43 protein-coding genes (1 of these 43 running past the window's edge) are annotated in these 57,671 nt (G+C 52.5%); 28 read left to right on the forward strand and 15 right to left on the reverse strand.

Annotated elements, in window-relative coordinates:
* Positions 1-174 precede the first annotated feature (174 nt).
* From KK062_RS14785 to KK062_RS14795, 3 genes are all read right to left on the reverse strand, one after another.
* Positions 175-1,236: a GntR family transcriptional regulator gene (locus KK062_RS14785; RefSeq protein ID WP_254085087.1), complete on the reverse strand. Its 1,062-nt coding sequence runs from the start codon at positions 1,234-1,236 to the stop codon at positions 175-177.
* 101 nt (positions 1,237-1,337) lie between these two features.
* The gene (locus KK062_RS14790) at positions 1,338-2,864 is read right to left on the reverse strand and encodes an RDD family protein (RefSeq protein ID WP_254085088.1); all 1,527 of its coding nucleotides are present in this window, start codon (positions 2,862-2,864) and stop codon (positions 1,338-1,340) included.
* A 178-nt stretch (positions 2,865-3,042) separates the two neighbouring features.
* A complete protein-coding gene (locus KK062_RS14795; protein ID WP_254085089.1) occupies positions 3,043-5,313 on the reverse strand; it encodes a monovalent cation:proton antiporter family protein in 2,271 nt (756 codons plus the stop codon).
* 156 nt (positions 5,314-5,469) lie between these two features.
* Here KK062_RS14795 and KK062_RS14800 point away from each other — a divergent pair, with 156 nt between their 5' ends.
* From KK062_RS14800 to KK062_RS14825, 6 genes are all read left to right on the forward strand, one after another.
* A complete protein-coding gene (locus tag KK062_RS14800) occupies positions 5,470-6,366 on the forward strand; it encodes a helix-turn-helix domain-containing protein (RefSeq protein ID WP_254085090.1) in 897 nt (298 codons plus the stop codon).
* Between the two features lie 72 nt (positions 6,367-6,438).
* Positions 6,439-7,419: an aldo/keto reductase gene (locus KK062_RS14805; protein ID WP_254085091.1), complete on the forward strand. Its 981-nt coding sequence runs from the start codon at positions 6,439-6,441 to the stop codon at positions 7,417-7,419.
* A 242-nt stretch (positions 7,420-7,661) separates the two neighbouring features.
* Entirely contained in the window at positions 7,662-9,131 is a 1,470-nt protein-coding gene (locus KK062_RS14810) for a TolC family protein (RefSeq protein ID WP_254085092.1), read from the forward strand.
* A gap of 3 nt (positions 9,132-9,134) precedes the next feature.
* Complete coding sequence (locus KK062_RS14815; RefSeq protein ID WP_254085093.1) at positions 9,135-12,308, forward strand: efflux RND transporter permease subunit; 3,174 nt, start codon at positions 9,135-9,137, stop codon at positions 12,306-12,308.
* Positions 12,305-13,435 (forward strand): efflux RND transporter periplasmic adaptor subunit, encoded by a 1,131-nt coding sequence (locus tag KK062_RS14820; RefSeq protein ID WP_254085094.1) that lies wholly within the window; start codon positions 12,305-12,307, stop codon positions 13,433-13,435. The genes KK062_RS14815 and KK062_RS14820 overlap by 4 nt, the downstream gene beginning before the upstream one ends.
* Before the next feature lie 98 nt (positions 13,436-13,533).
* Positions 13,534-13,932, forward strand: coding sequence for a DoxX family protein (locus KK062_RS14825; protein WP_254085095.1), 399 nt, complete (start codon positions 13,534-13,536; stop codon positions 13,930-13,932).
* Here KK062_RS14825 and KK062_RS14830 read toward each other — a convergent pair.
* Complete coding sequence (locus KK062_RS14830) at positions 13,832-14,764, reverse strand: hypothetical protein (RefSeq protein WP_254085096.1); 933 nt, start codon at positions 14,762-14,764, stop codon at positions 13,832-13,834. The two genes, KK062_RS14825 and KK062_RS14830, sit on opposite strands and share 101 nt — an antisense overlap.
* A gap of 499 nt (positions 14,765-15,263) precedes the next feature.
* Here KK062_RS14830 and KK062_RS14835 point away from each other — a divergent pair, with 499 nt between their 5' ends.
* The 4 genes from KK062_RS14835 (at position 15,264) to KK062_RS14850 (ending at position 17,446) form a co-directional block, all read left to right on the forward strand.
* Complete coding sequence (locus tag KK062_RS14835; RefSeq protein ID WP_254085097.1) at positions 15,264-15,569, forward strand: hypothetical protein; 306 nt, start codon at positions 15,264-15,266, stop codon at positions 15,567-15,569.
* Positions 15,570-15,757: 188 nt separating this feature from the next.
* A complete protein-coding gene (locus KK062_RS14840) occupies positions 15,758-16,300 on the forward strand; it encodes a hypothetical protein (protein ID WP_254085098.1) in 543 nt (180 codons plus the stop codon).
* A 30-nt stretch (positions 16,301-16,330) separates the two neighbouring features.
* Positions 16,331-16,783 (forward strand): hypothetical protein, encoded by a 453-nt coding sequence (locus tag KK062_RS14845; RefSeq protein ID WP_254085099.1) that lies wholly within the window; start codon positions 16,331-16,333, stop codon positions 16,781-16,783.
* A 78-nt stretch (positions 16,784-16,861) separates the two neighbouring features.
* Positions 16,862-17,446 (forward strand): PhnA domain-containing protein, encoded by a 585-nt coding sequence (locus KK062_RS14850; protein WP_254085100.1) that lies wholly within the window; start codon positions 16,862-16,864, stop codon positions 17,444-17,446.
* Between the two features lie 531 nt (positions 17,447-17,977).
* Here KK062_RS14850 and KK062_RS14855 read toward each other — a convergent pair.
* The gene (locus tag KK062_RS14855; protein ID WP_254085101.1) at positions 17,978-20,353 is read right to left on the reverse strand and encodes an ABC transporter permease; all 2,376 of its coding nucleotides are present in this window, start codon (positions 20,351-20,353) and stop codon (positions 17,978-17,980) included.
* Between the two features lie 252 nt (positions 20,354-20,605).
* On the opposite strand from KK062_RS14855, the gene KK062_RS14860 reads away from it, so the two are divergent.
* Together KK062_RS14860 and KK062_RS14865 are read left to right on the forward strand one after the other, a co-directional pair.
* Positions 20,606-22,099, forward strand: coding sequence for a hypothetical protein (locus KK062_RS14860; protein ID WP_254085102.1), 1,494 nt, complete (start codon positions 20,606-20,608; stop codon positions 22,097-22,099).
* 2 nt (positions 22,100-22,101) lie between these two features.
* A complete protein-coding gene (locus tag KK062_RS14865; RefSeq protein WP_254085103.1) occupies positions 22,102-22,764 on the forward strand; it encodes a hypothetical protein in 663 nt (220 codons plus the stop codon).
* A 333-nt stretch (positions 22,765-23,097) separates the two neighbouring features.
* On the opposite strand, the gene KK062_RS14870 is transcribed toward KK062_RS14865, so the two are convergent.
* The 3 genes from KK062_RS14870 to KK062_RS14880 all read right to left on the reverse strand — a co-directional run bounded on the left by KK062_RS14870 (position 23,098) and on the right by KK062_RS14880 (position 26,188).
* Positions 23,098-23,460, reverse strand: coding sequence for a DUF1987 domain-containing protein (locus KK062_RS14870; protein WP_254085104.1), 363 nt, complete (start codon positions 23,458-23,460; stop codon positions 23,098-23,100).
* Positions 23,461-23,694: 234 nt separating this feature from the next.
* A complete protein-coding gene (locus KK062_RS14875; protein ID WP_254085105.1) occupies positions 23,695-25,002 on the reverse strand; it encodes a hypothetical protein in 1,308 nt (435 codons plus the stop codon).
* A 124-nt stretch (positions 25,003-25,126) separates the two neighbouring features.
* On the reverse strand, positions 25,127-26,188 hold the full coding sequence (locus tag KK062_RS14880) for a substrate-binding domain-containing protein (RefSeq protein WP_254085106.1): 1,062 nt from the start codon (positions 26,186-26,188) through the stop codon (positions 25,127-25,129).
* A gap of 278 nt (positions 26,189-26,466) precedes the next feature.
* Between KK062_RS14880 and KK062_RS14885 the strand changes: the two genes are divergently transcribed.
* The 3 genes from KK062_RS14885 (at position 26,467) to KK062_RS14895 (ending at position 32,936) form a co-directional block, all read left to right on the forward strand.
* Positions 26,467-29,820 carry a SusC/RagA family TonB-linked outer membrane protein gene (locus KK062_RS14885; protein WP_254085107.1) on the forward strand — a complete coding sequence of 1,118 codons (3,354 nt, stop codon included), beginning with the start codon at positions 26,467-26,469 and terminating at the stop codon, positions 29,818-29,820.
* A 22-nt stretch (positions 29,821-29,842) separates the two neighbouring features.
* Positions 29,843-31,528: a SusD/RagB family nutrient-binding outer membrane lipoprotein gene (locus tag KK062_RS14890; RefSeq protein ID WP_254085108.1), complete on the forward strand. Its 1,686-nt coding sequence runs from the start codon at positions 29,843-29,845 to the stop codon at positions 31,526-31,528.
* Between the two features lie 91 nt (positions 31,529-31,619).
* Positions 31,620-32,936, forward strand: a complete 1,317-nt coding sequence (locus tag KK062_RS14895) for a monooxygenase (protein ID WP_254085109.1) — start codon at positions 31,620-31,622, stop codon at positions 32,934-32,936.
* A gap of 12 nt (positions 32,937-32,948) precedes the next feature.
* Here the strand turns inward: KK062_RS14895 and KK062_RS14900 are convergent, their stop codons facing one another.
* Entirely contained in the window at positions 32,949-34,277 is a 1,329-nt protein-coding gene (locus tag KK062_RS14900; protein ID WP_254085110.1) for a vanadium-dependent haloperoxidase, read from the reverse strand.
* Between the two features lie 2 nt (positions 34,278-34,279).
* Positions 34,280-37,537 (reverse strand): VCBS repeat-containing protein, encoded by a 3,258-nt coding sequence (locus KK062_RS14905; protein WP_254085111.1) that lies wholly within the window; start codon positions 37,535-37,537, stop codon positions 34,280-34,282.
* 606 nt (positions 37,538-38,143) lie between these two features.
* Between KK062_RS14905 and KK062_RS14910 the strand changes: the two genes are divergently transcribed.
* The 3 genes from KK062_RS14910 to KK062_RS14920 are packed head-to-tail and all read left to right on the forward strand — an operon-like array spanning position 38,144 to position 40,578.
* Positions 38,144-39,556 carry an MBL fold metallo-hydrolase gene (locus KK062_RS14910; protein ID WP_254085112.1) on the forward strand — a complete coding sequence of 471 codons (1,413 nt, stop codon included), beginning with the start codon at positions 38,144-38,146 and terminating at the stop codon, positions 39,554-39,556.
* Complete coding sequence (locus tag KK062_RS14915; RefSeq protein WP_254085113.1) at positions 39,557-40,132, forward strand: YeeE/YedE family protein; 576 nt, start codon at positions 39,557-39,559, stop codon at positions 40,130-40,132.
* Positions 40,129-40,578: a DUF6691 family protein gene (locus tag KK062_RS14920; protein WP_254085114.1), complete on the forward strand. Its 450-nt coding sequence runs from the start codon at positions 40,129-40,131 to the stop codon at positions 40,576-40,578. The genes KK062_RS14915 and KK062_RS14920 overlap by 4 nt, the downstream gene beginning before the upstream one ends.
* Here the strand turns inward: KK062_RS14920 and KK062_RS14925 are convergent.
* The 3 genes from KK062_RS14925 to KK062_RS14935 form a co-directional block, all read right to left on the reverse strand.
* Positions 40,561-40,968, reverse strand: a complete 408-nt coding sequence (locus KK062_RS14925; protein ID WP_254085115.1) for a response regulator — start codon at positions 40,966-40,968, stop codon at positions 40,561-40,563. The two genes, KK062_RS14920 and KK062_RS14925, sit on opposite strands and share 18 nt — an antisense overlap.
* 358 nt (positions 40,969-41,326) lie before the next feature.
* Positions 41,327-42,106 carry an HAD-IIA family hydrolase gene (locus KK062_RS14930; protein WP_254085116.1) on the reverse strand — a complete coding sequence of 260 codons (780 nt, stop codon included), beginning with the start codon at positions 42,104-42,106 and terminating at the stop codon, positions 41,327-41,329.
* Between the two features lie 62 nt (positions 42,107-42,168).
* Positions 42,169-43,191, reverse strand: a complete 1,023-nt coding sequence (locus tag KK062_RS14935) for a LacI family DNA-binding transcriptional regulator (RefSeq protein ID WP_254085117.1) — start codon at positions 43,189-43,191, stop codon at positions 42,169-42,171.
* 263 nt (positions 43,192-43,454) lie between these two features.
* On the opposite strand from KK062_RS14935, the gene galK reads away from it, so the two are divergent.
* From galK to KK062_RS14965, 6 genes are all read left to right on the forward strand, one after another.
* The gene (gene galK, locus KK062_RS14940; RefSeq protein ID WP_254085118.1) at positions 43,455-44,615 is read left to right on the forward strand and encodes a galactokinase; all 1,161 of its coding nucleotides are present in this window, start codon (positions 43,455-43,457) and stop codon (positions 44,613-44,615) included.
* Between the two features lie 30 nt (positions 44,616-44,645).
* A complete protein-coding gene (galE, locus tag KK062_RS14945) occupies positions 44,646-45,674 on the forward strand; it encodes a UDP-glucose 4-epimerase GalE (RefSeq protein ID WP_254085119.1) in 1,029 nt (342 codons plus the stop codon).
* Positions 45,675-45,683: 9 nt separating this feature from the next.
* Positions 45,684-46,757 carry a UDP-glucose--hexose-1-phosphate uridylyltransferase gene (locus KK062_RS14950; protein ID WP_254085120.1) on the forward strand — a complete coding sequence of 358 codons (1,074 nt, stop codon included), beginning with the start codon at positions 45,684-45,686 and terminating at the stop codon, positions 46,755-46,757.
* Between the two features lie 3 nt (positions 46,758-46,760).
* Positions 46,761-47,927, forward strand: a complete 1,167-nt coding sequence (locus tag KK062_RS14955) for an aldose epimerase family protein (protein ID WP_254085121.1) — start codon at positions 46,761-46,763, stop codon at positions 47,925-47,927.
* Between the two features lie 248 nt (positions 47,928-48,175).
* Positions 48,176-49,903 (forward strand): sodium/sugar symporter, encoded by a 1,728-nt coding sequence (locus KK062_RS14960; protein ID WP_254085122.1) that lies wholly within the window; start codon positions 48,176-48,178, stop codon positions 49,901-49,903.
* 149 nt (positions 49,904-50,052) lie between these two features.
* Positions 50,053-51,045, forward strand: coding sequence for a helix-turn-helix transcriptional regulator (locus tag KK062_RS14965; protein WP_254085123.1), 993 nt, complete (start codon positions 50,053-50,055; stop codon positions 51,043-51,045).
* A 9-nt stretch (positions 51,046-51,054) separates the two neighbouring features.
* Here the strand turns inward: KK062_RS14965 and KK062_RS14970 are convergent, their stop codons facing one another.
* Positions 51,055-51,594, reverse strand: coding sequence for a hypothetical protein (locus tag KK062_RS14970; RefSeq protein WP_254085124.1), 540 nt, complete (start codon positions 51,592-51,594; stop codon positions 51,055-51,057).
* 229 nt (positions 51,595-51,823) lie between these two features.
* Between KK062_RS14970 and KK062_RS14975 the strand changes: the two genes are divergently transcribed.
* The 3 genes from KK062_RS14975 (at position 51,824) to KK062_RS14985 (ending at position 56,214) form a co-directional block, all read left to right on the forward strand.
* Positions 51,824-53,314: a PorP/SprF family type IX secretion system membrane protein gene (locus KK062_RS14975; protein WP_254085125.1), complete on the forward strand. Its 1,491-nt coding sequence runs from the start codon at positions 51,824-51,826 to the stop codon at positions 53,312-53,314.
* A gap of 12 nt (positions 53,315-53,326) precedes the next feature.
* A complete protein-coding gene (locus KK062_RS14980) occupies positions 53,327-55,756 on the forward strand; it encodes an FG-GAP-like repeat-containing protein (RefSeq protein ID WP_254085126.1) in 2,430 nt (809 codons plus the stop codon).
* A gap of 62 nt (positions 55,757-55,818) precedes the next feature.
* Positions 55,819-56,214 (forward strand): TonB family protein, encoded by a 396-nt coding sequence (locus tag KK062_RS14985; protein WP_254085127.1) that lies wholly within the window; start codon positions 55,819-55,821, stop codon positions 56,212-56,214.
* Positions 56,215-56,247: 33 nt separating this feature from the next.
* Here KK062_RS14985 and KK062_RS14990 read toward each other — a convergent pair whose 3' ends face one another.
* Entirely contained in the window at positions 56,248-57,111 is an 864-nt protein-coding gene (locus KK062_RS14990) for an NAD(P)-dependent oxidoreductase (RefSeq protein WP_254085128.1), read from the reverse strand.
* 202 nt (positions 57,112-57,313) lie between these two features.
* Here KK062_RS14990 and KK062_RS14995 point away from each other — a divergent pair, with 202 nt between their 5' ends.
* Positions 57,314-57,671: the start of an SGBP N-terminal domain-containing protein gene (locus KK062_RS14995; RefSeq protein WP_254085129.1), read on the forward strand. Its footprint extends 737 nt past the window's final position; only the first 358 of its 1,095 coding nucleotides appear in the window; it begins with the start codon at positions 57,314-57,316; its stop codon lies off the right edge, out of view.

Here is a 57,671-nt window from a genome sequence, read left to right on the forward strand (position 1 = left end):
GGGGGGGCGCGTGAAGTGTGAGAGCGGAGAAGGGGGGTGGGAGGGGGGCCTGGCCTGTCTGAAGACTGGCATTGGGGAGGTCCAAGTCGCCTCCCTTCGGTCGGAAGACTTGAACCAGGTTTTGATGGCATTTTTGTATTGCAGTCACAAGTACCGCGCCTCCGCTAACGCTTCTTATACCGAACCGCGATCGATGAACCGGAATACATTTTTTACTGTCTCGCGTTTCTTCTTCAAGATCATATAGGCCGCTGTCTCTCCCATGACCTGAAAGTCTGTGGAGATCACGGTTATGCCCAGGAGATCTTTCAGTGGCGTATCATTATACGAGATCACCCCTATATCTTTCCCCAGCATAAACTTCTTATCGCGCACCTGCTTGATCAGCCGCACTAAATCATTTTCTTCTATCGTAATATAAGCATCCTTGGGCTGCAGCTCCATGTCGTTGTAAAGTTCTTCGAGTATTTCGAAGTCGAAGCCGGCGTCGGAGCAGAACTTTTGGAAACCCTGGAGGATTTCGAGGGGGTAGGGGTAGACGGTTTTACGGGGGTATACCAGGATGAGCTTGTCGTATTGTTTCAGGCGTGACTGGCCTTCGCGCAGGGCGTCGTAGATGTCGGTTTTGAAGTCCTGGTAGACAGAGGCGACGTCGCGTTTGAGCTCGGGGAGATAGTTGTCGAGTAGTAGCAACCGATCTTCGGGAATCTTGCGCAGGGCTTCGAGCACGTCGGCGGTGGTGCTTTCGTGGGCGAGGTGCTCGTCTTTGAAGTGGGGCATGACGACGAAGTAGTCGTAGCGGCCGGTGCCTTCGCGCAGGGCTGTGAGAAAGATGTTGGGATCCGCGTGGAAGATGGTGAGGTCTACGTGGGCGTTTGTGCCCAGGCTGCTGACGAAGGAATTGTAGATTTGTAGTTTATAGGAGCTGAGCTTGTTGAGCAGGCAGAGGATGTTGATGCGCGAGGGAAGCACCGTGCGGGCGACGTAGTAGCCTTTGCCCTTCGCGGACACGATGATCTGTTTTTCCTTGAGGTAATTATAGGCTTTCTCGACGGTATCGCGCGAGAGGTAATACTCTTCACTGATCTCGTTGATGGACGGTATGCGCTGGCCCACGGTCAGGAGACCTTTTTCGATATCGCCGACGATCGAGTTGACGATCTGGTGATATTTGGGAATGCGCGACTCGCTGTCGATCCGTATCGGGTGGATGTACTCCATAGTCTGACCTCTCATCCCACAATGTTATAATTTTTTGCTAAACTTCCATCAAGATCAATCGATTTCCGGTGGATTTCAAACGGTATAGTGCAGGATGGCCGGAATGCCGGGGGTTTTTAGCTTTCGGTAGCGGGTAGTCCCTGCAGAAATGTATTCAGCCAGCGCGCATAGCGCACGACGGCGATGCAGGCTACGATGCCACCCAGCGAGAGCAGCAGCGCAGCCAGGACCTGTCCATTCGCCGGGTTGGCGTAGCGCATTGTCAGCAAGCCAAGATAAACCAGTGTGGAAAAAGCTCCGAACGCACGGCAAAAAAAGCGGTTTAGCTGGTAGAATGTTTCAGCGATCTCCGGATTGTCGGAATTTTGACTAAAGTTTTCAGCGACTTTATCGAGCACGACGGCGGGCATTGTGAAGTTGAGTATCGGGATCCAGCATGCTATTATCTTCAGGAAATGTTTGCCTTCGGTCTTCGACCCGGCCTGTGCGTGGTTTTGCGCAACGTTCGACACAGTGGCCAGCCAGCCGGTAAGCAGCGACATGAATATCCACAGGAATATGAGCACCAAGAGGAACGGTGCAGAAGCGATGCTTTCAAGGAAATAATCCTGATTGGTTAGTTTGAAAATCGAAGCCACCAAAAGCCAGCAGCAGAACGTGCCGAAGACAAAACTTGCGCCGACGACCAGGTTGTTTTGCCGCACCATCGGATGGCTTCCGGCCCAGTATACCAACTGTGTCCGCGACAGGGTATCGTGCCAGCCGCCGCGGCCCAGCAGAAACGAATAACGGTTAAACGGCACGAGGCGGACAATATTGCGCATCAGGACTTTGCCGAACGACGCCCGACCGGCGCCGTGGTCATTTGCGACCATCACGCCGGTTAGTACTTTGCCCGGCGTCAGCTGGAAGAAAAACTCTGTAACGACGTAGCTGATCCACACCTCCACCAGCCACGTCGTCAGCGCGACCACACTGGCGAAAGCAGGCGACATGTTATGATACGATGAAGTAGGCAAAAATGAATCATAATAACTGTACACAAAGTAGGTCATAAACACCTTGAAGCCAAACAGCAGTGTTGCCACGCCGTCTACTTTGCCGTGATACGCACGCATCCAGCGAAGCGGTACTTCTTCCGCGGCAGGATCGGGACGGGAGCCGATCACGCCCGGCAGGAAAAGGCGCAAGAGAATAAACGACAACGCCGTTTGCACGACCGGTAATACCCCGAACGGGAAATTCTGACTGTCGCCGTACTCGTACAACGGATGCATCCAGTGTAGCCAGGCATGGTAAAATCCCTGATCGATGAGAAGTGCAACACCCGACCAAAAATAGAGTAGTAAGCTTGCCAGCAGCGTTTGTTTTCGTTGCCGTTTGCTTCGCCAATAGCGTATGGCCGCGACGGGTAACAGCAATGTGAAAAATGCATGGGCAAGCATCAGCAGGCGAAGGGGCGCAATGGCGTTACTTTCCAGAAAAATAGTTGTCAATGGATTGTGGAACTCGAATCTCTCTTCGACAACAACGTTATTGTGTATCTCTCGTGTCAGGCTATTGGTGTAGACATACAGTGCGATCAGGAGAAGCGATAGTGTTGCCAGCAGGGCATCGAAGAGATATGATTTACGGCGGTCCATGTAAAAAGAGTAATGGCTGTGTGGCCAAAAGTAGGGAATTCTGTCCGGTGAATTCCTGCTATTTGATACCGGGTATTACATCGAAGTTACACTGTTGACCGGCCGCGACCGGGCCGTTGGTCATGCAAGTATACCATTGTCCATGCGCGGTCGTGTCCGCCGCCAGTGGTGTGTCTTGTTATTGATTTTCTTTTTCGGTCGGCTTTTTTACCGGCAGCTTCTGCGCCTTTAGAAAGTCTTTGATTCGTTTTTTATTTCCGGCGATCCAAAGTACATCTCCTTCTTCCAGCACTGCGGTGGAGTCGGGGTTGAGCATGCGGTTGCCGTTTCGTTCGATGCCGACGATGAGGGCTTTGGCTTGCTCGCGGATGCCGGTGCTGCGGATGGATTGGCCGATGAGGCAGGTGTCTTTTTGAAGCGTGATGTTTAGGAGCATGATCTCGTTCTTGGCGGCTTCTTCTTCGTTGCGGCCGTTGATGGATTCTTCGAAGAGGCCTTTGACTTTGGTGAGCTGCTCGTCGGTGCCGATGACGGAGACGCGGTCGCCGGGATATAGGCGCTCGTAGCGGTCGGGGGTGAGGATGGTAATGTTTCCGCGCTCGATCAGGCCGATGTTTATACCATAGTTCTCCCGCAGGGAAAGCTCTTGCAGTGTGTTGCCGATGAGGGGAGACTCCGCGGGGACTTCAAATTCTGCGAGGTGGGCATCCCACGGGGCGATCTCGGGGCGGCGCTTTTGTTGTGCTTCGCGCTCGTTGAGGTTTACCAGGAACCGTTTCTCCACGCGGTCGTAGAATTGCTGCAGCTTGCGCGAGAATACCAGTACGACGAGAATGGTAACGGCAAAGCCGACGATAATCACTACGGGAGTTGAGAAGTAGCGGTCTAGCAGGAAACCTACCAGGGCCACCGCCACGGCGACGCGCACGATCTCCAGCATGATCAGCGGACCGCGGTTGAGCTTGCGGTTGAGCCAGAGATGCGCATAGGCTTCGCGTTCGATGCGGCGTACGGCGATAGTCCAGATGGGCAGGATCATCGCGATGAGCGTGATGGCAACGGTGATGATCTTGTCTTGTGGACTATTTGCGATGCGGGTGGAGATGAAAGGAAAGAGATATCGTTGCGACAGCACGATCAGGCCGATGGCCAGCACGGTATGGATGACGATATTCAATGTATACGCCCGTAGCAGGAGCTTCCAGTCGCTGCTGGCGGAAAGCTGTTGCGTACTGGAGCTATAGCGGTTGATGCCGTTTACCCAGCGGGCGGGCAACATCCGTTCCAATAACATGTACACGCTTTCGGATTTCTGGATGAAGTATGGTGTGGTGAAGGTGGTGACGGCCGAGGCGGCCACAGCAATGGGGTAGAGGAAATTGCTGGTTACTTTCAGGCTGATGCCGAGCGAAGCGATGATAAAAGAGAATTCGCCGATTTGCGCGAGACTCATGCCGGCCTGTACCGAGTGTTTGAGCGATTGGCCGGAAATGATGGCGCCAATGGTGGTGCTGATGAGCTTGCCGAAGATCGTAATGAACGTTACCACCAATACCGGTATGGCGTAGTCGATGAGCACTTGCGGATTGATCATCATGCCCACCGATACAAAGAATACGGCGGCGAAGAGATCTTTTACGGGTCTTACCAGGTGCTCGATGCGTTCGGCCTGGGTGGTCTCAGCGAGGATTGAGCCCATGATGAAGGCGCCCAGGGCGGCGGAGAAGCCGACGGTGACGGCGAGGATGACCATGAGCAGGCACAGGCCGATGGAGACGATGAGCATGTTCTCGTCGCTCATGAGGTTGCGCGTGCGCTTGAGGAAGGTCGGTATAAAGAAGATGCCCGCCAGGAACCACAGGATCAGGAAAAAGATGAGCTTGAGCAACTGCATGCCGAGCTCGGCGCCGGCGAACTGCTGGCTGACGGCGATGGTCGATAACAATACCAACAGGAGAATGGCGACGAGGTCTTCGACGATGAGGATGCCAAAGACCAGCGTGGCGTATTTTTTGGATTTGACACCGAGCTCGTCGAATGCGCGTAGGATGATCGTGGTAGACGACATCGACAGCAAGGCGCCCAGGAAGATGCTGTCCATGGTGGTCCAGCCCAGGAGCTTGCCGGTGACAAAGCCCACGAAGATCATGATGGCGATCTCGGTAATGGCAGTGATGGAGGCGGAGCCGCCTACGGCGACGAGCTTCTTAAAGCTGAACTCGAGGCCGAGGCTGAAGAGCAGGAAGATGACGCCGATCTCGGACCATACCTGGATGCCTTCCGCATCGGCCACGGTGGGCAGGAGCGAGACGTACGGCCCCACGAGCAGGCCGGCCAGGATGTACCCCAGCACCGTCGGCTGCCGGATCTTCTTGAAGAGCAGGGTTGTGATGCCTGCTACTGCCAGGATGAGCCCGAGGTCGGTGATGAGTTGCGGAAGGTGCGTCATGCGGGCAAAATATCGTTTTTTTATTGTTTGGCCAATGAGAAAAGGCGTCCGTCACCAAAAGACTGCCGCTCATCACTTTTGCGCCGCCGCCGATCAGGTTGGTGCAACCCTGCGTCGCAAACTTTCGTTTGTTATTTGAATTTTATAATTTTGAGGATGCAGCCAAAAAGCGAGACGCTCGAAGATTTTTATAACCGTTATCCGGCCAAACGGCCGGCGGCATACGATCCCACGAAGCCTTCGGAAACCGGGCATTTTAACGTATACCGCCGCGACAGCTGCAACCGGTATGCACCCTATAACCGCCGGGACTATTATAAGATCTCGCTGATCCGCGGACAGGGCAATTTATACTTTGCCGACAAGACGATCGAGGTCGATCGGAACGCATTGGTATTCTTTAATCCCCAGGTGCCGTATGCCTGGGAAGCGATCTCGGAGGTGCAGGCCGGCCACTTTTGTCTGTTTACCGACGGCTTTATCAACGCGAAAGGCAACGAGAGCATTCTTGATTCGCCGTTGTTTCAGGTGGGATGCAACCCGGTGTTTTTTTTATCCCCCCAACAGGATGAGCACATCGGTGAGCTATTCGAAAAGATGGTTTGCGAGCGGGATTCGGACTATCCGCACAAGTTTGAGCTATTGCGCAACTATGTTAACCTGGTGATTCACGAGGCCCTCAAGATGCACCCGACGGAGACGCATCACTCCACCAGCGCGTCGGGGCGCATTGCGTCGCTTTTTATAGAGTTGCTGGAGCGTCAGTTTCCTGTCGCCTCGGAGCATTCGCTGAAGCTGCGGACGGCAAACGATTACGCCGAACGGTTGTCTATACATCCCAACCACCTGAACCGCGCCGTGAAAGAGATTACCGGGAAGACCACGACCGATCACATTTCCGAACGCATCGTTCGGGAGGCCCGCGCATTGTTGATGCACACCGACTGGAGCGTGTCGCAGATCGGCTACTCGCTCGGGTTTGAGTACCCGGCGTATTTCAATAACTTTTTCAAGAAGCAAACCCAAGCGACCCCTCGTTCGCTGCGAAAATAAATATTCGAATTTTATAATTTTTGGTTTGAAATCCATAATCCGTTGCGAAGCTTGACATCCTAGCTTTGCGACATGATCTACAGAACCCTACGCAACACTTCTGAAAAACTCTCTGCCGTTGGATTAGGCTGTATGGGCATGAGTCATGCCTATGGGGCGCTCGATAACGCGGAGTCAATTGCTACTTTACACCGGGCGCTCGACCTGGGCATCAACTTCTGGGATACGGCCGACATGTATGGTCAGGGCCGCAACGAAGAATTGGTGTCGGAGGTGTTGGTGCCGAACCGTAATAAGATCTTCCTGGCAACCAAGTTTGGCTTTCGCTACCGCGCGGACGGCACGACGTATTTTGACGGCTCGCCGGCCTATATGAAGACCGCGGTCGAGGCCAGCCTGAAGCGCCTGCGCATCGATACGATCGATCTCTATTACGCTCACCGCGTAGACCCTGCGATACCGGTGGAGGAGATGGTCGGCGCCATGGCGGAGCTGGTGAAGGAAGGCAAGGTGCGTTACCTGGGATTGTCGGAGGCTTCGGCGGCGTCTATCCGGAAGGCGCATGCGGTGCATCCGATCACGGCGTTGCAGAATGAGTACTCGTTGATAACGCGTGATGTGGAGGCGGAGATTCTTCCACTGTGCCGCGAATTGGGTATTACATTAGTACCGTTCAGTCCACTAGCCCGCGGGTTGGTGACGGCGACATTGGATACGGCGGAGTTGGCACCGGATGATTTCCGGCGGACGTTGCCACGGTTTCAGGACGCGCACCTGGATAACAATTTGAAATTGACGGAAGCGCTGAAGGCGTTTGCTGCGGAGAAGGGAATTACGCCGGCACAACTGGCGCTGGCCTGGGTGCTGGCGCAAGGGGAGGATGTGATTCCAATTCCGGGGACGAAGAAAAGGAAGTATCTGGAGGAGAATGCCGGGGCGGCGGATGTTCAACTGTCTGTTGGGGATCTGGCCTGGGTGGCGGAGATTCTACGACAGTATCCGGATGTGGGGCAACGGTATAATGAGGGAATGATGAAATTGGTGAATCATTGAATGGCATCGGCATCGGTCAGGGTTCGTCGCCAGTCTGAAGACTGGCATTGGGGGTGGGTCCAAGTCGCCCGCCCTTCGGTCGGAAGACTTGAACCAGGTATGCGACGTATACTTAGCTATATAAACGTTTTTAGTACTACCAAGACTTACCTCCTTAGAAAACGATTGAACGAGTATGTCAAGTCGCGACGTTCCCTCCACGCCGTAGCTTTTTTGAACGCAACACACGCTATATATTTCTTATGCAGTTATTGATCCCGAACGGCAGGGTTGCCGTTCATCCTTCTTTTCGAATTTATAAAATCGCTGTGCTGGTCTTTCTGGTGCTTGCCAGTACGCTGGGGGCGAAGGCTCAGCAGGCGCAGACAGCCGGTGAGCAACCGGCGCAATACCTCGCCCTGCCTGACGCAGTGGAGACCGGTGTTCAACAATATCAAAGCATTCAGGCGAAGCGCAGTTACCTGCATGCCTCGGAGGCCCTCACGCGCAATGCGCGCAATGAATACCTGCCCAATGTGATTGCGGCGGTGCAGCAGGCGTATGGTACAGTGAACGGTCAATTTGGACCACTCGGTGCTGTGGGTGTGCTGGGCGTGGCGTCGGCGGGGCCGTCGTACAGTGACCAACGTTGGAATGCGGCTTTTGGTGCGCTCTATATTGTCAGCGCCAACTGGGAGGTGTTTACCTTCGGCCGTGTGCGGTCGCGCATCGACCTGGCGAAGGCGCAGGTGCGTCGTGATTCGGCGGACCTGGAGCAGGAGGAGTTTGTACAGCGCGTGCGCATTTCCGGAGCGTATCTCAACTTGCTGGTGGCGCAGCAGTTTCTGCGCAACGGTCGGTCTAATCTCGAACGGGCGGAAGCGGTGCAGCGCACGGTGCGGGCGCGGACGAGGACGGGGTTGAACCCGGGGGTGGACTCGTCGCTGGCGAATGCGGAGGTGTCGCGGGCGCGGCTGTCGCTGATCGAGCTGCGGACCAACGAACAGCAGGTGCGCAATCAACTGGCGCAGCTCTTAAATGTACCGCCTACGGAGTTTGTCCTCGACAGCACGTTGTTGGGTAAGTCGCCACAAGAATTGAATGCAGGCGTGGCCGTGACGGATAACCCCCAGGTAAAATTTTATCAGGCGCGGATCGAGCAGGCTACGCAGGCGGCCCGCGTGGCGAGCCGCAGTGTGATGCCGGGCATTTCGCTCTTTGGCGTGTACCAGGCCCGTGGCTCGGGATTCGACTATAATTATACACCGGAGTTCCCCGATCGCTATTCGTCGCGGTATAGCGATGGGGTAGACCCGTCGCGGTACAACTATGTGGCCGGTATTAGTTTTTCGTGGAATTTGATCAGCCCGATCAAAGTACGGCAGCAGGCGCGGGCGCAGCAGTTTGTGGCGGAAGGTTACCGGCATGAATACAACCAGGTGCGCGTGCAGCTGGAGGATCAGTTGGTCCTGGCGGACCAGCGACTGACCAACAGCCTGCAGAGCTTGCAAGAAGCGCCGCAGCAGTACAACGCCGCTTCGGATGCTTATACACAGAAGAACGTGCTGTATAAAAACGGTCTGACGACGATCGTAGATCTGCAGCAGTCGATGTATGCGCTGAACCGCGCCGAGATCGACCAGAGCGTGGCGTATGTCAATGTGTGGCAGGCGCTGTTGCTGAAAGCTGCCACCTCGGGCGACTTTAACTTATTTATCAATCAGGCTCACTAGTTTATGAATTTAATACGATCTGCTCTTCGCAAGCCTATTTCGATCCTGGTACTTGTCGCCGGTATGCTGTTCTTCGGCGTTAACGCGGCGCGTACCATTAAGATTGACATTTTTCCGGCGATGAACCTGCCGGTGATTTATCTCTCTCACCCGTTCGGCGGGTATACTCCCGCGCAGATGGAAGCTTTCTTTGCCAAACCGTATATCAACATTATGCTGTTTGTGAACGGGATCAAAGCCATCGAGACCAAGAACATTCAGGGCCTTACCTTGATGAAGATTACCTTTTACCCGGGCACTAACATGGCGCAGGCGGCGGCCGAGCTAAGTGCCTTTGCCAACCGGGCGCAGGCGATCTTTCCACCGGGGTCCAACCCGCCGTTTATTATACGCTTTGACGCCTCGACGTTGCCGGTGGGGCAACTGGTCGTCAGTAGTCCGACCCGCTCGAACAATGAGCTGGCCGACATGGCCAACGTCTATGTGCGCTCCGCCTTTACCACGATTCCGGGCCTCGTGGCTGCGCCACCCTTCGGGGGTAACATCCGTACGATCGTGATCAAGGCTGACCCCGAGCGCATGCGTGCGCACAACCTGACGCCCGATCAATTGGTGGAGGCGCTGCGCATCAACAACCAGACGGCGCCGTCGGGTAACGTGCGTATCGGCGACTATAACTATATCACGCCCACGAATACGACGATCAAGAATATTAAGGACTTTGAAAAGATTCCGCTCTTTAAAGGCGATGTGCAGAACCTTTACCTGGGCGATGTGGCGACGGTAGAGGACGGCGCGGACATCACTGTAGGGTATGCTCAGGTGAACGGCAAGCGTTCGGTCTATATCAGTATTGCCAAGTCGGCAGATGCGTCGACCTGGGAGGTGGTGCAGAACCTGAAGGCGGCCATTCCCAGGTTTCAGGCGCAGCTGCCAGAAGATGTTACGTTGTCGTATGAGTTCGACCAGTCTACGTATGTGATTAACGCGGTGAAGAGCCTGATCAGCGAAGGTGTGATTGGCGCGATACTCACGGGGTTGATGGTTGTATTGTTCCTGGGCGATCTCCGCGGCGCGTTGATCGTGATCCTGACCATTCCTACCTCCATCATCTCGGGGGTGTTGTTTCTGCAGCTGTTTGGGCAGACGATCAATATCATGACGTTGAGTGGGCTTTCGCTGGCCATCGGGATCCTGGTGGATGAGTCGACGGTGACGATCGAGAATATACACCAGCATATGGATATGGGGAAACCCAAGGCGCTGGCGATCTGGGATGCGTGTAAGGAGATTGCCTTTCCGAAGCTGTTGATCTTGTTCTGTATCCTGGCGGTGTTTGCACCGGCGCTTTCGATGAGCGGGATCCCGGGGTCATTGTTCTTGCCGCTGTCTCTGGCAATCGGCTTCTCGATGATTACGTCGTACCTGCTGTCACAGACTTTTGTGCCGGTGTTGGCGAACTGGATCATGAAGGATCATGTGGGGAAACATAAAGAAAAAGGAGAAGGCAAGCAGAGCCGCTTCGAGCGCTTTCGCGTAGGCTTTGTGGCGTTTATTGAACGGCTGTTTCCACAACGCCGGCTGGTGGTATTGGGCTACCTGGTGCTTGTGATTGGCGCGGCGGCGTGGTTGCTGAGCAGCATTGGCCGCGACGTGTTACCGAAAACGAACTCCGGGCAATTCCAGGTGCGCCTTCGGGCTCCCGACGGTACGCGGATCGAGCGTACTGAACAAAAACTGACGGAATCCATTCATTTGCTGGAGGGGATCGTCGGCAAAGAAAACATCAGCGTCAGCTCGGCGTATATTGGGCAACACCCGGCGCTGTTCTCGATCAGTCCGATCTATACCTTTACCGGCGGCCCGCAGGAAGCGGTGCTGCAAGTGAGCTTGAACCGGGAGCATCACTTCGATATGGACGAGCTGAAAGAGCAGTTCCGGAATCAGATTCACGAACACATGCCTGACGTGGCGGTGTCTTTTGAGCCCATCGAGCTCACCGATAAGATCCTGAGCCAGGGTTCACCCACGCCGATCGAAGTGCGCATTGCCAGCCGGAACAAAAAGCAGAATGAAGCGTATGCGCGCAAGGTGATTGCCACGCTTAAAGAAATACCTTACCTGCGCGATGTGCAGCTCGGGCAATCGGTGAAGTATCCTGCGCTGAACATTACCGTCGATCGCGTTCGTGCGGCCCAGCTGGGGGTGGATATGACGGACGTGTCGCGGTCGTTGATCGCTTCGACGTCTTCGTCACGGTATACCGAAAAGAATGTGTGGCTGGACGAGAAGGCCGGCTTGAGCTATAGTGTACAGATTCAAGTGCCCGAAAATAAGATGACGCATGTATCTGACATCGGCCAGATCCCGCTGTTGCGTAATACCACGCGACCGATCCTGAGTGATGTGGCCTCGATTGAACCCGATACGGTGTATGGCGAGGTCGATAACCTGGGTGCCATGCCGGTGCTGTCGGTGACGGCGAACCTGACGGGTAAAGATCTGGGCGCGGCAACCGTGGATGTTGACAAGGCGCTGGCGTCGCTGGGCGAGCTGCCGCGCGGGTTGACAGTGGAAACCATCGGCATGAGTAAAGTGTTGACAGAAACACTGGACAGCCTGCAGTCGGGCTTGCTGGTGGCGATCGTCGTCATCTTCCTGATGCTGGCAGCCAATTTCCAGTCGTTCAAAGTTTCGATGGTGGTGCTGGTGACGGTGCCGGCGGTAATTTTGGGCGCGCTGTTGCTATTGCTGATCACGGGTTCGACGCTGAACCTGCAATCGTACATGGGGATTATCATGTCGGTGGGGGTGTCGATCGCTAACGCAGTGCTGCTGGTGACGAATGCCGAGCAGCTGCGGTTACAGACGGGCAATGCCCTGGAGGCGGCGAAAGAGGCTGTCGCACTGCGCGTGCGCCCGATCCTGATGACGTCGATCGCGATGATCGCGGGGATGATTCCCATGGCGATCGGCCACGGCGAAGGTGGTGACCAGGTTGCGCCGCTGGCGCGGGCGGTGATTGGCGGGCTGTTTGCCTCGACGTTTGCCGCGTTGATTGTTCTGCCGATGGCCTTTGCCTGGATGCAGGGAAAAACAACCACGGACTCCGTGTCGCTCGACCCGGAAGATAAAGACAGTAAATTTTATATACCGAATACATCGACTTCGCTATGATCGTACATCCTATGAATGCTTATCTGAATACATTGAAAGTTACCGGCGCATTGGTGCTGGCCGCGACACTGGTGCGTTGCAGCACGTCTGCGGGCGAGGCCGGTTCAACGAAAGCACCCCAGGCGTCGGCCGTGGAGACGGTGTCCTTGAAAAAAGGGTTGTTGTCGTCGGTACTGAACGTGCCGGGCGAGCTGATCTCGTACCAGCAGGTGGACCTGTATGCACGTGAGACGAGCTTTGTGAAAACGATATTGGTGGATGTCGGCTCGGAAGTAAAGGAAGGACAGGTGCTGGCCTCGCTGGAGGCGCCGGAGATCTCTTCGCGGCTGGCCGGTGCGGAATCGCGCGGCAAGTCGCAGGAGGCGGTATACCTGGCGAGCAAAGCCAATTACGACCGCTTGCTGGAGACCAGCAAAACGCCGGGTACGATTTCGCCTAACGATCTGGACCAGGCGCGGGCCCGCATGAACTCCGATCTGGCGCAGCTGGAGGCAGCCCGTGCCTCGCAGCGCGAGGCAGGCAACACACGCGATTACCTGACGATCCGCGCGCCGTTCAGCGGTGTTATCACTGCGCGTAATGTAAATCCGGGCGCCTATGTGGGGCCGTCGGGGCGCGGCTCGGAGAAACCGATGTTTACGTTACAAGAGCAAAAGCACTTGCGGTTGGTGGTGTCGGTGCCGGAAGCGTATACAGCTTATTTGTCGCCTAATGATACCGTTGATTTCTTTGTGAAGTCACAACCCGACAAGGCGTTTCATGCGCGTGTGGCACGGCTGGCGGGTGCGTTGGATGCACGGTTGCGCGCGGAGCGGATCGAGATGGATGTGATGAATGATAACAAGCGCCTTCTGCCGGGTATGATCGCCGATGTGGTGGTGCCGCTGCCGGCGAAGGATAGCACGTTCGTCGTACCGAAGCGTGCCGTGGTAAACGCGCCGGAGAAGGTCTTTATCATCAAGGTGGTGGGCGGTAAGGCGCAGTGGACACCTGTGCGCATTGGCCGTACGATCGATGGAAAGACAGAGATCTACGGCGACTTGCGTATCGGCGATGAGATTGTGCTGGCGGCGAGCGAAGAGGTGCGCGACGGATCGGATGTTCCACAGACGAAGAAAACAGAGTGAAAGTGATTGTCACTTTTTGCCCGTATAGTTGTCATAAGGGCACCGCGGCGGTATAGGTGTGGAATGATATCTTTGTATCATAAACCAACAAAAATACCATGGAAACCAACAACACCATTTCCAAACCTCGCCTGTGGACAGGCCGTATCATGAGCGCCATCGTTATCCTGTTTATGCTGATGGACGGTGTCATGAAATTTGTCAAGCCCGAGCCGGTGATTCAATCGGCTGCCGAGCTAGGCTACCAGGATCATCACATTGTATGGATGGGAGCGTTAGCGTTACTTGGAACGATCCTGTATGCTGTTCCTCAAACTGCTATCCTGGGCATTGTGTTCCTGACAGGCTTCTGGGGTGGCGCGATCAATACACATTTTCGCCTAGATGCACCGTTGTTCAGCCACTTGCTGTTCCCGGTATACCTTGCGATCCTGGGCTGGGGCGGGCTTTGGCTGCGTGACGCACGCCTGCGGGCAATCTTTCCGTTGCGCTCTTAAAAAGAGGTTGTGTGCGAGGTGCACGACATTGCCGCCCGGCATGGATTGCACCTCGCTTATATTCCACCGTGCGTTTCCGTTGAACCACTTTTTTTGCATCGATTATAGCCAGGGCATTGCAGGTTTTGGCATGCAGAGGATAGTATATGCCATTTGTCTCCTGAAAGAATTCCACGCCCACTACGTGTGTCATGAAGGAGTTGGGAAGCGATGCGCAGGTATTGGTCAGTGTGATGGGCGTTGCATCGACTTTTTGCGTGGGGATGTAGCCGCTGTACGTTGTGTGTACAGTCATCGCCCCTGCGTCATAGGAAATCGTTGCCACACTGCTGACAAGCCGGAAGTGCGTGGCGCTTTTGGGCGCTTTTACGAAACGGTTGCTTTGCGGTATAAAGATCGTTGTGTGGGTATTCTGGGCCTTTGTTATGCTATACTCGGCGGTGAGAATTTTCTTTAAGGGTGTTTCCTTGTTAAAATTCAGATCGATCAGATAGCGAAGGTCGCCGTGCGCGAGGCGGCGTTCTTTGGGAGATGTCGCCGGGTCGGCTTTGATCGCTTTTGCGATCGCGCTGGTTATGCGACTGGTCATGTGCGTGTCGGCCAGTGGCTGGAATAGCGGATAGAATGCAGCGCGTAACGCTTTGACGAACATGGCACTTTGCGCAAACTGGGCATTGTTCTCGCGCACGCGGGCAAAGGCGGGATCGGTAAGGATACGTTCGGCGTCCACGGATGTGACATCGCGGACCAGCCAGCCGTATTTCGGATGCCAGTAGTATACCTTGTCGCCGCATTTGCCTTCCAGTTTGATGATGCTTGTTTGTTTGCCCATGCTTGCGTGTCGTATTTTTGTTTTATACCGTTTGTGTGGTGTGGTAACCCATGAATGTATACTACGGATTTTTTCTATGCAAGTTTGTGTGGAAATTGTAGAGAAGTTATAAAGACATTCAAAAATAATTGTAACTGTACAGCCCTTGTAGTGGTCTTGTACATCTTTTGGTATACCTGCTTTCTGAACTCGTTACAGGTGGTCTGGCATAGGTTAGGGGTAAGTCAACCATAGCTTTAGTACGGCTTATGTACGGCTTATCCATGGGTTTGATACGGGTATGACCCTCTTGCGGGGGGGGCTCGCCAGTCTGAAGACTGACATTAGAATAGGTCCAAGTCGCCCTCCCTTCGGTCGGAAGACTTGAACCAGATCCACGACTACGGGTATGATGGGTTGAAACAAGGCCTATGGTACTTTTGCGTTAACGGGTTTTTGAGGATATTTGGTATTTGTGAGCTTTTACATAGGCCCTGTTGGTACGGGGAGGAATGATCTTATGATAGGATGGTTAATTGCCGGTTGGTTTTTGTTGTTCGTTTTTTTCTGCCAGTACAAGGTGGCGGGCATGCTGCGGTATCTGAAACATTTTTATGAAAAGGGTTTGTTGCCGGATGCGGATTACAAAGCGTTGAAGGGCAAATGGTCGGGTCAGACGCGGTTTTATGTAAAGCTGCCGGATCATCGCCAGTATGCTGCGCTATATGCGGATCCAGGGTTTGCGCAGTTTACAACATTGGTTCGTTTTGCTACGGTATTTTTTGTCGTCACGGCTATTATGATCCTGTGGAAACTCGGATCTTAAATGATAGCAGGCGCTGCCGGGTTTTTTGCTAATGTGGTGTCGGGATGTGAGTTAGCGTTTGGTAAATAAAGTGACGGGTGATCCGTGAAATTTATTTGGATGGAATAGTGCCTTTTTTCTTACGTTGCCGTTACTTGCGCGGCCGTTTTGCTGTTACAGATGCGGGGGAAAAAGGATTAAGAGAAGACATGAGGCGGTTCAGGCGAATTAAGATCAAGGGATACAAGGGGTTATTAGATGGCTTGCTTGTTTCGACGGGGAGAACGTGGACGTTGTTGCGCGATAATCCGTATGATTATTTGTTGGATGGATTTGTATTTGTGCGGAGGAAATTCCTCCTGCGCGAAGTGGAGTCGGAAGCGGTTACGTTTAAACGTGAGATCTTTGATCTGAAAGGCGAGTTCCCGGACAACTACCTCGACCTGAACCTCGACGCTGACCGCGATCTTTTCACTCATTTCCAGAAAAAAGGCGCACTTATTTCGGTTGCACGCCATGTGGAGCACAGCATTTTGGTGGGCTGGGTAGAGGAGGTCTACGAGCGGTCTTTCCGGTTGCGGTTGGTGGATCGTCGTGGGATTATTCTGGGTACGCGCAGCCTTTCGTACGATGTGGTTCGCTCGGTGGGGTTTGGCAACGATTATTTGAAGTCGTTGATGCTGATGATGCGGTCGCCGAAGTACCTGCGGGTGTTGGATGGGCAGGAGGGAAGTGTTGAAGTGAATAAGTGATCAGCTTTCGCCGTCGGAACCGTATCTTCCATGCTTAGAATCGCAACGCTTACTGTATTCCTTGCGCTGGGTTTTTCTTGCACTCGAATTGCGCCGGCCGGGTTCTGGGAAGATTTCAAAAGTGACCTTGTAAACGGAAGTAGCAATGATCATGGGCCGTGGGGCGGCCGTCGGATCATGAACTGGGCGTCAGAATCCACGTCAACATTCAACTCAAAAGAAGTCATTGCCTTCGCGCGGGAAAACGGCTGGGAGATGGTCGATAGTTTAACCGTAAACGAGGGGGGATTGGACGCTTTCCTTATGCGTGACGATCAACTGAATATTACTGCGGAGATAACGGGTAAAAGTAAAGCGTATGTGTTTAAAACAGGGTGGATCGTGGTTGACCCAGGCACCAATGAGACAACCGCTGTAAATGGATTTGTGGTCATAAACGAAACCGGAACGGAAATGTTGGTCTATCACGAGTGGGGTGAATGAGCACAGCAGCTTAGCCAACATTTGTCATAGGAACAGTATCGGCAGAAGTGTATTATTGCGGCCTGATTTACTGGAATAATGACACGGGAAGAACTACTGCACCAACGAAGCGGATCGCTATGCGAGCTTTGTGGAAATACGGAAACGTTACAAGCCTACGACGTGCCGCCCGGCGCGGCAGAAGTTGATAAAAGTATCCTTGTTTGTACGACGTGCCTGGAGCAACTACAAGGCACACAACCACCAGACGCCAATCACTGGCGTTGTCTCAATACCAGTATGTGGAGCACGGTACCTGCGGTGCAGGTAACAGCCTGGCGTTTGCTGACCCGGCTGTCGGATCAGGGGTGGCCTCAGGACCTCCTAGATATGTTATACCTCGATGACGAGACACTCGCGTGGGCGAAGAGTGGGATGGGTGAGGAGGAGTCTGTAGCGGAACAGCAGGTGGTACATAAAGACAGTAACGGGACTATACTAGCGACGGGGGATACGGTTGTGCTGATTAAAGACCTTGATGTAAAGGGTGGCGGATTCACGGCTAAACGTGGTACTGCCGTGAAAGGTATCGCTCTTGTTGACGACAATGCCGCTCAGATTGAAGGTCGGATCAATGGTCAGCAGATTGTTATACTGACGCAGTATGTTAAGAAATCTATGTGACCGGACGGAGGACCGTATATTACAGGATGTATTTCGTTTTACAATCTTTACAGCGGACGGGAGTGGTGCCTATGTATATGATTTTTTGAAAAAAGTTAAGTTTCGACACAGGCTCCCAATCTAGTGAGTGGCATTTCGGGCATCGCTGATTTTCGATTCGTTGTGATTCTTTAAAATCCTGGAAGATTTTTTTGGCCTGGTGATACTGGTCGGAACTTACTTTGATTTCGTAGTAAAAATTCTGGCGTTTGCCCGCATGTGGACCGTGCTCATTTATGAAACAAATGATTTTTGCATGTTCCAGGCGGCCCCTGAGCTTTTCCATTTCGCTACCATTTAAGTATTGGGTTAAAGACACAAATTGTTTTGACATGGTCGTGTAATGGCAGATTGGTGTGCTGACGTAGTATGAGGATAAGCTCGTAGAACGAGATAATTGAGGGACATTTTTGACATTGACGGCCAAATTGTTGTACGACGTAGTCTGTTAAGAAATCTACGTGATCTACTTAGGTGATGTACTATGATTTATCATTCATTTTTTAAGACCACTACAGGATTAGTGTTTGCTGCCTTGTAGATTTTGCTTCCAGTAATAAAAGCTACGGCCAGAGCGATCAAACCGCAACCCATCGCGAAAGCAAAAATGCTTAAGTCTGTATGGTAGGCATAGATGAACTTAAAAATCAATTTGTCGACTACAACAAATGCGAGCAGAGATCCCAATACCGAGGAAACGATAAGGATCCGGAACAACCCTTTGCTCATAAACGCGATGATGCTTCCTATAGAAGATCCCAATACTTTCCGAATGGCAATCTCCTTCATTCTTCTTAGAATATTCAATGACACCAGGCTATACAATCCCCCTGCAGAGAGTAGGATCGTAATCACAGCCAGTGATAAAGAAACAGTTTTAAATCCGTCGCTTAATCTGACTTCTTTCTCTATTACATCCTTTTGTAAATATCCATTGTAAGGTTGATCGGGAAATAGCTCTTTCCACTGCGCTATCACGTAAGCATTAACTTCCTCCAACTGGTCTTGCTCTGCTTTAACGCTGAAATAGCGGTATGTTGAATCTTTACCCGCCTTGAAAATCATTGCTGGAATGACTCCATGATTGCCATTTTCACGGTAGTCGGTGATAATACCAATGAGGTTGTAGGAATGACCTTCAATGGCTATTGTTTGATCTGCTGCCTGAGAGATATCCAGATGTTGGGCCAGCGTTTTGTTTATGAGAATCGATGTTTTATAGTCAGATTCTTTTTTGTCGTCGAAAAATCGCCCACTCTCAAGAGTAATGCCCATCATGGACAGATAGTCATGACCAACGTTTAGCAAATCTCCTTGTTCTACCCGGTTGTTGTAATGAATTGCAACGTGAGCACCTTCTCCCTCGCCCATTTGGTTGGGAGAGCCGCTCACCCCAAGTACTTTTGGATGTTGACGCACGGCGTTGTACAGCGCATGGTACTGGTCCTGCGTATCTACCTTTGTCACACTGACCATGTGCATGTCATAGCCCATAGGGGAATTTTCCTGATATGCGGAATTCTGAACCATCACGACGCCAATAACAAGCGCAAATGTTGCTACAATAAATTGAACGGTGAGCAGGATAACATTAATAGACCCTGATGAAAATTTAGCTCGACCCTTTAAAACGGTCAGTGTGTCGAATGAACTTATAAAATAAGCGGGATAGAGTCCCGCGATGATCGCAGTTACAAACGTTAACGCGAAGAGCACTATAAAAAAGATGGAATGATCAAAATAACCAATCGATAACTGTGTCAGTAGCGACTGGTTTAAAACGGGTAACAAAAGCTCAGCGCAGGCAACTGAAAGACATACGGTAATAAGACACAAGAGGAGATTTTCTCCGACGAATTGAAGTATGAGCTGTCCCTGGCGACTGCCCAATACCTTTCGAATCCCAATTTCCTTTAGTCTTTGTCCTGCGATCGCGATCGTTGTATTGAAAAAATTAAAGCAGGAAATCAGGAGGATGAGAATTGAAAATACAATCGGCCCGATCACAATCACGCCCTTCGGATTGGTCTTAAGCGGGCTTCCGGATACATAGTTTGGCATGTCGACATCAGACGTTACGGCAAGCTCCCGGAACGGTTGCAGGTAAAACTCCTTCACCTTAATACGCTCCTGAGCGGCATTGTAGTCTGATGCCTGGATCTTCAGCTTTTCTTTAAATTGAGTTACCCTATTGGCTTCGTTAAAATGAACGAAGGTCGTCAAGAGATTGGGTGACTTCCAGGAAATAGCTGCGTCTGCCAGGGGTAGATAATTTTCAAACATCGCGACCACACCAAGTTGGAAACTTGAGTTTTTCGGAGCATCTTCCAGAACACCCCCAACTTCAAAAAGCAGCTCGTGGACATCTGTTTTCACCATCATTTCCTTTCCCATCACTGAAGTCTCACCAAAATACTTCCTCGCTACCTCCTGGCTAATGAGGATCTTATTTTTGTCAATGGCAGAGAGGCTTCCGTACTTAAGGGGCATGGTGAACGTTGTGAAAAAACTTTTATCAACGAAGTGGACCGTTTCGTTGAAGACTTTACCATTGGCATTAACAGCGCCGGTACTTTGCGTTAATCGAGTGATGGTTACGTTTTCGGGATCATCGTTGACGATCTGCGGCAAGGCAAGAGGAACAACACCCATCGATTCTTCCTTCCCTTCATCCTCACGAAGCATATTTATTCTGTGGACATTGTCCGTATTGACATGGGTAACATTGAAGTCATTGCTGTATTCATAATTGATGTAGGATAGTATACAGCAAGTAAACGCAAAAGTCAGACTCAGCACATTAATGAGGATGAAGGTTCTATTGCGTAAAAAGTTGCGTATAGCCAGACGAAAATGGTGTGTAAGCATAGAGGGTTTTGCTTGTCCTTCCAATAAGCACGCCAAGTCTGATTAAGGGCGATTGGGCAACGCAAACGATAGTGAAGGTCGTAAGCCTTCTCTAAATTGCTCCTTTACCTGGCCGGAAATGGGCAACACTCGTCCGGTATCGGATTCTGATATAGAATCATTTGACATGGTCGTAGTGAGTGTGGGTTTTCGGAGCGCACTTTGATTTCGTGGCTTCACAGATTTCAAGAAAAATCGTACCTTCGCGGGGCCATGCGCGTTGTATTATTCCTACTTCTGAGTTTCTGTACGTTCGCTTCGTATGGCCAGGCGGATACCCTGTTAGCGCGTCAACAGCACACCCTCGACAGCCTGATAAAAAAGCCCCTGCATCCGGGACTGGATTCCGTTCAGCATGACTTTTATGCCTCGTCGGATAGCCTGAAAAACGCTTTCCGGGGCAAATTTGTGGCCCTGGATTCTTCGCAGGCGGGCGCCCAGCATGTCATTGACAGTTTACAAGCCTTGAATCTGCCCCACGAGAAATATGTTCAGAAGCTAGATAGCATCCGGCAGAAGCGGGAGTCGGAGATACAATCGTTGAATCAGAAAATGGGGGGACTGAAATCCAAAGCCACCCAAAAGATCGATGGGCGGAATCTGCCGCCGGAGGCCAAAGACCAGATAGCCCAGGTTACCGGCAACATTGATGGTTTTCAATTGCCCGTGAAAGATCTGAATCTCGGGGCGGTGGGGGTGAATAGCCCGTTTGGGAGCCTTGACGGGCTTTCCAGCAGTGTGGAGTCACCGGTGGGCAAGATCGGAGAACTGGGGGGTATGCCGGAACTGCCGGGTGAGCTGGGGCAAGTGAAGGATGTGACCGGCCAGTTGGGCGGTTATCAGCAAGACATCAAGAACATTGCGGGTGGGAATCTGGAAGACGTTAAGCAAATACCGGGTGCGCTGGAGGGAAAGGCGGCCGAAGCGACGGGGCTGGGGGATGTTGCCAAGCAGGCAGAAAGTCTCAACCCGATGCTGGATGCTGCGAAGAACCCCGATGCGATGAAGCAGCAGGCGATTAAACAGGTACAGCAGCAGGCGGTCAATCACTTTGCCGGTAAGGAGCAGGTGTTGCAGCAGGCGATGGAGAAGATGTCGAAGCTGAAAAGCAAATATTCGAGCCTGAATAGTTTGAAAGATATACCGAAACGGAGGCCCAACGAGATGCGCGGCAAGCCGTTGCGCGAGCGGTTGCTGCCAGGGATAGCGTTGCAGATTCAAAAGAAGGGCGATGATATTCTGGTAGACTTCAATCCATATATAGGGTACCGGTTGTCGGGGCGTTTAACGAGCGGGCTTGGGTGGAATCATCGGGTGGGATATAATACCGACCATAATTTGTTTACGTCGGCAACGCGTGTATATGGTCCGCGTGTATACGGCGAGTTTAGACTGGGTAAAGGATTTTCACCGCGGGCAGAGCTCGAGTGTATGAATACTTATGTACCACAGCAATTGCAAACGCCGGTCACCGATCCGGGCGTGCGTGAGTGGGTGCCGGGGGCGTTTGTGGGAATGAAGAAGGATTATCGTTTTATCGGGTCTGTGAAAGGCACGGCGATGATTATGCTGCGGGTGTTTAATGTCGATCATAAAAGCCCGTATGCCGACGTGTTGAATGTGCGCTTTGGATTTGAGTTCCCGCAGAAAAAGAGGAAAGCGAAAAAGGCGGATGCTGATAAGAACGAAGAAGGCTATAAGAAGTAAGTATGTCGGAAGTGCTTCGTGATAGAGTATTGGCGGTTGCGGCGAGTGTGGGTATCGAGGATGGTATTTTTGCCGGAGATTCTGAAATGGATGAAGGCGCAGTTGTCGAGCGATTTGTAGACCTTTTTGATGAGCGTCCGGACATATTCCGAAAGTTCTTGTATCCCATTTTTGATAGCCGGGTTCGTGCGGGACTGGAGACAATAGCCTCTCCGGACAAGTTCGGAGACCAGACGCCTATAAACGAAATTTTTCCGCCTCGGTATTTGAGGGGTGATTTCAAAGCGCTGGGAAAAGAAACCGGGTTGGTCTTGCCTGAACCCATGTCGAGTAATCTTAGTCTTATTGTATTCTTTGGACTGTTTTTGGGAACCTGTGTACTGGCGGTTGTCGCTGTGGTCATCATGCCGGAGATGTTGATCGTTCTTTTTGGTCTTATTAAGACGGGGGCTATATTGATCGTGCTCGCTATTCCGAGTGTCGCTGCCCACTTTCTCTTTCCTACGTTGTCCAGAAATTCCTCGTTGGGTGATATACATACGTATCGCGAACTAATAGAATATGTCGTGCGGCGTAATTATTATAGCTATTTCGACAATGGATATTGGCTCACGCGGCGGGAGCTTCGGTTAATGTTGGGAATCGATGAACACACCGAGCTATGAGGTTACTTTCGATCCTAAAAATTGATACGCTCCGGAAATGTTCTAAGCGGATATGGTTACTCTTCTTTGCTGAAGCACTTATCGTAATGGTAAACTTCAACAAGCTGGAGATTCCAGAGTCGTTGTTTGTTTTGTTGTTATTTATTGTGGCGTGCTATTCGGTAATCTCCCTTTTCGGATATGCATACTGGCTTATGGGTCAATGGTGCGACATGACCATTGAAGCAAGGTTTTTGAAGTCTTCCTATTGGTTTGTTTTAGCTTCTATCAGCCTGGCCAGTGTATTGATTTTTCGAAAGATGGGCTTGATAATCTTCCGTTGATCATAGCCGACTAAATTTCTTTGTACAGGAACTTCATTTCCAACTCCTCTTCAAATTCCTGTCCGGCTTCCAGTATATCATCATCGTCTTTGTGATAACACCATTCCACCTGGGCTCCGGGAATGTCTTTCAGGATGTCAAAGATGTTGTAGATGATTTTTGATGTAGAGGAGTTGAAATACTTTAGCTTGAATGAAAACAAGGTGGTGGGGTTGGGATCCTGTTTATATTGTTCAAGCCATTCCATGACAGGATTGTAAAAGGCCTCGGTGTCTTCCAGGATGGAGCGGCCGGAGAATTCAAATACGCCTTCGCGTTTGTTGAGCATGACCTTGGGGGTGTCGTGCGTAGCTTCCAGGTAGAGTATTTTCATGGGGCTTGTTTTTGCCTGTGAAGAAATGCTTGTTGATGGCATTGTTGTGGGCGTTGGTTCGGCAAAGTAATACGGAAACGGGAGGGGAAACAATCCGGTCTGATGGGTGTGTGTTTTTAATGTATTGATTGTTAGGTGATTAGTTATTGTGAGGTTCCGATAATCGGTGGAATTGTTCTGTTAATTGGAGTTACGTTTGTGGGAGTTTGGCTCTTGTTCGACGCTACAGGCTATTTATTTTGTGAGTCGATAGGAGAGGAGGAATGCAATTTTTGACAGTCTTGCGCCCATGCCGATATAGTTGATCATGCCCTGGGTTCGTTCGTAGCGGGTTTCGAAGGCAGCGCGCCGGTAGCGAACGCCCAGACCGCCGAGAAAGCCCAACTCGTACGATTCGACGCCGTTGTCAAATGCTTTGCTTTCGGTGACGGTGGTGTTGCTGTAGAGCTTCCGCACATCTGTCTGCAGGTCTGATCCACTCAGCATGATGCCGTTCGAGATACCTGCATTGGCAAACAGATAGACCTTGCCTACGGGGTATTTAAAGCGGACCATGGTGTTTAGTTTCAAATAGGAGTACTCCAGATTGATGCGCGTGTACGCGTGGCCGTTGTCGGTGGGAATTTGTGTATAATTGGTAGCTTCGGATTCAAAGGATGTGTAGACCAGCTCATTATTCACCGACCATTTACGGTTATTCCGGGCGCGCACGATGTCGAGAAAAAGACCGCCGGTAAAGGTAAAGTCGTTGGAGAACGAGGCCCGCGCAAATGTCGACCGGTTGAGCCCGTCAGCCACCTGGAACTTGATCGAAGTCTGCACGCCGCCCGCAAGTACGCCGAATTCCAGAAGCTGCTTATCCGGTTTTTTCTCGTATGCCGGCGCTGCCGTTGTGCATTGGTAATATGCGTGGAAAAGTCGTTCCAGGTTGGTACTGCCATACCGTAGACTGCGCATCTTTTTTTGAATGGTCGAACATTCTTGCAGGTAAACGGCCAACTGACGGATATAACGATTGTTGGAGGCGACCAACTCTTGCGTGTTTTGCTGGGTATTTGCTGTTGTCTGTTTGCGGATATATCTTTTATAGATCAACAATTCCCATTGACCATCCTTGCGGATATAAAGCTGCTCATTTTTGCCGCGTTGATTGGAAGTATGATACAGGTATAAGCTTTTCTCGCCGGTAATCAAGGCCCGGATAAACGCTGTATCGGCTTGCAGCTGGGGCTCGGGGCTTTCCGAGAGCTCACCCACGGAAGTGGGACTAACATCGACCTGTACGATCGCACTTTCGTACACGTCGCCGGCAACACCAAATGCACGTATTTCCAGAGGCTTATATGTATGGTCTACACTTTGCGCGGAGGGGCGGAACGAGATCGCTTTGGGGTTATGCAGCCAATTGCGGTAGTCGACCGATCCCCGGATGGTATCACCTTGTGATGAAACAACATAACCAGGACGATAGTCTACCTGGGCAGACACTTTAATAAGGCTGGTGTAAGCGAGCAGCCCCAAGGTGAATAAGAAACGGTTCATTGGTAGAAGTTAGCGATATACGATCAGGTACAAAAGTAGGTAGTTTGTCTGGAAAGCGCCGGCCTGCTTGTAAATAAAAAAGCCGGGCGTGCGCCCGGCTTTGTATAGTATAATTAGCTGGGGCCTAGTGCCCTGTGTTGAGATACGATTTCAGGTTTTGGCGGCTGATGATTTCCAGGGGGAAGAGGTAGGTGGGGAGAGCATCTTTTTTAAAGAGCAAGTGGTTGGCCAACTGGCTGATGGCGATGAAGGCCTGGCGCTTAGAGTTCTGGTTGATGAGGAAATCGATAATGCCATTCTCCAAATAATGCAGGTTTTCTTTGAGCAAGTCGTAGGCTACGAAACGTACGCCGTTCTTGCCTTTCTTTTCGATGAGGCGTGATACGATGAAGGCGCCTTTGGAGGTTGTTACCAGGATACCACGCAGGGAGGCATCGCCGAGTAAATCGTTGAGCTCTTTTTCGAGGGAAGGCTCGTGCGTGTGGTTGAGGTCACGGCTGATGACTTTAAAGCCGCCGCCGTTTTGCTCGGCGAAGTATTCTTTGAATCCCTTTTCTTTTTCATTCAAGTGAAGGGAGTTGTGGACGTCGTCGTATACGTGCAGGATGGCATAGGTGCCGGGTTGGGGATTGCTGAGGTGGAGCAACTCAGCGCCCAGGCGCCCGCTTTGGTTCAGGTCGTGGCCAATGAAGCTGAGCGAGCCTCCTTCTTCGATGGTGTTGTTGACCACGACGAAAGGAATGTTCTGTTCCCTGCAGGTGCGGAAGAAGTTCAGGGCCTCCTGGTGAAAGATAGGCGCCGTGAGTACCGCATCGGGAGGAGTTTCGAGCAGCGTTTGTGCCTGCGATGCGAAAGACTCCTTATTATAAAGATCGAAGTGGTAGGGGTGGATTTCCACGCCGTATTGGGTCCACTCGTCCTGGGCTTGTTTGACGCCTTCGGCGGATTGTTCCCAATATTCGTCTTGTGCCGGGTTGGGCATTAATGCTGCAATGCGGAAGGTTTTATTCGATCCCAGCGTGCGTGCCAGGAGGTTGGGCTTGTATCCAGTTTTTTCCAGGATCGCCATAATCTTCCTATAAGAGTCTTCGGCTACCTCTCCCCGGTTGTGGATAACGCGGTCTACTGTACCAACGGACACCTGTGCCATTTCGGCGATGTCTTTAATTCTAATCTTCTTGCTCATGGTTTTGGGTGACGAATAATACGGCTAATAATAATGACTAAAAATACATTTTTTATCTCCGGCTCCTGACCGGTCACGTACACAATGGCGGTGTTTCCGCCCACACAGCTAAATTTGATTCGTTTGCGTGCACGATAGTTCCGTGTGCGCAAACGAAATTAGTTTTTTCTTGCAGATCATCAAAAGCCTTTCTACCTTTTGTCAAAATTCGGGATGGCGAATGGATATTTGGCCGGAAACCATGCCGAACAGAATTTCTTAACCTAAATCTTTTATCAATGAGGAAACATTTACTACTTCTGTCAGTCATGCTGACGATGGCTGCATTGCCGGCTTTCGCACAGACCGTGACTGGCCGTGTGACGTCGGCGTCAGACAATTCCGCTTTGCCGGGGGTGTCTGTCATGTTAAAGGGTACATCTTGGGGTACCGCCACCGATTCTGATGGGAAATTTTCAATCGAACTTAGCGGTGGCACAGGGACACTGGTAGTGTCCTTTATCGGATATGCCAGCCAGGAAATTTCTGTTGAGAATAGAACAAGCATCGACGTTGTGTTGGAAGAGGATATTTCACAGTTGGGGGAAGTAGTTATCACCGGTTTTGGTGAAAAGAAGGAAGTAGCGAGAATTCCCTATGCCATTCAAGAGGTGAAGGGCAGCGATCTCGTTCGTGCTAATAATGGTAATGTGATTAATGCCTTACAGGGTAAAGTAGCAGGTGTTCAAATCGACCAGGGTACTGGTGGCCCAATGTCATCTTCTCGTATCCGGATTCGCGGAAACGCATCCCTTGGCACTAACTCGAACCCGCTCTTCGTGATTGATGGCGTGCTGATCCGTCCGACTCCGTCCGGTGCTGATTCCTGGGGTGCCGCGCAGGATAACGGTAACATCATGAAGAACATTAACCCTGATAACATCGAGTCTATGACCGTGTTGAAAGGATCTGCGGCCAGCGCCTTGTATGGTTCGGAAGCTCTCAACGGTGTTATTATCATTACCACAAAGAAAGGCTCGACAAAAAAAGGTGTTGGTATTACCTATAATCACACCTCTTCTTTTGAGACTGCATACAAATATCTCGATGTACAAAACGAGTTTGGTGGTGGCTATCAAACCGAATTCAACAAAGGTGGCGACGGTGTAGAGCAAGTGCAGGATGGTGACTTCAAGTTTTATAACTATGGTCCCAAACTGGATGGTCGTACTGTACGTGACCTTGATGGACGTATGGTTTCGTGGAAGGCAAACGATCCGTTGAGTTTCTTTGAAACCGGCCAATACACTAACCACAACGTCGTACTGGAAGGCGCGACGGAAAAATCAACCGCCCGTGCCTCGTATTCCAACCTGCGTAATACAACGGTCATGCCTAGTGGTACCGAGATGTTGCGTAACAACTTCAACATCCGCGCTACGCACAAGATCAGTGAGATATTCGATATTGATGTAAGCGCAGATTACACGCAGAACGATATTTCGAATCCCATCCGTCAAGGTGGTAACTTTAACCCCGTATTCCGTTTCGTATATTATCGGCCACGTCAACTCGATATTGACTACTGGATGAACAACTATATCGATCCGATCAACGGTGGTGCGAAGACAGGTGCGGCTGACCCGTACGGTTTGTCTTCAGGCTTTCTCTGGGATACCTTCCAGGATAACGTAAAGCGTACGGAGACCGTCTTCCGTGGTAACATTGACCTGAACACCCACATCCGCCCATGGCTGACTTTGATGGTGCGTGGTAATTTGCAAGATGAAGGCTATCAGGATGAACGCAGTCGCCTGGGTACCGGCGCTCAATTTGCCGGTGGTCTTTACAATGTCGTGACTTCGACTACCCGTCAATACAGAGTTCAGTCATTGTTAACGGCGAGCAAGCAACTTGGACAGAATTTCCTTCTCAATGCCACTATTGGTGCGGAGGTTCACAAGACAAACGGTGGTCGCTACTATAAAGCTTTTACACGTGCCAGTAACGGAGCTAACGAAAGCCCGTCACTGCGCGTTCCTGGAGAGTTCTCACTTGCAAACTCATCGAACGGCATCGGCATCGAGACTAAGATGAACCCGTCCAGACTCAGAAACGGCATTTACGTATATGGTGATCTGACGTACAAAGAACAGCTGACACTTACTTATAGCTTCCGTCAGGACTACTCGTCTACGCTGGTATACTCGAATGGATCAGGTGATGCTTCTTACTATTATCCTGCTGTAGGTATGGCCTGGACCTTTACCGAGACTTTCAAGAATTTGCCGTCCTTTGTAACATTCGGTAAGCTGCGTGCTAACTATGGTAAAACAGGTGGCGATACAGATGCGTGGACAATCAATGAAACTGGCTCTTATATGATCCGTCCAGAATACATCGGTCCAAATGGAACGGTTAACTACGCTGACTTCCGCGACAACGTACTTGCTAATGCGAATCTTAAGAATAAAGAAGCCAGTGAGATTGAAATTGGTGCTGACCTTCGTTTTCTGCAGAACAGAATTGGACTTGATATCGCATATTATGACAAACGATCGAAGAACGAGATCTTCAACCTGAAGGCATCTCCTGAATCGGGTGTGAGCGATCGTGTTGTAAACGGCGGTGAGATTCAAAACAAAGGCATTGAACTCATACTGCGTGGTACGCCAGTGAAAACATCGGATTGGGAGTGGAATACTTCGATCAACTTTACCCGCAACCGTAACAACATCATTTCATTGCCTGACGGCGTTGCGTCGCAGCAGCTGAGTCTGGCCTTTGGCAATGATGTTTACTCTATGGCTAAGCCCGGTCGTCAATATGGTGTAATTGCTACGCCATACGCCTATGCGACTTACCAGGCAAAAGACGGTGAAGGCAACCCTATCGCCAGTCCGAGCAATGGTAAAAAAGTACTTGGTGTAGCCAGCAACGGCTCAACCGGCTATACTTTCCTGCGCAGCGGATCATACGGTCAAGGCGACAAAGAACTGGGTACATCGATGGAAAAATACCTGTGGAGCAACATCAATACGGTATCCTACAAAAACTTTACGCTGAATGTACAGGTGGATGCTAAGATCGGCGGTCTGATGGCCTCTGCCACGCACCAGTACGGTACTTCGAACGGAAGCTTGTCGAACAGCCTCTTCGGCCGTGATCTCGATCATGGTGGTGTTGAGTATGTCGATGCCGATGGCATTACTCGCTACGACGGAATCATTCCGGATGGTGTGATGGCCGACGGTATCAAGGCTGACAACGACCCGAACATTGACCTAGGTGGTATGAGCTACGCGGAAGCTGTGGAAAATGGCTATTTGAAGCCTGTTCCTGCGATCTACTACTATGAAAACCTGACACAGTGGTCATCCGGTATTCGCGAATACTCGGTGTTTGAAAACTCCTGGGTATCCCTGCGTGAGATTTCACTTGGTTACAATGTGCCCGCATCTTTCGCCAGCAAGCTAAAGATGCAAACGCTGCGTCTGAACCTGACCGCGCGGAACGTTGCTTACCTGTACCGCACCGCAAAGTCCGACATCAATCCGGAAGGTCTGAAAAGCAGTAACGCGGGTGAATTTGCCGAGTTTGGTGGTATGCCGTTCACACGTCAGTGGGGTGTTTCTGTAACGGCTGGTTTTTAATCACTTAAATTGAATCAGTATTATGAAGATATATTTTAAGAAGGTTTTATTGGGACTCACATTTGTCAGCGGTCTGATGCTGACAGGATGTAGCGACGAGGAATATGCTGACGCTAACACGAACCCCGACGTTCTGACGGAGGTTGCGCCAGAGAACCAATTCTTGAGCGCTTCGCTTAGCTTGCAGAGTAATGACTTCGAAATGTTCTATGATCAGTATCGCCGTATTATGCCATGGATGCAGTACCTGACAGGTGCGGGCGGCAATGCTCGGAATTTTACCAGGAATATCGATAACTTTTCGTGGCGCGATGACCGGTTATACATTGGCGTAGGGAACGCGTTGTACGATGCCGAACAGATCATTGGAGGCATGTCGGCAGAAGATCAGGCGCGGTATGTTGACATGTTGAATATCATTCGAATTGTGAAAGCATATTACGCCTTCTACGTAAGTGATGTTTTTGGAAGCGTTGCCTACACAGAAGCTTGGCAGGCCCGCTATGGCGGTACACTTACGCCAGTTTATGACGATCAACGTACGTTGTTCCTGAAGCTGAATGACGAGTTGGCCGCCGCCGTTACGGCGCTGAATGCAGAGAAAACAGTAGGGCAGGTGCCCCTTGGTAACTACGATATTTACTTCCAGGGCGACGTGAAATCATGGGTACGTAGTGCGAATGCGGTGCGTCTGCGTTTAGCTATGCGCTTACTGAAGCGAGAAGCTTCTACAGCGGAAGGTATCATCGACAATGTATTGTCGCAGGGGGCTGACAACCTGATGGCGAATAATGCACAAGGCTGGGTGTTTAAGGGCAATGCCGGTTTTACCGGTGGTGGAAACTGGAACCCGGATTTACTATATGCGGGTAAACCGCTTGTGGACTTTATGCTTGACAACAATGATCCGCGCCTGGATGCGATCGTCGCCCCCAATGGCTACTCGCAGACAGTGATCGACGAGTTTATTGAAGAAGGCGACCTCGAGGCTGGAACAATCGAAGACGAACGCTACATCGGCAGCTTTACGGTTCCTGATCTTGCGCAGGCAAATCCCGAGTACTATGTACGTCGCATCGTGCCGAGCTCAGGCCGTACGGTAGACTCTGTATCGATGATCCAGCGTCGACTGTTCCAGCCTTCGTTCGATGAAGGGAACGGAGTCGGAACTGGGTTTGTTTATATGCCCGTGCTGACGTATGCAGAGTTCTGCTTCATGCGCGCTGAGCTTGCTGCACGTAACATTACGTCGGAAGATGCGGAAGAGTGGTACATCAAAGGTGTTACAGCGTCGATCGAATGGTACAATACGCTGGCTGTAGACGGTAAGCTGAGCAATTACACTGCACTGGATGACAACGAGATCCAGGATTACCTGAATCAACCCGGCATTGCATTTGAGGCGTCGATGGCGCTGGAACAGATTGCCAGCCAGGCATACATTCACTACTTCAAGCAACCGGCAGAGGGCTGGGCACTGTGGAAACGTACAGGTCTGCCGAATACCACGACGGTATTTGAATTGCCTGCGCTGCTGTCGAACGGTGCTCCATTAACTGTGCCCCGCAGAGCTCCACTGTCGCTCTTGTTGGAAACGAATCCTAACTATGACAACCAGAAAGCAGCATACGATGCGATGTTGGCAGACCCTGCCTTCGGAGCGGACATCAATGATGTGACTGGCCGCGTGTGGTGGGATCAACAATAACAGATTTAGTTTGGGTTAAAAAATTGGGGTGGCTGCAAGGCCACCCCTTTTTTGTTTCAGGATAATTCTATTTTTTGCCGTACTTTGAAGTATGAAATATATTGTGTGGCTGGTGGTGTTTATGCCAGCCTGGGCCTTTGCGCAAAAACTTTCGTTCTACCAGGATATTCAACCCATTGTGCATGCCAAGTGCGCAACCTGTCACCGCCCGGGTGGTGGCGCTCCTTTCAGCCTGATTACGTATGAGGATGTCAGCAAACGCTCGGCGTTCATTAAGAAAGTTACGACCAGCCGGTATATGCCACCGTGGCGTGCCGACGACCACTACGTCGCCTTCTCGAACAGTCGCAAGTTGGCCGATGCCGAGCTTGCTATGTTGACTGCCTGGATCGATGCGGGTGCGCCCAAGGGGAAAGAAAATCTCAAAGCCGAACAGGCGTTGCTTAAAAAGGTTGAAGCGGGTACTGCTTACGGCCGCACGCCGGACCTGACGTTGAGGACAAAATATGCTTATAAGGTGAAAGGCGACCGCCAGGAACGGTTCATGGTATTTAAGATTCCGTTTGAGTTAGCGGAGGCGGCCAATATTGAAGCCGTTGAATTTACGTCGAGCAATAAGCGTGTGATTCACCACGTGAACTTCGCCATTCACCCGGTGGACAATCCCGCGGTCGATCTATACAAGACCGTGGATTCCATTAACCTGACCTCGAACCGGTATGCGTATGAGCAGTGGCTTCCGTACAAAAAGGAAATGACATACTACGGCGGTTGGATTCCCGGTGCTTCGCTGGAAGTATATCCGTCGGACATGGGGTGGACGATGCCCAAGCGTGGCGTTATGTTGCTGACCATTCACTATTCGCCTTCCGGTAAAGACGAGGAGAGCCTCAGTGGCGTAAACTTCTTTTTTAAGAAAACACCAATTGCACGTAAGGTGAAGGTGATCAGCCTTGGCTCCGGCGGCATTGGCGAGCGCGACATTTCACCGCCGCTGATGTTGTTTCCGAATGCCGTGCAGACGCATCAGCTGCGCATTGCAAACGCCCGCGAAAACATTACCGTACTCTATGTATGGCCGCACATGCACTACCTGGGCAAAAGTTTTACGGCCTATGCGCTGCATGACGCCGATACGATACCGTTGGTGAAGATACCGTCATGGGATTTTCGCTGGCAGGAAATGTATCGCTACCGCAAACCGGTGGTGCTAAAGCAGGGTGATATTGTGAATATCGATTGTACTTACGACAATACGGCAGACAACCCGCTCAATCCCAATAACCCGCCCAAGTTTGTCGAGTCATCAGCGGATATGCGCAGCGATCAGGAAATGATGACGATGCTGCTGGTATATGTAACGTATCAACCGGGTGACGAGTCGCTGGTGTACGAGGGGCAGCCTTAGTGTTATCGGCGCTTACTGAAACAAGATAATCTTTTGTAGAACACAGTCGCCTACTTTTTTTCCCTGGAGCATGCCTTCTTCAATAGCTTGTCGGTAATGGATTCCACCGTATAATCGGCTAATGGCCGCTTCGCGCGAGGCGGCGATGAACGATGGGAATGGTCTTGGTCCATAACCATAGGGTACTTCAGACGTGTCAATGAAGGCCAGGGCATCACCGAAGACATAGGTGAGTACCGTGGCCGCCGCGGTGGAGATCACGCTGTGGCCACTGGTGTATTCGGGGAATGGCGGTGTTTGCAGGTGCGGGCGCCAGGTCTCGTCAATGACGGCGCGGATATATGTTTCCGGGCGAATGAGATTACTGCGGTATTTTTCGTCCCAACAGCTGATGAAGCCATCGAAGAGGGCAATGGCTGTAAGTGTATATGCGGCGGAGGTACGCGTTATCGCGGCATTCGATTGTCGCGACGCGATGCCTGCAATCGAGAGCCAGTGGCCGCCGGGTGAAAGCTTTTTTGTCGCGAAGTTGAGGTGTCCGTGTACATTGACAGCGAAGGGATTACAATCCCAGAAGTCGGCTATCGTGGTTTGCTCTGCGGAGAGCCCCTTCCCGATAGTATATACTTCGTGTGCCAGTTGATAAAATGCGCTGCCGGCAGCCCGGCTGAATGTGATGGGTGGTGCTGGTTTATATTGTGCCGCGCTGTCGAGTGTAAACGGGCGGATCTTTTTCCAATAGGGTTCGATGGCGGCCATATAAACAGGCGGTGTGGGCGACCACTTGCCTTCTTCTTTCATCAAATTGTAGCGGCGCAGGGCGCGTGTTTCCCGATACTGGTCTTTTCGTGTCCATGCCAGGATGCTTTCTGCTACGGCTTGCCCATGCGCAAGGGAAGCTTTGAACACTTTGGGCGATACGATCTTTTTATAGTACAGCAGCACGTGTTGTGTGGAATCGTCGAGTGCCTTCTCGGAGAATACCAGGCCTTTGCCGGTCAATAGAAAAGCATATACACCCGCCAGGGGGGCGGATACGGGTTGTATGGGTTTCGGCACGCGGGGAAAGTCACGCAGCTGGCCGTGCAAGCTGCGGTATGTGGTATCCTGCTGGATGAACGTTTCGTAGGCGGCCATGTGCGCGTAGGCGTAAATGCGGGATGAGACGGGCGGGGAAAAAATGTCGTGTACGATGATATCGTTCAGTGCACTATGGGCATGATGCAAGGGCGTAGCGGCATCCGCTGCCGGTGTTCGGGGTGAGGTTTTCTGTGCGTATGAGCAGTGGACCGGCGTGGCTAACGCCAGCGCGAGTCCGACCAGGAAGATGGCTTTGTTCACGGTTATTTCGAAAGGTTTAGGATCTGTGGAAATGTATTGTTCCTGACAATGACCAACTTTTGCCGACCGCTGGCGTTGCGGACATGTGCCGCGGCACGGATGTCGCCGTCGGCAAAGAGGCCCGAGATGCTGGGAGGAACCGCCTGAAAGGCGCCTTTGCCCAGTCCTTTCAGGAACACGCCGAGGCTGGCATCGCAATCCCCCAACTGTGTACGGTAACCAAAGAAATTGCCGGTGACGATCAGGTCCAGGATTCCGTCATGGTCGTAATCACCGGACAGGATGTTTTGCGTTTTTGAGAACTGCACTTCGATCGGTAACGCCTGTATGGTAAAGGCGCCGTGACCGTCATTCATGAGCATAAGCGTACCGGGCTCATTGCAGGTATATATTTCGGTACGGGCAAGTTGTTCTTTAGTAAAGATCGTTTCGAGTGTAGCATCGGCATAGTCGGCGTACTTGATGAATTTCTTTTTCAGCGGCTGGATCTGGTCCAGCAGCTCGTCGCGGCTGGCCATTGGGTAACGCTTTCCCTGAATGTAGTAGCAAAGTATAGGGTCGAGCGTGCCATTGTTATCGAAGTCAGCGACGTGGACAGTCATGGGTTCTTTTACCGTAGGCTTGAATGTGTTGTTATAGCCGCAATTCCCGACTACCAGATCATTGTCGCCGTCGCCATCGATGTCGGTAACCAGCAGCGTACTCCAGAGTCCATAGAGGTTGGCGGCTTGTGCCAGCGGGAGTGGTCGTAGTTGTTTGCCGTTGTCATTCTGAAAAACGAGCGGCGCCATCCATTCTCCCACGAGGGTAAGCTCCGGAAACGTATCGCCTGTAAGATCGGCCCACACGGCGGATGTGACGGAGCCTGGGATACGGGCCGCGGGGCACACGGCTTTGGTAACATCCGTAAAAGCCAGTTCATCGGGTTGGCTGTTGTTTTGTAAAATATAGCTTTGTGACGGCAGTGGAAAAAAACCTGACTTGCCCCGGCCGCCCACAAAGAGGTCAAGGTCGCCATCGCCATCGAAATCGCCGGCGGTAATGGCCTGCTTACTACTGCGCATTACCGGGAGTGCCTTTATGGCCGGAGCGAAGTTTCCCTGACCGTAGTTATAATACAGCTTGTCTTGAAACTCGGGGGAGTCGTCGAGGTATTCGTTTCCGCCGTGTACGATGTATAGATCCAGGTCATTGTCCTGGTCGGCGTCAAACAGCAATGCTTGTACAACTTCGCTGTTCAGGTATTTTTGCCAGGGCTGTTCGGGGGCGAGCTTGAACGTGCCATTGGCTTGCTGTAAATATAATTGTGACGCTTGTCCGAGCGCGCCGCCCAGAAATACATCGTCGTGGCCGTCGTTGTTGACATCGCCGGTCGCGAGCGCAGGTCCGAGTCGACTTAGCTGGTAGGGGATCAGCACTTCGACCTTAAAATCGATAAAGTCATTTTCTTTGTGGCGGAATGGGATCTGCTCGGCGGCAGGAGCTTCGCTGAAAAGTGCGCGGAGATTGACACAGGGTTGGGTAGACGGCCGTTTCACGGCGAGAGTTTCATCGCTTATCCTATGCAGCTGATTGATGGCAGGTGCCAGGACCGTACGCTTTGCGCCCGATGGCCATTCCACGACGAGGGAGTCGATGCGGCTATTGGAGGGCAAGCCAAAATGTAATACCGGAGACACGCTGGACTGAAATCCCCGTACCGGGTATACTTCCTGATATTGCAGTCCAGCGGAGGTATGTAACCAAACTTTTGCGCCGAATGCAAAGCGGTTTTCGGTGACGCTGGTAATGTTTGCCTGGATCCAGGCCGTTGAACCGGCTGTAGTATTGTTTTTCCAGAGCATAACCGGCTCGTTGTTGTTACCAACAATCAGGTCCAGATCACCGTCGTTGTCGAAGTCGGCATAGGCGGCGGCGTTGGAGATAGAAGGTTGCACGAAACCCCAATCACGGGTAACATCGGAAAAGGTCAGATCGCCCTTGTTGCGAAAGAGGAAGTTGTTCAGTTTGTTCGCGGGCATCTTCTTTACCAGGTCATACGTTTTGAAGTTAAGGTTGCCTTTGGCGGCGGCGGCAAGCTGAGCGTCGGCCATGGTATATTTCAGGAAATCGAGGTCGGTGAAGTCACGGAGGTAGCCATTGGTGACGAGCAAGTCTTTCCAACCGTCGTTGTCAAGGTCGGCAAAAAGCCCCGCCCAGCTCCAGTCTGTATTGGAAACGCCGGCCAACTGGCCGATCTCGCTAAAGCGTATTTGGTTCGTGGCATCGGGGCCACGGTTTAACTGTAGCATGTTGCGCATGGTCTGGCGATAGTAGCCGCTGTCGAGCAATAGGTGATATGCGTCATACTCATCAGGCCCCTTCAAAAGCTTTTGCCGGTGGTTGTCCGGTGGCAGCATGTCAAGTGTGAACACGTCGGACCAGCCATCGTTGTTGAAGTCGGCTACATCGGCGCCCATGGAAAACTTGGAGATATGCTGGAATGACCGTTGTAAGGATTGGGTGAAGGTGCCGTCACGATTGTTGACGTAATAACAGTCATGCTCGGAATAGTCGCTGGTGGTATAGATGTCAGGCCAGCCGTCCTGGTTGATGTCGCTGATGGTTACGCTTAAACCATAGTTGAGCGGATTGTTGATGATGCCGGTTTTGAGGGTCACGTCGGTGAAGGTGGATGTGCCGTCGGGGCGCTTATCGTGGCGGAAGAGTCGGTTGCCGTAGCGTGGGTCCGGCGTGGCACGTTGTTTTCGCGTGTCGAGAAAGGCATAATAGGTGTTGACCGAATGGTTAAGCAAGAACATGTCCAGGTCGCCGTCGCGATCATAGTCGAAGAATGCAGCCTGCGTGGATTGGGTGCCCGGTGCATCGAGACCATAGCGCGCAGCCTCTTCGTGAAATACAGGCTGGCCGTTGACAACGCCGGCATTGATGAAGAGCTCGTTGATTAACCGGGCGGCGGGAAATTTGCCGGAATGGCAGACGTAGAGATCCAACAGTCCGTCGCCGTTGACATCGGCGACGCTTACGCCCGTGCTCCACGTGCCGTTGCCGGCTACGCCTGCATCGGAAGTGATATCGGTAAAGGAGAGGTGGCCCTGGTTGAGAAAGAGCTTATTGCGTGTTGTATTGCCGGAGATAAAAAGATCTTGTAACCCATCGTTGTTGAAATCGCCGACGCCTATGCCGTGTCCGTTGTAGAGGTATTCATAGACGAGTACGTGCAACGAGTCGTCTTCACGTACTTTGTTCGTAAACTTCACATGGGTCTCATCGGGCTTTAAAAGCGTAAGGCGAGGAAGGTTTTTTTGGGCCTGTGCAAAAAATACAGGTAATACAATACAGGGCAAGCTCAACAGCCAGCAGCACAATCTTGTCGTCATGTTGGGAAAAAACTAAAAAGCGTAAAGCGTTAGTGATTTAACCGTCGGCACAACGAATCTGGGGATAGCAGGTATATTTCGTAACAAGCGATACGGTGTTGTTATATACCAGCAAGGCACGAAATACACGGAGGAAGTTTGAGAAAACGAGATGGAAATGGTTCTCTCAAATACTAACACAAAGTATAAAGAATCGTCTCTTTTCGCAAGAGAAGTATAAGATATTGTTATCGTAATGTTAAGAAAAGTGTGATCGTTTTTAGACACGACGCACGCTGTGTTTTTTTGTGGTGATGTTCGTGCGTGCCAGTAGCTGTACTACGAAACCAGATAAAGCTAGTGGATATTATAGGTTTACTGCTGATGTTCGTCAGGAACAAACATGCCGAAAGCTGTGTTTTAAACCGTTAAAATGGTCCCGCGCAAACCGAACAAACGGTTATCTTTGCGGTCGAGACCAAACACACAACGCTAACGAGCAGATCTATGCGGGTAGAGCAAATTTATACCGGTTGCCTGGCACAGGGCGCATATTACATTGAATCGGCCGGTGAGGCCGTGATTATCGACCCACTGCGTGAAGTGGGACCTTACCTGGAAAAGGCGCGCCGTAACAAGGCTACTATTCGCTATGTGCTGGAAACGCATTTTCACGCTGATTTTGTTTCGGGTCACCTGGACCTTGCTGCCAAGTCGGGTGCCCGTATTGTCTATGGACCCACGGCCAGGCCCAGCTTTGACGCGTATATCGCCCACGACGGCGAAGAGCTGACGGTAGGGGAGGTGACGATCAAGGTGTTGCATACGCCGGGCCACACGCTGGAGTCGACCACGTATTTGCTGCGTGATGAGCAAGGTAAAGACTACGCGATCTTTAGCGGCGACACGCTGTTCCTCGGCGATGTGGGACGTCCTGACCTGGCTCAGAAAGCGGCACACCTGTCGCAGGAAGATCTGGCCGGCATGCTGTTCGACTCGCTGCGCACCAGGCTTATGCCCCTGGCGGACGACGTGATTGTATACCCCGCGCACGGTGCCGGGTCTGCCTGTGGCAAACACATGATGAAAGAAACGGTGGACACGCTGGGCAACCAGAAGAAGATCAATTATGCGTTGCGTGCCGACATGACACGCAACGAATTTATCCGCGAGGTAACGGATGGGCTGATGCCGCCCCCGGCATATTTCCCCGAGAACGTGAAGCTCAACAAAGAAGGCTACGAAAGCATTGACGCCGTGATGCAAAAGGGTACACGTGCCCTGACGGCGGAAGAGTTTGATTTGGCCGCCAATGAAACGGGCGCGCTGGTGCTCGATACGCGTAGTTCACAAGACTTTGCCAAAGGCTATATTCCCAACGCGATCAATATCGGCATCGACGGCAGCTTTGCCCCCTGGGTGGGCGCGCTGGTGCCGGGTGTTATGCACCCGCTGCTGATTGTGGCCGACAGCGGTCGCGAGGAAGAGATCGTGATGCGGCTGGCGCGCGTGGGGTATGACAACACGCTGGGCTATCTGCAAGGCGGCGTTGTGGCGTGGAAAGAGGCCGGTAAGGAGGTAGAGAAAATCGAGTCGATTTCGGCTACCGAGTTTGAGAAACGTTTTCAGGCAAATGCGCTGGCTGTATTCGACGTGCGCAAGCCGGGCGAGTTCGAGGCTGAGCATGTCGATGGCGCGGTCAATACTCCGCTGGATTTCCTGAACGACCACCTGGCGTCTATTCCCAAAGAAGGCGATGTATACCTGCACTGCGCGGGTGGCTACCGTTCGATGGTGGCAGCGTCCATTTTGAAGGCGCGCGGTTGGGATAATATCATTGACGTGGACGGGGGCTTTAAAGCGATTGCCGCGACGTCTATTCCGCGGACGAATTTTACGTGCAGCAGTAAGAAAGCTTAAATGGACGGCCTGTTAGAAATATTGTCGCGTCCGTGGCCCTGGTATGTGGCGGGACCGTTGATCGGACTGACGGTACCCTTGTTGTTATTATTGGGCAACAAACCTTTTGGCATTTCGGCCAACCTTCGTCACGTATGCGCAGCCTGTATACCGGCGCGTATTCCTTTTTTTCAATACGACTGGCGTAAGGAATCCTGGAACTTGTTTTTTGCCGGTGGCATTTTTATCGGTGGCGTGATTGCGGGCACGTTGCTACGTAATCCCGAGCCGGTACAGATACATCCGGCATTGACCGCCGAGCTGGCTACCTATGGGGTACACGATGCCAGGCATTTAATGCCGGCGGAGCTGTTCAACTTTCAGGCTTTACTGACGTTGCGTGGTTTCATCCTGATGATCGTGGGCGGTTTCCTGGTAGGTTTTGGTACGCGTTATGCCGGTGGCTGTACGTCGGGCCATGCGATCATGGGCATCTCGTCGTTGCAATGGCCGTCGGTCGTCGCGACGTGTTGTTTTATGGCGGGTGGCTTTATTATGGCCAATTTGGTGTTACCCTATATTTTGCGCTTGCTATGACGAACGCCGGCGCTACACGTGTGGCCTTCTGGCCGAATATCAAGTTCCTGCTGGCAGGTATATTCTTTGGGATTCTGTTGGTGAAGGCGGAGGTGATCTCGTGGTTTCGGATCCAGGAGATGTTCCGGTTGCAGTCATTTCACATGTACGGCGTCATTGGCTCGGCCGTGGCGACGGGCATGGGATCGTTGTGGGTGATCCGTAGGTTTAAGATCCATACGCTCGATGGCGAGGAGGTCGTAGTGCCGCCCAAGAAGTTCACCTGGGGTAATGTGTACGGCGGTTTGTTGTTTGGATTAGGCTGGGCGTTGACGGGCGCCTGTCCGGGACCGTTGTTTGCGCAGATCGGTACCGGGGCCGTTGTGGTAATCGTGACGTTATTCAGTGCCATTGCCGGCACATGGTGCTATGGTTTTTTGATACGTGAGTCACGCATTCACGAGTAGCAGCTCTTTGAGGCGCTCTAACGATACGGGTTTGGTAACATACGCTTTTACCTCTTCGTAGGTCTTGGCCTGGTTGAGGTCGCGCGGATGGTCGGACGAGCTGACGAGGATTATACTGATCTCTTTTTCCAGCAGGGGGCGTAGCTCGCGGTAGCGGTTCAGGAAGTCCCAGCCGTTTACAACGGGCATGTATATATCCAGCAGGATGACATCCGGCAATTGGTTGTAGTCCTTCTTGTGTTCTTCGATGTAGTCGAGCGCGCCGCGGGCGTGATTGAAGATTGTGATAATATCGGCGAGCTCGCCCAGTTCCGCCAGGCGTTTTAACATGAACGACGACATGGGGTCGTCATCGATAATCCAGATGTTGGGTATTCGTTTCCTGGTCATACAGCAGCGATCCGGCTTGGTTTCTAAGGTTCAAAGGTAGGCTATCGGGAGGCATGTGAACCCGCCGTAAAAGGGCCCCTTATAAGATATGTAAGAATAAGATCAAATACAGACGATTTTGATACCTAACGCTGCGTAGGGTGGTTCGGGTGAAAAAAGAAGAGGTATAGCCCTGTGCGTTGCCTGCCAGGAGGATAGAGAATTTGTTAACAGGGGTAATGAATGTAGGGTGGGCGCGGGCACGACCCGTAAAAATCCGGTTTACCATGCACGCTGAGCCCGCTTTTCACGCGATTTTTGACAGGAAGCTGAAATTTGTTGCTTGCTTGTGGGCTGCGCAAAACAATCGTTTAAACGCTTATTTTTTCCACCAATCCAGGGGAAGGGCGATGTCGTTTACGGAGTTTACTACCAGATCGGGCTTGAAAGCATACTTGCGGAAGTCTTCCGCCCGGGTGATGCCCGATAGCACGAGTATGGTTTTGTAACCCATCTGTACGCCTCCCTGAATGTCGGTGTCCATGGTATCGCCAATGACTGTGGTGTCGGCGGTTTCCAGGCCGAGGGCCTTGCGTGCCGAGCGCATCATGACCGGACCAGGCTTACCGACTACAAAGGCGTTCACGCCCGTAGCTTCTTCGATCATGGCGGTTGTCGCGGCAATGCCGAGGTTGGCCCAGCCTTTCTTTTTAGGAGAGGGGTCGCGGTTGGTGGTAATAAATTTTGCGCCGGCCAGGATCATGTCGACGGCGCGCTGGACCATCTCCAGGGTAAAATTGCGGCCTTCGCCCAACACGACAAAGTCGGGGTCGGTGTCGCCCAGGGTGATGCCACTTTCGTGCAGGCTTGTGAGCAATCCGCCTTCACCGAGCACATAGGCGGTGCCCTGGGGGATTTGGCCGGCTAAGAATTTGCCGGTAGCCATGGCGCTGGTGTAGACGTGTTTTTCTTCTACGTCGATGCCGAGCCGTTTCAGCTTACGGACTACGTCGAGCCGCGTGCGCTGGCTGTTGTTGGTCATAAACATGAACGGTATATCGTTCTTCAACAAGCGGTCGATGAATGCGTCTGCGCCGGGAATCAGGATGTCGCCGCCGTAGACCACGCCGTCCATATCGATGAGTAAACCTTGTGCCATGGGATAGTAGTAGTGTCAAAGATTGACATTTTCCGGCAGCCACAAAAGGAAACAGTGTCTTTTCACTTCAACCGACGCGTGGTGCCGCGGACGATCAGCTCGGTCGGCAATACTTCCAGGCGTGGCGTAAAGGTGTCGGGATCTTCCACCTGGCCGATAAACAACCGTGCGGCCGCCTGGCCCATGGTATAGGCAGGCTGTGCGACGGTGGTCAATGCCGGTTCGATAAACCGGGAGACGGGCTCGTTGGTGAACCCTATCAGCGAGATGTCGTCGGGGATGCGCACGCCGCGTTCGCGCAGTACCTGTATGGCAAGAATGGCCATGGGGTCGTTCATGCAGAAGATTGCGTCGGGGCGCTCGGGCAGGTTGAGCAGACGTTGGGTGGCCTCGGTGGAGCCGTTCTGCAGGTCTGCGCAGTGTATCGTATAGTCAGGCAGTATTGGCAGGTTGTGTTTTTGTAACGCATCACGGTAACCCTGCATGCGCTGGTTGCTGATCGACAGGCCTTCAGGCCCCCCGATGTAAGCAATGCGGCGGCAGCCTGTGCGGATGAGGTAATCCACGGCCTTAAAGGCGCCGTCGTGGTCGGCGACGACCACCTTCGATACGGGCAGGGCGTCGGTGACGCGGTCGAAGAGTACGATGGGTATTTTCTTGGCGAGCAGGTGCTCGAGGTGCTCTACGTTGGTTGTTTCGCTGGAGAGTGAGATCAGCAGGCCGTCTACGCGATTGGAGACCAGCATGTGTATGTTTGACTTCTCGGTATCGAGCGATTCCATCGACTGGCAGATCATGATGCTATAGCCGTGCTGTGCGGCATATTCCTGGATGCCGCTGATGACAGACGAGAAGAAGTGCATGGCGATCTGCGGTACGACGACGCCGATGGTCTTGGTCTTCCTGATGCGGAGGCTCTGGGCTACTCGGTTGGGCTCGTAGTGCAGTTGCTCGGCCAGGGCGAGTACGGCCTTTTTGGTGTCGGGGTTAACGTCCGGGGCATTCCGCAGCGCGCGCGAGACGGTTGATATCGAGATATTCAACTTCAGGGCAAGGTCGCGAATGGTGGCCTGGTCGTTTTTCATGGCTATACAGGCACGAAAGTACAGAAAGTACAGCAGAAACCGCAACGCGTAACAGGGATGGGAATTTGGGGTTCGAGAACGTTTCCGGCACCGTTATTTCGTTTGCGGTGGCGTTTCGGTGTTTGGTTTACGGTTTCCTATATGCTACTTCGTACTGTCATTAACATTTGGGTTAATTGATTGGTTAACAGTTGCCGGAAATCGAAGGACGTTTGGTTTCCGGCAGCTTTTTTTTTGAGCATTTATCTAAAAACTATATAGACGTGGATTTCAGTTTACAGGATGTAACGCGCAAATTCCAGGAGCTTTACCAGACCGAGCCGCTGGTAGTTCGTTCTCCTGGCCGGATCAACCTTATCGGCGAGCATACTGACTATAACGATGGCTTTGTGATGCCGGCGGCAATCGACCGCGAGACAGTCTTTGCCATCAGTCCTTCCCCCGACAACGTATCGGTGATCTATTCCCTCAAGTACGACGAGACTTTTACGGTCAATTTACAAGACCCGCAGCCGGTGAAGGCACCGAAGTGGGCTAATTACCTGCTGGGGGTGCTGCGCCAGTTTGTGGATAAAGGTTTTGCCGTGAAGCCTTTCCGCTGTGTTTTTGGTGGGAACATTCCCATGGGTGCGGGTCTGTCGTCGTCGGCGTCTGTGGAGTGTGGTTTTGCTTTTGCCCTGGACCGTCTGAACGGTCATAACATTCCCAAGAACGATCTGATCCTGATGGCGCAGTGGTCTGAGCATCACTTTGTGGGTGTGAAGTGCGGCATCATGGACCAATTTGCCAGTATGATGGGCGCCGAAGATCAAGTGATCGTACTCGACTGCCGCTCGCTGGAATATCACTATTCGCCGCTGGCGCTGAAAGATTATACGCTGGTGCTGTGCGACACGAAGGTGAAGCATTCGCTGGTGGACTCTGAATACAACACCCGTCGCGCCGAGTGCGAGCGCGGCGTGGCGATCTTGCAACAGCATTACCCGGCCGTGAAAAGCCTGCGCGATGTGACCGAAGCGATGGTGCGTGCGCATGCCACCGAGCTGACGGGCAAGGTGTTTGACCGTTGCCTCTACGTGGTGCAAGAGATTGCCCGGGTACAGGAGGCCAGCCAGGACCTGAAGCAACACAACCTGACGGCTTTTGGCCGCAAGATGTACGAGACCCACGATGGCCTGTCCGGGCTGTACGAGGTGAGCTGTCGGGAGCTGGATTTCCTGGTGGAGCAGGCCCGGGCGACCGACGTGGTGGCGGGGGCGCGTATGATGGGGGGCGGCTTTGGCGGCTGTACTATCAACCTGATCCGGAACGAGGCGGTTGACAGCTTCGTGGCCACGACGAAAGAGGCTTATCACAAGACGTTTGGGATCGACATGGAGGCCTACATCGTCCACGTAAAAGAAGGTACCGGTGTGGCGCATTAGCCAATCGGATTTTTGATTTACTTTAGGGCCATGAAGGAGAAAATTTTAGTGACCGGTGGTACCGGGTATATCGGCTCGCATACGGCGGTCGAATTGATTCACTCAGGGTATGAAGTCGTTATCATCGACGATCTTTCCAATTCACAGCAGGAGGTGCTGGACGGCATCGAAAAGATCACCGGCACGCGGCCGGTCTTTGCCCAATTCGACCTGTGCGACGAGGCGGCGTTAGCGGCCTTCCTCGGGCAGCACCGCGACATCAAGGCCATCATTCATTTTGCGGCCAGCAAGGCCGTAGGCGAGTCGGTGCAAAAGCCGCTGCTGTATTATAAGAACAATATTCTGTCACTGATCTTGCTGCTGGAAGCGATGCAGCGACACGATATTCCCAATATAGTTTTCTCGTCGTCCTGTACGGTATATGGTCAACCGGACACGCTACCGGTAACCGAGGCCACGCCGTTCAAACCGGCGGAGTCGCCGTATGGCAACACCAAACAGATCGGTGAAGAGATTCTGCGGGACAACTGCCGGGCTGTGCCTGCCACGCAAGCCATTTCGCTGCGGTATTTCAACCCGGTGGGCGCGCACGCTTCGGCCCTGATCGGCGAGCTGCCGCAAGGTGTACCGGGGAACCTGGTGCCTTTCATTACGCAGACCGCTGCGGGCATCCGCCAGCAGTTGCTGGTGTTTGGCAAGGATTACGACACGCCTGACGGGTCGGCCATGCGCGATTACATCCACGTGGTGGACCTGGCCAAGGCGCACGTCATTGCCGTGCAGCGTTTGCTGAAAGGCCAGCAGAAGAGCAATTACGAGTTCTTCAACCTGGGCACCGGCAAGGGGCTGACGGTGTTGGAGATCATCGAGGTCTTTGAGCGTGTGAACAATCTTAAGCTTAACTATAAGGTCGTCGACCGTCGTCCGGGCGACATCGAAAAGATCTATGCCGACACGACGCTGGCCAACGAAGCGCTGCAATGGCGTACGGAGCTGGGCGTGGAAGAGATGATGCGGTCTGCCTGGCAGTGGCAGCAGCGTATTTTGAAGCATGCATAACGAGGTTTCATGGATAACAGGTTCGATTTAACAGAACATTCGCACAGAAGGTATAACCCTCTTACAGGAGAGTGGGTGCAGGTATCGCCGCACCGCTCTAAACGCCCGTGGCAAGGACAGGTAGAAAAAACAGGAGCGGATCATCGCCCGGCGTTTGACGCGACGTGTTACCTCTGTCCCGGCAATGTGCGTGCGAATGGTGAAGTAAATCCAACCTATACCGCTACCTATAGTTTTACAAACGACTTTGCTGCGTTGGTGAGTGATGTACCGCAGGGTGAATTCCAGGACGGTGATTTGCTGCTGGCGCGCAGCGAAGCCGGGATCTGCCGCGTGATCTGTTTTTCGCCGCGTCACGACCTGACGATTGCCGAGATGGATACCGACGGCATTCGCCGGGTGGTGGACCTGTGGGTGGACGAGTACACGCAACTGAGCTGCCAGGAGAACATCCGCTACATTCAGATTTTCGAGAACAAGGGCACGGTGATGGGCTGTTCCAACCCGCACCCGCACGGGCAGATCTGGGCGCAGGAGTCTATTCCCGTGGAGCCGGGCAAAAAGCAGCAACACCAGGAAGCGTATTACCAGCGCAAAGGCACAACGTTACTGTCGGACTACTGGCAGCTGGAGGTAAAACGTGCCGAGCGGATTATTTTTGAGAACGAGCACTTTGTGGCGCTGGTACCCTTCTGGGCGGTGTGGCCGTTTGAGACGATGATCATTCCCAAGCGGGCGATGGCCCGGATTACCGATATGACGGATGCCGAGCGTCAGGCTTTTGCGGATGCATACCGGCGTTTGGCTACGCGGTATGACAATCTGTTTGAAGTATCCTTCCCGTACTCGGCCGGTATTCACCAAGCGCCGAGCGACGGTACGCCGCATTCGGCCTGGCACTGGCACATGGTGTTCTACCCGCCGCTGCTACGGTCGGCCACAGTCAAGAAATTTATGGTGGGCTACGAGATGCTGGCCAACCCTCAACGCGATATTACACCCGAGTTCAGCGCCGCCCGTCTGCGCGACCTGCCGGAAACGCACTACAAGCAGACTTTATTATCTGAATCATCAAACCCCTGATCTATGCGTACGCTAACAGTTTATACCTTATTGATCTGCATTATGATGTCACAAGCCTGTAAAAAGAACGAGGAAAAGATCCCCGCGGCTGCCGATACCACGGCCGTGGCTGCCAGCGCCGTCGCCAAGGTGGCATACGGAACGCTTCCCGACGGCCATGCCGTGGAAGAGTATACCCTCAAGAACAAGAATGGTGTGGAGCTGAAGGTGATCAACTATGGCGGTATCGTTACCTCGTTGAAGGTGCCTGATAAGCGCGGCGTTTTCGAGGATGTGGTATTGGGCTTCGACTCGCTGAAAGGCTACCTGGGTGGGTCACCCTATTTCGGCGCCATCGTGGGCCGGTATGGCAACCGCATTGCCAAGGGCAAGTTTACGCTCGACGGTCAGACGTATACGCTCGCGCAAAACAACAACGGCCAGCACTTGCACGGCGGCTTGAAGGGATTTGATAAAGTATTCTGGCAGATCTCGGAAGTGTCTTCCAGCGAAGGCGCGTCGTTGAAGCTGAATTATACCAGCCAGGACATGGAAGAAGGTTATCCCGGCACACTGCAGGCTGAGGTTGTATATACCCTGACCGATAACAACGAATTTAAGATTGCCTATACAGCCACGACCGACAAGAAGACGGTGGTGAACCTGACGCAGCATACGTATTTCAACCTGACCGGCAATGCGAAGCGTGACATTCTAGATCACCAGGTGATGCTGCACGCGGATAAGTTTGTGCCAGTAGACAAGGTACTGATTCCTACCGGCAAGCTGAAGGATGTAACGGGTACGCCTTTTGACTTCCGTACGGCGACGGCGGTTGGCCAGCGCGTGAATGATAAGGACGAGCAATTGATTTTGGGTGGTGGTTACGACCATGCGTGGGTGTTGTCGCCGGCGGACAGCGGGAAGGCTGTAGCGTCGGTATACGAGCCGACCAGCGGTCGTTTCCTGGAGGTATATACTACGGAGCCGGCGATTCAGTTTTACTGTGGTAACTTTTTGGACGGTACTGTAGTGGGTAAGCAGGGGAATGCGTATCCGAAGCGCTTTGGGCTTTGCCTGGAGACCGAGCATTACCCGGATTCTCCGAATCAGCCGTCGTTTCCGACGGTGGTGCTGAATCCTGGGGAGACATACTCGACACAGACGACGTATAAGTTTTCGACAAAATAGACCATGGAGCCGACGCCAGTCTGAAGACTGGCACCATGGTAGGCACAAGTCTCCGCCCGAGACGGGCTAAGACTTGCGCCAGAAGGCAGTCGACGACTGCCTTTTTGTTGACTTTTTGTCAAAATGACCATAAGCTTTCGGGGGAGTGGCTTGCCTTTTTGGAAAAAGAAATTCATTTTTATCGATTGAACGAACGTATTCGGTGATAAGACCCTAACACCCATTTGCCTATAACCCTAAACCTAATCATGGAAGAACAGCAACCCGTTGACTATGTAGCAAGCCTCAAGAACATTGACTATATAGTTTTCCTTATCTACTTCGTCATTGTGGCCGGATATGGCTATTGGATCTACCACCGGAAAAAGCGTCAACAAACTGACTCGAAGGATTTCTTCCTGGCAGAGGGCTCGCTGACCTGGTGGGCGATCGGTGCATCGCTTATCGCCTCCAACATTTCGGCCGAGCAGTTTATCGGTATGTCGGGGTCGGGTTTTAAAATGGGATTGGCCATTGCCACCTACGAATGGATGGCGGCCGCTACGTTGATCATCGTCGCGGTGTTCTTTATCCCGGTATACCTGAAGAACAAGATCTATACCATGCCGCAGTTCCTTAGCCAACGGTATAATGGTACCGTGGCCATGATCATGGCGGTGTTCTGGTTGCTGCTCTATATTGTCGTAAACCTCATGTCGATCTTATACCTCGGTGCGATCGCGATCAGTGGCATCTCGGGGCTTAACATCTACTTCTGTATCCTGCTGCTGGCGATCTTCTCGATTGTGATCACGCTGGGCGGTATGAAGGTGATCGGGTATACCGATGTAATCCAGGTGTTCTTCCTGGTGCTCGGTGGTTTGATGGCGACGTATATCGCCTTGAACCTGGTGGCGGAGAAATCCGGCCAGACCGGCGTCCTCAACGGCTTCTCGCTGCTGACCTCACAAGCGGGTGATCACTTCCAGATGATCTTTAAGCGCGACAATCCCAATTACATGGACTTACCGGGGCTTACGGTACTGATCGGCGGCATGTGGATTACCAACCTGAATTACTGGGGCTGTAACCAATATATTACGCAACGTGCCCTGGGCGCCGACTTGAAGACAGCGCGCAGTGGTATTTTGTTTGCCGCTTTCCTAAAGCTGTTGATGCCGGTAATCGTTGTTCTGCCCGGTATCGCGGCGTATGTATTGCATCAAAAGGGTATGTTCCAGACGGAGATGCTCGACTCGAAAGGTATTCTGGATGTAAACAAGGCGTATCCGTCGCTGCTCAACCTGCTGCCTGACGGCATGAAGGGCGTAGCCTTCGCGGCGCTGACCGCGGCGATCGTGGCTTCGCTGGCCGGTAAGGCCAACAGTATCGGTACAATCTTTACGCTGGACATCTATAATAAAGCATTCGATAAGAATGCCAGCGAGAAGAAACTTGTAAACGTTGGTAAGTTGGCGGTGATCATCTCTATGTTCCTGGCGGTTGTGCTGTCGTTGATAATCGGCGAGAAGCTGATGGGCGAAGGCAAGCAGGGCTTCCAGTACATTCAGGAGTATACGGGCTTTGTGTCGCCGGGTATCTTTGCCATGTTCTTGTTGGGCTTCTTCTGGAAGAAGACGACATCCAACGCGGCGCTGTTCGCCACGGTCGGAGGCTTTGTATTGTCGGTGTTCTTTAAGCTCCTCCCGAAATTTGCCGACCTGACGTTCCTGTCTGGCTTCGGTTTCTCGGGCCCAGTCCTCGATAAGGAAGCGAACAAGATCTTTTATGAGATCCCGTTCCTCGACCGGATGGGGTTTGTGTTCCTGATCTGCGTGTTGGGTATGGTTATCATTACCAAATACGAGAACGCCAAGGGCATCCAGCCGAAAGGCCTGGAGATCGACAGAAGTATGTTTAAGACGAATACTTCGTTTACCGTCGGTGCTGTGCTGGTGTGTGGCATTCTTGTCGCCCTGTACACGGTATTCTGGTAGGGGAATCCGTGTGAGTGTGAGTTGCGCTCATGTTTTTTTAGCGATAAGGGCCCTCTTTCGTGCTAACTGGACGAAAGGGGGCCTTCCTTTTTATCGCCTTGTCGAAACCCTGAGCGGTTCCTGTCGTATCTTTGGTGTAACTCCACCCTATGAACCGCATTGATCGCCTTACCGCCATTCTCATCCAGTTGCAAACTAAACGCGTTGTCAAAGCCGAGGAGATTGCCGACAGGTTCGAGATCAGCCTGCGCACCGTCTATCGCGATGTAAAGGCGCTGATGGAAGCCGGCGTGCCCGTGGGGTCTGAAGCGGGCAAGGGATATTTTATTGTCGACGGCTATCACCTGCCGCCCGTGATGTTTACCCAGGAGGAGGCCAGCGCCATGCTCATGGCCTCGAAACTGGTGGAGCAGATGACGGACAAGTCCGTTCAACGCACGTTCGAGTCGGCGCTGATGAAGATCAAGTCGGTGTTGCACGACAACCAGAAGGATCACCTGGAGAACCTCCAATCGTATATTAAAGTATTTCGCTATGCGCCCACCCGCGAGCCGGAGTTTCCCGACTCCTATCTGACGGAAATACAGGCGGCTATTGTCAATAAACGTGCGCTGAAGATCAACTACTGTAGCAACCAAAATGGCGAGATCACCGAGCGTATCCTGGAGCCTATCGGGCTGTTTTATTATAGCCAGGCGTGGCACCTTATTGGCTGGTGCCGCCTGCGTAACGGCTACCGCGACTTCCGCACGGATCGCATCAAACACATGACCGTCACGAACGACTCCTTCGACGGTCGTAACCTGCTAAGCTTACAGGAGTATTTACACAGCCTGACGGAAGCCAACGAGGAAGTACAACAAGTGCGCCTGCTGCTTCCCAAACCACTGTCGGGCTACATGGTCAGCGCCAAACACTATTACGGATATGTTTCGGAGGAGGATCTCGATACCCATGTGCGCATGACGTTCATCGCCAGCAACATGCGGCAGTTTTGCAGAGGTGTGTTGATGATGGGGGATAAGGTCGAGATCGAATCGCCGGAGGAGGCTAAAGTAGTCATACAGGAAGTGCTCGAAGAGTTGAACGTGCACTACCGTGTCGAGCGTCGTGTGGAGGCCGGGGAATCAGAGCGAGTGTGAGTGTGAAGTTTAATTCGGTGTCCACTGGATGCCCCGGATGTCGGGGTGATAGAAGGCCGAGCCTTTGTCGACTGTCAGTACGCGGTAGCGTCCGCCGATGCGTTGCGAGTTTTTGTGAAGCAGCATCATAGGCAGGCCGACGGCGGTCATAATTATCGACGCGCGTGCTACGTTTTTGTCAATGTTTGCGTCGTTGTGCTGGACAACGGTTTCATTGACCTGATCGAGTACAAAATAGGCCACGGCGCCCGTGACCAGGAAGCCGCCGACGAGGTTGAGCAAGTTGCGTTGTTTGAAATAGATGCGGTCGATCTTGTGATAGGGCACGATCTCCTGGTGGATCATGACGGCGGTGTCAAACAGGTTGTTGACATAGCTGGTGTGTACGGTGCGGCTGCCTTTGAGGCGGTATACAATCTCATCGCCGGGGTAGAGGCGAAGCCTTACTTTTTGATTCTTTAGCAGCACCAGTTGTTTCTGGGCATGACAGGCAGGTGCGGCGGCGCCGGTGAGCAGACAGATCAGGAATAGCCAGTAGAATCGTCTCACGTGTATACGATTTTGATGTGGTGGGTAAAGATACTGGATTAAGATGCGCACATGCGCGAAAAAGTTGAAATGGTAATCGGGCAATCTTCGACCGTTGGGTCGATTCCAGGAAACGTTAGCGGCATGCGCTTGCGCACGGAAATCCTCTCCGTTGTGCTAATAACATACATCAGCAGCCTTCGTTTGCGATCTCCTGGTATTATTGCACAATATCTGACCCACGATAACATTGAGTTCTATTCGTACTGTTGTTTGTGCTATCTTTTTGGGTAGCCTTTTCGTATGCCAAGCCGTTTATGGGCAATTCATACCGTATTCGCAATACCATAACGCGCCACTGCTGACCAACCCGGCAGCACCGGCGCTAACCGACTATACACAAGTCACGCTGCACTATCGCAGGTCACGCGTGGCCAATTACGACATACCGTCTGTTTCGTTTATGACGCCGTTCTACCGCCAGTCCAATGGAATGCGTTACGGCGGCATCGGCGCGAATATCATTAGCCAGCAGGCAGGCCCCAACGGGCTATACAAGGTCACGGGAGCCACGGGCACCTTCGCCTATACCATTCACCTGAGTAAAACACATCATATCGGCGCCGGTATTGGCGGTGGCATTATCAATAAACGTATCGATGCGTCGGGCATCACGACGGATAGCCAGTATAACCTTGGCGCCTACGACCCGTCGCTCGGCAACGGTGAGAACATACGGTCCAACTCCGTCACCAGGCCTGTCATTAACGCAGGATTTAACTGGGTACTCACCGGAGCCGACGATCTGCAGAAAGCGTCGCTGGGTGTAGCGGCCTATTCTATGAATAAGCCGTCGTACGATCTGCTGGAAGACGCTGCAGCCGACCATACAACCTATGTGGTCAGCGGTGAGGTAGCGTTGCCGGCCAGTGACCGCGTAACGCTCATTCCCACCTTCCGGTATACATATCAAGGCGCATCGCTGGCCAATGTCGGCGCCCGCATCAGTTATGTGCCCGGCGCCCCCGACAAAGAGCTGAGCGCCGGCCTGTGGTACAAGACTACAAAGGCACTGGTAGTCGGTGCGCAATACAACTACAAAGCTTACATCATCGGCGCCTCCATGGACTTTTCCATCGCTTCCAACCTGGATGCGAATATCAACAACGCTGTCGAGATTGTGCTGGGTTGGCGCATGAATCGCAAAGAGCGATTGAAGTCGCGCGGGGCATTCTCTTCTGCCGCGAAAACGCCGGTGGCCCCGGGACACGAGCCGGATTCCGCGCAGTCGTCCACGCCGCCGGCTCCTACACAGAAGGCGGATACCGTACAGTCTTCTACGCCGGTTGCCCCGCAGGCTCCTGAGCAGGTTCAGCCGACGCCAGAAGCCGAAAAACCTCAACCGCCGGTGCCGTCTGCTATTGCGTTTGAGCCGGGCAGCAACAAAGTGCCTGCGCAAAGTCAGGCAGCGCTTGAAGATCTGGCTACCCTATTAAAGGATCATCCGGAATATACATTGAAGATCATTGGGCATAGCGCTGCCCTGGGAGAACGACCGGTCAGGGAAAGAGTTTCCTACGAGCGTGCTCAGGCGGTAGCAAAAATCCTGATCGAAAAAGGAGTGCCAGAGCGGCAGCTTGAATTGATCGGCATGGGCGATAGACAGCCTATCGCCTCTAACGCGACCGACGCCGGTCGCCAAAAGAATCGCCGGGTTGAATTTGAATGGATTAAGAAGTAACAGGATATACAGATGACATTAGCCATAAACCATCGTCGCATCATCAGATCCTTGCGGATTGTAGTACTGACGGGATGCTTATTTCAAACCGCACGCCTGCAGGCCGCGAATGTTACCGCCGTTTCTCCCGAGGCCAATGCGCAGCGGGTCGGTCCGTCATCCGACATTGTCGTGACCTTCGATGGGGCCATCCCCATGGCAGTCGTACATGGCGCGAACTTTACCGTGAACGGCGCGCAGAGCGGTCGCGTGGCCGGTATATTTACGGGCGGCGGTACCACCACTGTCACCTTCAATCCTACACGCGACTTTTATGCCGGTGAGGTAGTGACCGTTACGCTCACAGCGGGTCTGGGCCTGCCGTTGTCCGGATATACCTGGCAGTTTACCGTGGTTTCTGCTGCCGTAGTGCCCGCATTCGTGACGATTCCCGCCATCGAAACAAATGCCCAAAGTGCGCATGATGTTTACCCGGTAGACCTGGATGGCGATGGCGACCTCGACATGCTGGCGACGGGCCTGAATAATAATCTCGTGTCATGGTACGAAAATGACGGCTCGCAAACGCTCATTCCCCATCAAATTACTCCCACAGGCTCAACCTCGCCTACGTCCCTTCGCGCCGCCGATCTGGATGATGATGGCGATGTGGACATCGTGCTCACCTCCCCCTGGGACAGCAAACTTATCTGGTTAGAAAATAACGGGGCGCAGGTGTTTACCCCCCGTACACTCGCGTCTGGAGAGCCGGTTTCATTTGTCTATACCGCCGACGTGGATGGCGACGGCGATACAGATGTGCTCGCGGCCTGCGAAACAGTTAATAAGATCGTTTTGTACAGAAATGACGGGGCCGGAGTATTTACCGCCCAAACTCTCGCGACGGGCGTCGTGGGCGTGAATTGCTTGCAAGCCGCTGACATGGATGGCGATGGCGATCTTGACTTGGTGTCATCCGGTTATGTGTTGAATAATGGTAACGTTGCCTGGCATGAGAATCGCCAGGCTGCGGGCTTTACCTCTTATACCATCAGCACCACGGTGCGATATCCAAGATGGGTATATGCCACGGATCTGGATAGCGATGGCGACATGGATGTGATCTCTAACAGTGACTCCTCGGGTGAGAGCTTCTGGCATGAAAATGACGGATCACAAACATTTATCATTCATAACGCCATCACGCTGGGGGGAATTTACTCTGGCGGACGGGCCATCGAGGCCTCCGATATCGACGGTGATGGCGACATGGACCTGATCGGGTGGAGCTCAAACGCCAATCGGATTATATGGTACGAAAATAATGGAGCGGAAGTGTTTACCGGCCGTGTTGTGTCAACGGGCGCCGTAGATTATATGATGACAATTCGTGCCGCCGATATGGATAATGACGGCGACATGGATATCATGGCGGCCTCCCTCAATAACGGTAGAATATTCTGGTTCCCGAACAGCGCCGTGCCGGTGGCCAATCATGTACCATCCTTTACAAAAGACGCCGAGCTTGTTTGGATCTATGAAGACGATCCACTCGCCGACAACCCGTTGACAATAGCCACAAACATCTCCGCCGGACCGCCCAGCGAGTCCAGTCAAACCCTGGCCTTTCTGGTGAGCAACAGCAACCCGGCATTGTTCTCCATACAACCTGCCATCGACGCCATGGGAAAATTCCTGGTTCAATCCGCCCCGAATGCCTGGGGTGACGCCACCGTAACGGTTGTATTGAAAGACAATGGCGGCACCGCACACGGCGGCGTGGATCAAAGCGCACCTGTAACCTTTGTGGTCAGCATCCAGCCGGTGAACGATGCACCGCTGATAGACGCCGTAGAAGACATCACTCTTGTAGCAGGTAGCTCACCCGTTGAGCTCACACTCACAGGGCTCCATCCCGGCCCCAACGAAGACCACCAGCACCTGACAGTAGCAGCCTCTTCCGACACGCGCTTACTGCTGCCCAACCCGTCGGTTACCCTGCACGACGACGGTACCGCGACAGTGTCACTGATACCTGCCGCTGCCAGCACCGTAACCGTCACCATCGTAGTCCGCGACGACGGCGGCACGCTGCGTGGCGGCGACGATGAAACCACTATTACCTTCACCGTAACCATAGCCCCAGAGCCGGGGACAGACGACCCTCACACCGTTTTCCTCCCCACGCTGTTTTCTCCGAACGGCGACGGCGCCAACGACGCGCTTTGCGTACGCACCGCCGATGTTGCCGACATACGCTTTAGCGTATACAGCGCCGACGGCCACGAAGTCTTCCAAACAACCGACATCACCGAAGCTACCGAACGAGGCTGGAACGGCCGCTACCAGGGCCGCGACATGCCCGCCGGTACCTACACCTGGACTCTCCAGGGCCACTTCACCGACGGTAAGCCCCTAACCGTCAGCAAACACGCCTACGGCCAGGTAGTACTCCTCCGGTAACCCGCCACGGTAGCCGGTACCGGTGTTACGTGACTTTATAGTCAGAACAGGATTGAAAGAATATGAAAGCAATTACTGTTCTGACTATATACGTGCTACTATCCGCTGTGCCAACACTGGCTCAGGAACAAGATTCTACCAGTAAAATAATTTGCATTGTTGAGCACCCTGCACAATTTCCCGGTGGAGTAGGGGAGTATAAGAAATTTGTAAAGAAGAATGTAAAATACCCGGGGCATGGACGACTGTGTATTGAGGGATCTGTATATATTGGATTTACAGTCCATCCGGATGGATCTTTGACAGATTTTGCCGTTGTGAAGGGAATTTGTACGGAGTGCGATGAAAACGCGATGGAAGCTTTGAAGAAGATGCCCCGCTGGATACCGGCAACTACGAGCGACGAAAGAAAACCTATTAAGATCCGCATGACGGTGCCCGTAAAGTTTGGGCTGTGATGCTGCGTGGGTGGTGGAATTCACTAACCGGTTTTATCCACGCAAATGCGTGATCAGTCCTGAAACATCTTTGTCGCCTTTGCCTTCGGCAATCATTTCTTCAAAGTGTGCTCTTACTAATTCCGCTAGCGGTAGCTTGACTCCCAACGCCGCGGCGGTCTCTTGTGCGAGGCGTAGATCTTTGTTGGCCAGTGCGGTCGCAAAACCGTTGGGAACGTCGCTTTCCTGCACGATCAGGGTTCCGTAGTTCTTGAACACGGGGGCGCCGTAGATGGTGTTCAGCATGGTGTCCAGAAAGGCTGCTTTATCAATACCAGCTTTCTCCGCCATCAGCATTACTTCGCTCAACATCTCCACTACTGTGAAGACCATGAAGTTTAGCATCAGCTTCACTGTGTGGGCTGTGCCGGGCTCAGCGCCAAAGTCGAAGCTTCGCTGGCCGATGGCCGCGACGATCGGAGCGATCAGTGTCTTTGCTCCGGCATCACCTGACAGCAGGATGGACAATTGTCGTGCCGCAGCAGCCGGTGGGCGACCCATCACCGGGGAGGCTACGTAGTGCACACCACGGGTGCGACAGCGGTCGGCGAGGGTCTGGGCAGTTTCCGCTTTGATGGTGCTGAGGGAGAGGAACACTGTGCCGGGTTGGAGCGAGGGGAGTATCTGGTCAACGACGGCGGTTACGGCGGCATCGTCACTGAGCATGGTCATGACGACGGCGGCGGATGATGCGGCTGCTATAGGTGTTTGGGCGACACGGCCGCCCAGGGTCACGAGGTCGCGGAGCTTTTCGGGCGTGCGGTTATACAGGCTTACAGGGAAGCCTTGCTCGATGAGGTTTTTGGCAATAGGGTAGCCCATGTTGCCAAGCCCGATAAATCCAATGCTGGGGTTCATAGTAGTATCTCTGAATTGTTATGCACGCACGGTTGCGGATACACGCTTGCCAAGGTACGGATCATTTTGGGAGCGGAAAAGGTTGTGCGAACATGCGTTTCGTCTTTAGTCGCCGAAGGCAGGACTCTTTCCGGCAAATTTTGTATATTCACTAACTTCCTTTTTTAAGATTCACTTCATCACGTTAAAAATTAATAATGTTATGCTCAAGACAAGATTAATCTACCTATTGATGATTATGATGTGCTCTGCCGTCCTGCTGTCCTGTTCAGATGATAGCGGCGAGCACCCGGACCCCGATCCTGATCCCGGTCCGGTAGACGAGAGCGATGCGAAGGCGATTGTGACGTTTACGTTTGCCGACTTCGACCCGCCAATACCGGGTACGATCAATGAACCTGCGAAGACCATCGCCGTCACCGTGCCCCAGGAACTTACCGACATCACGGCACTGACTCCGACCATCACGGTTTCGGAAGGGGCGACCATTTCACCGGCGTCGGGTGTTGTACAAGATTTTACAAACCCGGTGACGTATACCGTCACAGCCGAGGATGCGA

The sequence above is a fragment of the Dawidia cretensis genome (genome assembly GCF_018598175.1).
Lineage (GTDB): Bacteria > Bacteroidota > Bacteroidia > Cytophagales > Cyclobacteriaceae > Ohtaekwangia > Ohtaekwangia cretensis.

Excerpts from the sequence above, each read along its gene's own strand:
- KK062_RS14785 (WP_254085087.1), bottom strand. The coding sequence starts at position 1,236 with ATGAGAGGTCAGACTATGGAGTACATCCACCCGATACGGATCGACAGC.
- KK062_RS14790 (WP_254085088.1), bottom strand. The coding sequence starts at position 2,864 with ATGGACCGCCGTAAATCATATCTCTTCGATGCCCTGCTGGCAACACTA.
- KK062_RS14795 (WP_254085089.1), bottom strand. The coding sequence starts at position 5,313 with ATGACGCACCTTCCGCAACTCATCACCGACCTCGGGCTCATCCTGGCA.
- KK062_RS14800 (WP_254085090.1), top strand. The coding sequence starts at position 5,470 with ATGCAGCCAAAAAGCGAGACGCTCGAAGATTTTTATAACCGTTATCCG.
- KK062_RS14805 (WP_254085091.1), top strand. The coding sequence starts at position 6,439 with ATGATCTACAGAACCCTACGCAACACTTCTGAAAAACTCTCTGCCGTT.
- KK062_RS14810 (WP_254085092.1), top strand. The coding sequence starts at position 7,662 with ATGCAGTTATTGATCCCGAACGGCAGGGTTGCCGTTCATCCTTCTTTT.
- KK062_RS14815 (WP_254085093.1), top strand. The coding sequence starts at position 9,135 with ATGAATTTAATACGATCTGCTCTTCGCAAGCCTATTTCGATCCTGGTA.
- KK062_RS14820 (WP_254085094.1), top strand. The coding sequence starts at position 12,305 with ATGATCGTACATCCTATGAATGCTTATCTGAATACATTGAAAGTTACC.
- KK062_RS14825 (WP_254085095.1), top strand. The coding sequence starts at position 13,534 with ATGGAAACCAACAACACCATTTCCAAACCTCGCCTGTGGACAGGCCGT.
- KK062_RS14830 (WP_254085096.1), bottom strand. The coding sequence starts at position 14,764 with ATGGGCAAACAAACAAGCATCATCAAACTGGAAGGCAAATGCGGCGAC.
- KK062_RS14835 (WP_254085097.1), top strand. The coding sequence starts at position 15,264 with ATGATAGGATGGTTAATTGCCGGTTGGTTTTTGTTGTTCGTTTTTTTC.
- KK062_RS14840 (WP_254085098.1), top strand. The coding sequence starts at position 15,758 with ATGAGGCGGTTCAGGCGAATTAAGATCAAGGGATACAAGGGGTTATTA.
- KK062_RS14845 (WP_254085099.1), top strand. The coding sequence starts at position 16,331 with ATGCTTAGAATCGCAACGCTTACTGTATTCCTTGCGCTGGGTTTTTCT.
- KK062_RS14850 (WP_254085100.1), top strand. The coding sequence starts at position 16,862 with ATGACACGGGAAGAACTACTGCACCAACGAAGCGGATCGCTATGCGAG.
- KK062_RS14855 (WP_254085101.1), bottom strand. The coding sequence starts at position 20,353 with ATGCTTACACACCATTTTCGTCTGGCTATACGCAACTTTTTACGCAAT.
- KK062_RS14860 (WP_254085102.1), top strand. The coding sequence starts at position 20,606 with ATGCGCGTTGTATTATTCCTACTTCTGAGTTTCTGTACGTTCGCTTCG.
- KK062_RS14865 (WP_254085103.1), top strand. The coding sequence starts at position 22,102 with ATGTCGGAAGTGCTTCGTGATAGAGTATTGGCGGTTGCGGCGAGTGTG.
- KK062_RS14870 (WP_254085104.1), bottom strand. The coding sequence starts at position 23,460 with ATGAAAATACTCTACCTGGAAGCTACGCACGACACCCCCAAGGTCATG.
- KK062_RS14875 (WP_254085105.1), bottom strand. The coding sequence starts at position 25,002 with ATGAACCGTTTCTTATTCACCTTGGGGCTGCTCGCTTACACCAGCCTT.
- KK062_RS14880 (WP_254085106.1), bottom strand. The coding sequence starts at position 26,188 with ATGAGCAAGAAGATTAGAATTAAAGACATCGCCGAAATGGCACAGGTG.
- KK062_RS14885 (WP_254085107.1), top strand. The coding sequence starts at position 26,467 with ATGAGGAAACATTTACTACTTCTGTCAGTCATGCTGACGATGGCTGCA.
- KK062_RS14890 (WP_254085108.1), top strand. The coding sequence starts at position 29,843 with ATGAAGATATATTTTAAGAAGGTTTTATTGGGACTCACATTTGTCAGC.
- KK062_RS14895 (WP_254085109.1), top strand. The coding sequence starts at position 31,620 with ATGAAATATATTGTGTGGCTGGTGGTGTTTATGCCAGCCTGGGCCTTT.
- KK062_RS14910 (WP_254085112.1), top strand. The coding sequence starts at position 38,144 with ATGCGGGTAGAGCAAATTTATACCGGTTGCCTGGCACAGGGCGCATAT.
- KK062_RS14915 (WP_254085113.1), top strand. The coding sequence starts at position 39,557 with ATGGACGGCCTGTTAGAAATATTGTCGCGTCCGTGGCCCTGGTATGTG.
- KK062_RS14920 (WP_254085114.1), top strand. The coding sequence starts at position 40,129 with ATGACGAACGCCGGCGCTACACGTGTGGCCTTCTGGCCGAATATCAAG.
- KK062_RS14925 (WP_254085115.1), bottom strand. The coding sequence starts at position 40,968 with ATGACCAGGAAACGAATACCCAACATCTGGATTATCGATGACGACCCC.
- KK062_RS14930 (WP_254085116.1), bottom strand. The coding sequence starts at position 42,106 with ATGGCACAAGGTTTACTCATCGATATGGACGGCGTGGTCTACGGCGGC.
- KK062_RS14935 (WP_254085117.1), bottom strand. The coding sequence starts at position 43,191 with ATGAAAAACGACCAGGCCACCATTCGCGACCTTGCCCTGAAGTTGAAT.
- galE (WP_254085119.1), top strand. The coding sequence starts at position 44,646 with ATGAAGGAGAAAATTTTAGTGACCGGTGGTACCGGGTATATCGGCTCG.
- KK062_RS14950 (WP_254085120.1), top strand. The coding sequence starts at position 45,684 with ATGGATAACAGGTTCGATTTAACAGAACATTCGCACAGAAGGTATAAC.
- KK062_RS14955 (WP_254085121.1), top strand. The coding sequence starts at position 46,761 with ATGCGTACGCTAACAGTTTATACCTTATTGATCTGCATTATGATGTCA.
- KK062_RS14960 (WP_254085122.1), top strand. The coding sequence starts at position 48,176 with ATGGAAGAACAGCAACCCGTTGACTATGTAGCAAGCCTCAAGAACATT.
- KK062_RS14965 (WP_254085123.1), top strand. The coding sequence starts at position 50,053 with ATGAACCGCATTGATCGCCTTACCGCCATTCTCATCCAGTTGCAAACT.
- KK062_RS14980 (WP_254085126.1), top strand. The coding sequence starts at position 53,327 with ATGACATTAGCCATAAACCATCGTCGCATCATCAGATCCTTGCGGATT.
- KK062_RS14985 (WP_254085127.1), top strand. The coding sequence starts at position 55,819 with ATGAAAGCAATTACTGTTCTGACTATATACGTGCTACTATCCGCTGTG.
- KK062_RS14990 (WP_254085128.1), bottom strand. The coding sequence starts at position 57,111 with ATGAACCCCAGCATTGGATTTATCGGGCTTGGCAACATGGGCTACCCT.